This window comes from Sphingobium xanthum (genome assembly GCF_019737615.1).
Taxonomy (GTDB): domain Bacteria; phylum Pseudomonadota; class Alphaproteobacteria; order Sphingomonadales; family Sphingomonadaceae; genus Sphingobium; species Sphingobium xanthum.
This window is the reverse complement of record NZ_JAHKKS010000014.1, coordinates 1-57,671: the sequence shown is the minus strand read 5'-3', so window position 1 is coordinate 57,671 and position 57,671 is coordinate 1. Positions and strand designations below refer to the sequence as shown.

The window sequence follows — 57,671 nt, the reverse complement described above, 5'->3', positions numbered from 1 at the left end:
GATCCGCGCTAGCCCTCACGACTGCGCTTCGCCCTCACGAAATACGGGCAGGCGCAAGGCGCGGACTAAGCAGATGGACCGCCGCCAAAGCCAGGAAATAGGCGCTGGCGCAGATGGCGAAGAGCACTTCGTAGCTGCCGGTCGTATCGAGAATATAGCCGGTGAACAGCGCCATCCCCATGCCGCCGAGCGCGCCGACCGTCCCGCCGATGCCGATCACCGAGCCGACCGCGCCGCGCGGGAAGACATCCGATGGCAGCGTGTACAGATTGGCCGAGAAAGACTGGTGCGCCGCTGTGGCGAGGCCGATGACAAGCACGGCGATCCAGACATTGTCGATCGACTGGGCGAACCAGATCGGGACGACGCAGGCCGCGCTGAGCGCCATCGTGATTTTGCGCGCCGCATTGGCCGAATAGCCCGCGCGCATCATCCGCGAGGAGAGCCAGCCGCCCCCGATGCTGCCGAAATCCGAGATCAGATAGATCGCGGCGAGCGGCAGGCCGAATGTCTTGATATCGAGATTGTAGCGCTCGAACAAATAGCCCGGCAGCCAGAACAGGAAGAACCACCAGATCGGGTCGATCAGGAACTTGCCGAGCGCATAGGCCCAGGTCTCGCGAACGCCGATGAGGCGCCCCCAGCCGATCTTCTCGACGGGATCGGCCGGGTCCTGCTCGATCCAGGCCAGCTCGGCCGGAGACACGCGGGGATGCTCGCGCGGGTTGCGATAGACCGCCCACCAGACGATCAGCCACAAGATGCCGAAGATACCGGTGATGAAGAAAGCCGCGCGCCAGTCGAACCAGAGCACCAGAAGCGGGACGAGCAGAGGCGTGATGATCGCGCCCACATTGGCGCCGGCATTGAACAGGCCGATGGCGAAGGCCCGCTCGCGCTGCGGGAACCAGTCCGCCACGGCGCGGATACCCGCGGGGAAATTGCCGGACTCGCCGATGCCGAGGCCGAAACGGGCAAGCGCGAAGGAGACCACGCCGGATGCAAGGCCATGCGCCATGTGGCTGATGGTCCAGATGACGATGGCGATCGTGTAACCGAGCCGCGCGCCGATCGTATCGACGATGCGGCCGAAGCCGACATAACCGATGGCGTAGGCAAGCTGGAACCAGAAGACGATGCCGGCGAAATCGCTCTCCGACCAGCCAAACTCGGCCTCGAGCGTCGGCTTCAGCACGCCGATCATCTGCCGGTCGACATAATTGACCGCCGTGGCCGCGAACAGCAATGCCACGATCACCCAGCGATAGCGGCCGATCCGCCCGCCCTTGCCTTCCGGGGTTTTCATAGTTTCGGTCGCCATCTCATCCCTCTCCTCTGCACCCGGCGCTTACCGGTCTGCCTGTCCTGCCCCGGCCGCGACGATGCGGCATCCGGTGCGCCCGAGATCGCCGAAGATCGCGACGAGCCGTTGCCCTGGCCGCACGTCATGCACGCCGGTGATCGCCCCCGTCGAGACCCAGAAGCCCCGTGTCGCATCAATGTCGCGGGACGCCAGATTGGCGAGCAGGAAACGCACCGCGCCATAAGGCCCGTCCAGCATCGTCGCCGCAGTCGCCTCGCCCGCCAGGACACCGTCGATCTCGGTGCGGACCAGCACGCTGCGCAGATCGAGATCCCGCCAGTCGACCAGCGGCGCGCCGCAGACGAGGCCAAAATTATTGCCGAAATCGGAGACGGTCACCGCCGCGCCATCCGCATTGATGCCGGGATAAGGCGAACTCGCAATCTCGATGCCGATGCGCACCTCGTCGATCAGCGCGCGGGTCTCGTCATCGGTCACCGGCAAGGCGCCCGAGAAGCCCCGCGCGACATGCAGCAGGAATTCCGCCTCACCCGCCGCAAAGCCGCCGATAAAGACCGGCATCTCGGGCTCGTGACCGTCGCTCGCATCGACAAGGGAACCGGCAAAAATGGGGCCGGAGAGCCGGTTGCTGCCGAACCGCGCATCGTCCGGCGGATTGATGCGGCCGACTTTCCAGCCATCGATGCGACGGCCGTCGAGCAGGATCGCGCGATCCTGAATGCCGTAGGCTTGCGTGAGGTCGGCAGGCGGTGTCCCGGGATAGACGGGGAGCGCCTGCCCCGCCCGACGCGCACGGACAAAGGCTTCTGCGGCGGCGTGCGGTTCAGTCAAAGCGGTCCTCGTCCCCTGAGCGGTGTTTCGCGACTGCGTATAGGAAACCGGTGTCATAAGCAATCCGGTCTTGTGCGTCAGGTGCCCGCATCACAGCGTGACGCCGCGTTTCCAAATGGCGATAGCGCGCTGGCCATGCCGTTCGGCGGCACAGGGCTCGCCGCTCGCGACGGCCAAAATCTGCCGCAAAAACGCCGAATCCGTGACCTCCTCGCCGTCATCCAGAACCTGTGCCGCGTCGAAATCGATCCAGTGCGGCTTGGCCCTAGCCAGGCCGTGATTGGAGGATATCTTCATCGTCGGCACGGGGAAGCCGAGTGGCGTGCCACGCCCCGTCGTAAAGAGAATCAGCGTGGCGCCCGCCGCGACCAGCGCGCTCGACGAAACAGCGTCGTTGCCCGGCGCCTCCAGCAAGGCGAGGCCGCCGCAGGGCGCGGCGTCACCATAGCCGACGACCGCACAAAGCGGCGCACTTCCGGCCTTCTGCACCGCACCGAGCGATTTTTCCTCGAGCGTCGTGATGCCACCGGCCAGATTGCCCGGCGAGGGATTCTCCGAAATCGGCAAGCCCTGATCGAGATAATAGCGCTTGAACCGATTCACGAGCGCGGCCGCCTCGTCGAAGGTCCGGGCATCCTGCGCCCGTTCCAGCAAGGCCTGCTCCGCGCCGAAAATCTCTGGGATTTCCGTCAGGATCAGCGTGCCGCCGGCCGCCGCCAGATGATCGCTGAAGCGGCCGAGCAAGGGATTGGCGGTGAGTCCGCTGAACCCGTCCGACCCTCCGCATTTGAGGCCCACGCTGAGCAACCCAAACGGTAGCGGCTCGCGCTCCGCCGCAGCCGCCAGATCCACCAGCTCATCGAGAATGGCCGCCAATTCGGCCATTTCGTCGCCTGCTGCTTGCGAGGACAAGGTTCGGACCTTGGCTCGCGCGACGGACGACAGCGCATCCAGCAGATCGGCGAGTTGATTGGATTCGCAGCCCAGGCCGAGCAGGACGACGCCCGCTGCGTTCGGGTTCGCGGCCAACCCCGCCAGCAAGGCACGTGTGCCCGCAAGGTCATCGCCCAGTTGCGAACAGCCATGCGGATGCGTGAAGGCGTGGACGCCGTCGATGCGGCCGGCATGACGCTCCGATGCCGCCCGGGCAGCCTGCTCGGCCGTCAGCGAAACGCAGCCGACCGTTGGCAATATCCAGACCTCGTTGCGCGTCGCGGCGCGGCCGTCGCCACGCAAATAGCCCATCCACAGCGGCTCTTCCGCTGGCTTTTCCCGCGCATTTCCGTGCGCGACCCGCGATGCGACATAGACCTGCTCACCCGCGAGCGCCGTCGCCAGATTGTGGGTATGGACATGCGCGCCTGCCGGGATCTCCTGCGTGGCGCGACCGATCGGCAAGCCATATTTACGGACGATCTCGCCCGGCGCATGATTCTTCAGCGCGATCTTGTGTCCCTGCGGGATCGGCTCAAGCGCGACGACGCCGTCTTCCGGCGCGCCGATCCCGGCCTCGACCGGCTGCAAGGCGACCGCAACCGTGTCGGCTGCATGCACTTTCAGGAAGGATTTGAGCTCTGTCATAATACGCTTATAGTGGAAACCGGTGTCATAAAGCTAGCGTTGCGCTTACTCTACGGAACGGGCAGGAGCTTCGGGAGTGCGCGATGGCCAGATCGCGTTGCAAGGGGTTCAGGTGAACAGGAAGAAAGACAGCGCGCCGACGATCAATGACGTGGCCCGTCTCTCGGGCGTGTCGAAGAAAACCGTCAGCCGCGTCATCAACCGGTCACCGCTGCTCAACCAGGCGACCCGCGAGCGAGTCGAGGCCGTCATCGCCGATCTGGGCTATGTCCCCAATCCGCAGGCGCGCGCGCTGGCGCTCCGCCGCAATTTCCTGATCGGCCTGATCCACGACAATCCCAACGCCCAGATGGTGCTGAACTTCCAGGAAGGCGTGCTCGATGCCATCCGCGAGACCGAGTTCGCGTTGGTCGTTCGCCCGGTCGATCGCCATTCGCCGCGCCTGCTCGACGATGTGCGCAACTTCCTCGAACGGCAGCGGCTCTACGGCGTGCTGCTGCTCCCGCCGATTTCCGAGAACGACGCGCTCGCCGCGCTCTGCACAGAGCTTGGCTGCAATTATGTGCGCATGGGATCAGCGAAGCTCGACGACGACGCGCATCTGGTGGAGTCGAACGACCGGCAGGCAGTGACCCATGCGATGGCATATCTGGCGGAGTTGGGACATCGCCGCGTCGGGCTGGTGGCTGGCCCGGAGGGCTTTCGTTCGGCCCGCGAGCGCATGCTGGGCTATCATGACGGCGTCGCCCATCACGGCTTCGACACCGGCCAGGACCTGATCGCCGGGGGAAACTACACATTCGAGTCAGGCCTTGCTGCGGGCGTGCGCCTGCTCGATGCCAATCCGCGCCCCACGGCAATCTTCGCCAGCAATGACGAGATGGCGGCCGGCGTCCTCCACGCTGCACGCCAACGGGGCATCGACGTGCCGCGCGACCTCTCCATCGTCGGCTTCGACGATACGGCGATCGCTGCGCATATCTGGCCTCCGCTCACCACGGTGCGCTGGCCGATCGTGCCGATGGCCCGCGCCGCCGCCGCCAAGCTCATCGGCCCAGGCGAGGAAGCGAGCCAACCGTCGCTCTTCCTCTCAGACCTCATCCGGCGCGCGTCGTCCGTTCCGCCCTCGCGCTGATTTCCTTTCCGATCCTGCATCCGTCGAAAGTCACTTGTCCCCGCCTTTGACACCGGTTACCATTGGCGCATTCGACGATCGCTCCGGGAGAGACCAACGTGTTCGCAAAGACCTTTTACGCCACCCATCCGGACATGATGGACAGCGTCTCGAACGAGAATCTGCGCGAGCGCTATCTCGTCGGCGGCATGTTCAACGACGGCGAGGTCACGCTCAATTATTCCCACAACGAGCGCTTTGTGATCGGCGGCGCCGTGCCAAGGGGCGGCGCGCTCAAGCTGCCCGACCAGACCGTGCCCGCCAGCGCGGCCGGCCACCCTTTCCTGGAGCGGCGCGAGCTGGCGGCGGTGAACATCGGTGGTAACGGCGCTATTACCGTCGATGGGCAGCGCTTCGAGATGGGCAACAAGGAATGTCTCTACATCCCGATGGGCTCGAAGGACGTGCAGTTCGAAGGTGACGGTGCGCGCTTCTATCTCGCTTCGCTCCCCGCGCACAAAATCTGCCCGATCAAGCACATCACGCTCGCGCAGGCCAATCCGCTCGCGCGCGGCGATCTCGCCAACAGCAACCAGCGCACGATCTACCAGCTCGTCATTCCCGGCGTGTGCGAAAGCGCGCAGCTCTTGCTCGGCCTCACGGTGCTCGAGGAAGGCAGCGTTTGGAACACGATGCCGCCGCACCTCCACGACCGGCGCAGCGAAATCTATCTCTATTTCGACATGCCCGAAGCCGAGAAGGACCGCGTGTTCCACTATATGGGCGAGCCGGACTCAATGCGGCACATCGTGATCGGCAACGAGGAAGCCGTGATCAGCCCGCCCTGGTCGATCCACATGGGATCAGGCACCAAGAAATATGCGTTCATCTGGGCGATGGGTGGCGAGAATCTTGATTATACCGACATGAACGTGCTCGACATCTGCCAGCTGAAGTGAGTTCGATGAGCAGCTTCGATCTTTCCCGCCGGGTCGCGCTCGTCACCGGCGCCAATACCGGCATCGGCCAGGCGATCGCTGTCGCGCTGGCGCAGGCGGGCGCGAACGTTGCAGCGGCCGGACGCACACCGGCGGAAGAGACGCGCGCCAAGGTCGAGGCGCTCGGGCGACGCTGTGTGCTGCTCGATGCCGACCTCTCGTCCACGCAGCCGGTCGCGGGCGTTGTCGAGAAAACGGTGAGCCAGCTCGGATCGATCGACATCCTCATCAACAATGCCGGCATCATCCGCCGCGCCGATGCGGTCGATTTCACCGAGGCGGACTGGGATGCGGTGATCGACACCAATCTCAAGACGACTTTCTTCCTGTGCCAGGCGGCCGGGCGGGAGATGATTGCGCGCTATGCCGAGACGGGCCGGCGCGGCAAGATCGTCAACATCGCCTCGCTCCTGAGCTTCCAGGGCGGCATCCGCGTGCCGAGCTACACCGCCTCCAAGAGCGGCGTTGCGGGGCTTACCAAGCTGCTCGCCAATGAATGGGCGGCCAAGGGCGTCAATGTGAACGCCATCGCCCCCGGCTATATCGCGACCAACAATACGGCCGCGCTGCAGGCGGACGAGACCCGCAATCGCCAGATACTGGAGCGCATTCCGGAAGGCCGCTGGGGCGCGCCGGAGGATATTGGCGGCGCGGCCGTCTTCCTCGCCAGCCGCGCGGCGGACTATGTCCAGGGCCATGTGCTGGCGGTCGACGGAGGCTGGCTCGCCCGATGAGCAGCGCCGCGCCCGTCGTCTGCTTCGGCGAGCCGCTGCTGCGCCTTTCGCCGCCCGGCGCGCGCCTGACCGTACAGACCGACACGCTGGACCTCGCCGTCGGCGGTGCGGAGGCCAATGTCGCGGCAGCGCTGGCCTCGCTCGGCCGGCCGGTGCGGTTCGTAGGGCTGGTCCCGGACAATCCGCTCGGCCGCAAGGCACGCAGCGCGCTCGCGGCGGCCGGTGTGGACGTAAGCCATCTGCGCTCTACCCCCGGCCGCATGGGCCTCTATTTTCTGGAAGCGGGCGCGGGCGCTCGCCCCTCCTCCATCGTCTATGACCGCGCGGACAGTGCCTTTGCCAAGGCCCTCCCCGCCGATATCGACCTGCTCTCCCCGCTGGAGGGTGCCCGCGTTCTGCACATCTCGGGTATCACGCCAGCACTAGGCCCCGGCGGCTGCGCTCTTGCCTGCGCTGCCGCCGGGGCCGCCAGAGATGCAGGGGTGCCGATCTGTTTCGACGGCAACTACCGCGCGCAGCTCTGGGATAGCTGGGACAGCGATCCGCAGCGCATCCTGAGCGAGCTGGTCGCGCAGGCGACGATCTTCATCGGCAATCATCGCGACATCTCGCTGCTGCTCGGCACGCGCTTCTCCGGTGACGGGCCGGACCGGCGGCGCGAGGCGGCGGAGGCGGCCTTTGCGGCTTTCCCCAAGCTCGAGATCATCGCCTCGACCGCGCGGCACCTGGTGACCAGCGCGCATCATCGCATCTCGGCGCGTGTGGACCTGCGCGACGGCGCACATCAGACCGACGAGATCGACGTGACCGACATCGTCGACCGGATCGGCACCGGCGACGCCTTCGCGGCGGGTGTGCTCGATCGCTGGCTCGATGGCGGCGATGCCCGCGCGATGGCCGAGACGGGACTGGCACTGGCCGCCCTCAAGCACAGTATTGCGGGCGACATGTGCCTCGTCGGGCGGGCCGATCTGGACGCCTTCTCCGCCGGCGGCGGTGATGTCCGGCGGTAAGCCGGTGTCGCGCCGGGCCATGCTCGGCGGAACCGCGGCTTTGCTGGCAACACCGGCACTCAGCGCTGGCCGCGATCCCCGGGTCGGGCGCTATGTCGGGGTGCGCGACAGCGCTGTCCTCGCTTTCAAGGGCATTCGCTATGGCCGCGCGGCGCGCTTCACCCGCCCAATTGCCGAACCCTGGGCCGGACCGCCGATCCGCACCGATCGCTTCGGCCCGAACGCACCGCAACGGGGCGATGACGGCAGAGGCTCCAGCGAGGACTGCCTGTTTCTCAACGTCTGGACGCCGGAGGCCGATCCGCACGCGCGGCGCGCCGTCATGGTCTATTTCCATGGCGGCGCTTACACTTCCGGCACCTCGACCGATCCGCTGACCCACGGCGCCCATCTCGCCGCGCAAGGTGACGTGGTCGTCGTCACGGTCAATCACCGGCTGAATGCGCTCGGCTATGCATGGCTCAAGCCTTTCGGCGCGGCTTATGCGGACAGCGGCAATCTCGGTCAGCTCGATCTCATCCTGGCGCTGACATGGGTACGCGATCATATCGCGGATTTCGGCGGCGATCCGGGGCGCGTCATGGTCTTCGGCCAGTCCGGCGGCGGCGCCAAGATCGCAACCTTGATGGCGATGCCGGCGGCCAAGGGCCTGTTCCACGCCGCCGCGACGATGAGCGGACAGCAGGTCGTGGCATCCGGGCCTGCACATGCTCTTGCCCGCACACGAAGCTTCATGGCGGCGCTCAAGCTCACGGACACGGATGTCGAGACATTGCGCACACTCCCGATCGAGCGGCTGGTCGAGGGGCTCGCCGCCAAGGACCCCATCATGGGCGGCCCGGTCTATTTCGGTCCGGTGCTGGATATGACGAACCTGCCGCGCCACCCCTTCTGGCCGGACGCCGCGCCGCAATCGCTGCACATCCCGATGATCCTCGGCAATACGCGCGACGAGACGCGGGCCTTCATCAATCCGCGCGGGCCGAAGCTCGCCGGGCTCGGCTGGGACAATCTGGCGGAGCGCATCGCGCCCGAGATCAAGATCGATCTCGATCCGCACTGGGTGGTTGCGCAATATCGCGCGCGCTACCCGGACTGGACGCCCGAGCGGCTCTTCTACGCGGCGACAACCGCCGGGCGAAGCTGGCCGGGGCAAGTGATCGAGGCCGATGCCCGCGCCGCCGCGGGCGCGCAGGCGACATGGGTGTATCAGCTCGATCGTCCCTCCCCGATCGATCCCTTGCGCGGCGCGGCCCATACGGACGACCTGCCCTATGTGTTCGGCACGCTCGACGCGCCCGGCAGCTTCAGCGGCACCAATGCGGCGGCACGAGCAACGCGCGACGCGATGATGGCAGCGTTCGTTGGGCTGGCGAAGACCGGCAGGCCGGGGCTGGATCATTGGGCACGCTATGCGCTCCCAGCGCGGGCGACGTTGGTGGTCGACAACGACATCCGCATGATCGACGACCCACGCGGATGGGAGCGGGCCTTCTGGGCGACGGCGCCTTATGTGCAGCCGGGAAGTTGAATCCGGAACCCAACCGCCCGTCACCCCGGGTGACGAGGCAGCGCCCTACTTCCCCGCCTCCACCGGATAGCTGATGATCAGCGACAGCGGCGTTTTCCCCATTTGCCGGATGCCGACCACTGCCCCCCTGTAGAGATAGGCCGCCATGCCCTTGCGCAGGGCAGCGCGCTTGCCGTCCGAGACGACTTCGCCCTCACCTTCCAGCACATAATAGACCTCGTCATGCGCGATCGGATGCTCGCCGATGGCCGCGCCGACATGGAGCACGCGGCGGCGGAACTCCATCGTGCGCGGCTGCGGCACGGCATCGCTGATGCGATAGGCCGTGCTCATGCCGATCGCGCCGTGCGGCGGCGGCTCCTCGCGCTTCACATCGGTCTCGTCGATCACCGCCATGGGCGGCGCGGCGGCGAGCAGAAGCGCCGCGAAAGCGCTCACTTCGCCTTCTCGCGCATGGCCTTGTCGCGATCCGAGAGCTTCTCCTGCGGGCCGCGCTTGTCGCCGGGATAACGGCCGGAAAGCGGCGTCATCGTGCCCATATTCCAGTCCTTCTCGACGAACGGCGCGCGGGTCTCTGCAAGCTTCGGATAGCCGCCGACAGCCTTCTCATCGTCGATGATCTCGCCACGCCCTTCGGCGACGAAGAACAGCACGCGGATCTCGTCATTGCGGCGATCCCATGGCCGCGCGCCGACAGTCTGGAGCAGGCTGGTCTCCACGTCGCCCGAAGCCAGTATGTCATAGCCGGCCAGGCTGGCGAGCGGCTTGTTCGCCGGCAGCAGCCTCGCCTTGGTCACGCCATAGCGGCCGAATTGCGGCAGATTGTTGCCATGCCGGTCCACCGCGACATTGTCCCGGCCGTAATAAGCCAGATCGCCGTCGCCGCCCAGCATCAGGAAAGGCAGACCAGGATCGGTCGAGTTGCCGCCACGCATGACATTTCCGACCGCCGTGATCTCACCGGTCACATAAGGATAGCCTGCCCATTCCAGGCTCATGAGATTGTAATGCACTGCGCGGTAGCCGGGATCGTAGATCAGATTGTTGATCATCAGCGCCTGCGCGCCGCCCTTGATGAGCGGCGCGCGCTCGACATTGTGCGCCCAGACATTGCGATAGAAGACGATGCCGGTCGCATTGTCGTGAATGAGCGAACCCTTGCTGTGTTCACCCTTGGGATGGCTGGCATTGGCGAGGCCCTCCGCCGCCAGATTGTCGCGGAAGATGATGTTGTGGCTCGTATTGCGCCGCCACTCCGCCAGATCCTTCCCGTTGAAGCGCGGGCCGGAAGCGGACATGTTCTCGTCGATGCCCCAGAAGAAGCTGCAATGCTCGATGACGACATCATGCGCCGCGACCGTGGAGAGCGCATCGGCTTCCCAGCCCGAGAGATGAGGTTGGCCATCGACGCCGGTCATGACGCGGATGTGGCTCAGGATGACGTCATGCCCGCCAAGATCGATGCCGGCGCGGATGAGCGTGATGCCGGGCGACGGCGCGGTCTGGCCGGCAATGGTGAGGAACGGCTCGGTGATCTTGAGCGAACTGCGCTCCAGATCGATCACGCCGCCGACCTCGAAGACGACGATTCGCGGCCCTTTCGCCTCGATCGCGGCCTTCAGCGAACCCGGCCCGTCCTTGGCCAAGGTGGTCACGCGGATAATCCGTCCGCCCGCGCCGCCGCGTGTCGGATCCGCAGGGTGATTCGCCGCCGCAGCGGGGATCGCGATGATCGCCGCCAGCACGCAAAGCACCGCGAAAATGCGCGCCTTGAACCTATGCATATCCAATCCTTCCTTATCGTTCTTGACAGCCGGAGGAAGCCGAGGCAATTTGATGACACCGGTTACCATGCCGGTGCAAGGGACTTTTCGACAACAAGAGCGGAAAAGTTCCGGTCGGGCGTCCGGCAAATCTCGCCCCGGCGAGACTCGCCAGAGACTGATGACACCGGTATCATTGAGCCGCCAAGAGCGGCCGAGGGGAGGAGAGAGTTATGAGTCGGACACGCAACCGGCAGGCACTGATCAGACTGAGCCTCATGCTGAGCTGCGCCTTCGCGATGCCACAGATGGTGCGCGCCCAGGCCGCGGACGATCAGGCAGGCGACAATGCCCCAGCCGCAGGCGACGAACAGGAAATCATCGTCACCGGCTTCCGCCAGTCGCTCGAAGCAGCGCTCAACGTGAAGCGCGATTCCGTCGCGGCGGTCGATGCCATCGTCGCCGAGGACATTGCCAAGTTCCCCGACCAGAATCTCGCCGAATCGCTGCAGCGTATTCCCGGCATCTCGATCCAGCGCGACGCAGGCGAAGGCCGCGCCATTACCGTGCGCGGTCTCGGCGCCCAGTTCACGCGCGTTCGCGTCAACGGCATGGAGACCGTCGCCACCTCGACCGATGGCGCCTCGTCCAATCGCGACCGCGCCTTCGATTTCAACGTTTTCGCGTCCGAGCTGTTCAGCAGCCTCGTCGTGCGCAAGACGGCCGAGGCCTCGCTCGATGAGGGTTCGCTCGGTGCCGTGGTCGATCTCAACACGGGCAATCCGCTGGCCGGCAAGGCCGGGCTGCACGGGGCTTTGTCCGTCGTCGGCTCCTATAACGACTTGTCCAAGGATCTCGGGCCGCGCGTCGCCGCCTTGCTGAGCTGGCGCAATGACGCGGGCACGTTCGGCGCGTCGCTCTCGGGCGCCTATTCCAAGACGCACACGCTTGAACTGGGCAACAACACCGTTCGCTGGGTCCAGACGCCGTTCGATTCGGTGAATGGGCAGTCCTGCTTCTGGAACACCACGGGCACCGCGCCCAATCTCGTCTATACGACCACCCGCCCCAATAGCGGCGGCACCTACCGCCAGAACTTCAGCTCCGCCTGCGATCAGGCCGCTCTCGCCTTTCATCCGCGCATTCCGCGCTATGGCGAAGTCAGCCATGACCGCGAGCGCCTCGGCCTGACCGGCTCGCTGCAATTCTCGCCGACCGACGCGACCAAGATCTCGATCGACGGCCTCTATTCGAAGTTCAAGGAGGATCGCGAAGAGAAATGGGGCGAGGTGCTGCTGCGCTCGAACGAGCGGTCGGTGGACGTCGTGAATCCCGTTTATGACGCCAATCGCAACATGATCTCCGCGACCCTGAACGACGCCTATGTCCGCACCGAACATTATCTGCGGCAGTCATCGACGGAATTCTATCAGGTCGGCGGCACTTGGGATCAGGATCTCGGCGACAGCTTCCGCTTCACCCTGCTCGGCGGCTTTTCCAAGTCGGATGCGGACATTCCGGTCGAGACGACGATCGCGTTCGATGATCGCGACGCTCAGGGCTACAGCTATGACTATAGCGACATGGCGAAACCCAAGCTCACCTTCGGAACAAGCGTAACCGATCCCGCCAACTTCCAGCTCTCCGAAATCCGCGATCGCCCCTCCAACGTGACGAACCGGTTTAAGACCGTGCAGCTGCGCACGGAATGGGACGTGACCGACGGTTTCACGGTCAAGGCCGGCGCGGTGTGGCGGCGCTTCAACTTCGATTCGGAAGCCTATACGCGCGACACGGCCGTCTGCGGCAATGGCGGTCTCGATCGCGTGCTCGGCACGCTGACCTGCTCGCCCACCAGCGTCTTCGGGCCGACGGCAGTCTATGGCTTCCCGGTCACGACCGCGCTCAGCGAACTGTTCACTCTCGGCAAGGCCGGCCAGCCCTCGGGCAACACCGATCAATGGCTGGTTCCCAACTTGCCTGCCGCGACTGCATTCACCAACCTCTACAGCCGCGCGCTGGTGGCGGATTCGGGCAATATTCGCGGCGTTCAGGAATCGACCAAGGGCGGTTATCTCCAGTTCGACGCCAAGGGCGACCTGCTCGGCCTCGACTATGCGCTCAACGCCGGCATGCGTTACATGAAGACGGAACAATCCTCATACGGGCTCAATAGCGGCGTCAAGGCAACCGTGACGCGGGACTATGACGACTGGCTGCCGTCGATGAACATCGCGCTTTACCCGACGCAGAACTTCATCATCCGCGGCGCCGTTGCCGACGTGATCACCCGTCCAACCTTGGGCTCGCTGACGCCGGGCGGCTCCGCCGACGGTTTCAACTTCCGCGTAACAAGCGGCAATCCCTTCCTGAATCCCTATAAGGCAACCAACTACGACCTGTCGTTCGAATGGTATTTCGCGCCGCAAGCCGTGGCGTCGGTCGCCTTCTTCAAAAAGGATGTCCACACCTTCACGACCTCCGCCTCGGTCACTGGAGCGACCTTCACACAGACCGGCCTGCCGGCATCGGTGCTGAACCCCTCGTCGCCAGCGGCACTCAATCCGGCGCTTCAATCCCAGCCGATCTGGACGCTCTCGACAACCGTCAACGGCTCGGGCGCTACCCTCAAGGGCGTGGAGTTGGCACTGCAATTGCCGTTCAAGGTCTTCACGGACGGCTTCATCGGCAATTTCGGCATCCTGGCCAACGCCACGCTGATCGATTCCGATGCGACCTATTCGTTGCAAGGACCGGCGACGGTGCCCAGTGGCGCGCTCACCAATGGCGTCGTGGTCGTGAACACGCTCGGCAACGTCTCCAAGCAGGCGTTCAACGGCACGCTCTATTATGATGACGGCAAGTTCAGCGCACGCGCGATGCTCAGCTATCGCAGCCGTTATCACGAGGGAGCGAGCGGCACCGGCAATCTTCTGGAAGGCTATGGCGCCACGACGAACATCGATGCGTCGGTTCGCTACAAGGTGACCGAATGGCTGGAAGTGTCCGTCGAGGGCAACAACCTCACCGACACCTATCGCTACCGCTATACGGACTTCGATGCCGACCGGAACTACGAGAACAACCATTTCGGCCGGACGATCCTGTTCGGCGCACGGTTCCGGATGTGACGGTCGGCAGCAATCCGGCGGACCAGGAGGAACAGAGGCAGCAGGCCATGATGCTCGATCGACGGGCAATCCTGACCGCCGGCCTCTTCGCCGGACTTGCGGCAACGGGGGCGGCGTCGCAAACGCCGCCCCCGATTGCATCCAGGGGCCTGCCGCCCGGCCTGCCCCAGCCGAACGAGACGATCGATCTCTGGCCCGGCGGCGCGCCGGGCGCTCCGGCCAAGGCACTGGTCGAGACGGTCGACGAGCGATCGGCAGACACGTTGGTCACCGACCGGGCAGTCTGGGGCATCAGCCGCCCGCGTCTCGTCGTCTTTCGTCCAGACCGGCCCAATGGCGCCGCCGTGCTGCTGACGCCGGGCGGCGGCTATCGGTGGGTGGTCGTAGACAAGGAAGGCTATGAAATGGCGCGCTGGCTCGCGGCGCGCGGGTTCACGGCCTTCGTTCTCTTCTATCGCCTGCCCGGCGAAGGCTGGTCCTCCGGCCCCAACACACCCTTGGCCGATGCGCAGCGCGCGATGCGGCTGATCCGTCACCGCGCGCGCGACTTCGCCATCGATCCCGAGCGCGTCGCCGCCATGGGCTTCTCGGCCGGCGGCCATGTCTGCGCCGATCTGGCTACGCGCTTCGCAACCTCAGTCTATGGCTCCGTCGACGCAGCGGATCGCCTCTCTGCCCGCCCGGTCTGCGCCGCGCCCATCTATCCGGTGGTGAGCATGGACCATGCCATTGCCCATGCCGGATCGCGCGCGCTGCTGCTCGGCCCCTCGCCCACCCCCGCGCTGGAAGCCGCGCATTCGCCGGACCGCAACGTCCCCGCCGACGCGCCGCCGCATTTCCTGCTGCATGCCGAGGATGACGACGCCGTGCCGATCGAGAACAGCCTGCGTCTCCACGCCGTGCTGAAGGCCCGCCGCATCCGCGTCGAAGCACATTTCTTCGAGCATGGCGGCCACGGCTTCGGCCTGCGCAAGGCGATCGGCAAGCCGGTCGAGGCTTGGCCCGACCTGTGGCGCGCCTGGGCTCGCACGACGGACCTCGGCTGATGAACTTCGATCGTCGCGAGGCCCTGAAGGCCGGCTCACTCGGCCTGCTCTCGACCGGGCTGGGCATTGCCCCCGCAGCCGCAGCCGCAGCGTCAGCAGTCAATCCCCCTGCTCCAACCCCACGCTGGGCACGCGGCAAGGACAATCAGCGCATCGCCGATCTCGGCAATGGCAGCTTCCTCAATCCCGTCCTTTCCGGCGATCGATCGGACCCCGCCATCCTCAAGGACGGCAAGGACTATTATCTCACCTTCTCCAGCTTCGATTCCTATCCCGGCCTGCTCATCTGGCATTCGCGCGATCTGGTGAACTGGCAACCGCGCAAGCCCGCCCTGCACAGGAATATCGGCTCGGTCTGGGCTGTCAGCCTCGAGAAGCATCGCGGCCGCTACTTTCTCTATATCCCGGTCAAGGCGAGTCCGAACGAGATTTACGTGACCTGGGCCGATCATATCGACGGCCCGTGGAGCGACCCCAAGCCGCTCGGCCTGCACGACCATATCGACCCCTGCCACGCGGTCGGCGAGGATGGATCGCGCTGGCTGTTCCTCTCCGGCGGCGATCGCGTGCGCCTCAGCGACGACGGGCTGTCGCTCGCCGGCCCGGTCGAGCATGTCTATGATCCCTGGCGCTATCCGGACGAGTGGGACGTCGAGGGTTTCTCCCCCGAAGGCCCGAAGATCCATCGCCATGGCGACTGGTTCTACATGCTCACCGCCGTCGGCGGCACGGCCGGCCCGCCGACCGGTCATATGGTGATCGCGGCGCGGGCGAAGTCGATCCACGGGCCATGGGAGCATCATCCGGCCAATCCGCTGGTCCGCTCGCAAAGCGCCGCCGAAGCCTGGTGGTCGCGCGGGCACGCCTCGCTGGTCGAAGCACCGGACGGGCGCTGGTGGTCGATCTATCATGGCTATGAAGCCGGCTTCTGGACGCTTGGCCGCCAGTGCCTGCTCGATCCCATCGAGTGGACCGACGACGGCTGGTTCCGCATGACCGGCGGCGACCTCTCCCGCCCTCTCCCCAAGCCGCGCGGCGGGGAAGCCCTACCGCATGGCATGGCCCTGTCGGACGACTTCGCCGCTATCCAGCTCGGCACCAAATGGTCCTTCTTCCGCCCCGCGCCGGACGAGGCGAAGCGTGTGCGCGCCGAGGGCGGCGCCCTCCATTTCGCCAGCAAGGGCAGCGCACCCTCGAGCGGATCGCCGTTGCTGCTGATCGCCGGCGACACCAGCTACAGAATCGAATGCGACATCGAGATTCCACCGGGCGGCACCGCTGGACTAATACTATTTTATGATGATAAGCTCTATTGCGGCCTGGGCTTCGACGAGATGCGCTTTGTGACCCATCAATATGGAATCGAGCGCGCCCGTCCGGCCAATCCGCATGGCCGCCGGATGCGGATGCGGGTCACAAACCGGCGCCACATCCTCTCGTTTCACACCAGCGGCGACGGCGGAAAGAGCTGGCGCAAGTTCGACCGGGGAATGGAAGTGTCCGGCTATCATCACAATGTGCGCGGCGGCTTCCTGATGCTGCGCCCCGGCCTCTACGCCGCCGGCCCCGGCGAGGCGATCTTCCGCAATTTCACCTTCACCGCCCTCGAAGACTGAGTAACCGCTCCGTGCCCAAGCCGCTCGTCCTGCATCCCGACCGTCTCTTCCCCACTGATCCGAACGTCCGGGCTATCGCGCGCACGCTCTATGCCGAGATCGCCGATCTGCCGATCGTCAGCCCGCATGGCCACACCGACCCCTACTGGTTCGCCGGCAACGCGCCGTTCGGCAACGCGACCGAGCTGCTGCTGGTGCCGGATCATTACATCTTCCGCATGCTCTATTCGCAGGGCGTACCGATGGAAGCGCTCGGCGTCCGCAATCGCAGCGTCGATCCGCGCGCCGCCTGGCACCTGTTCGCGGAGCGCTATCATCTCTTCCGTGGCACACCCTCGCGCATGTGGCTGGACTGGGTATTCTCGGAAGCGTTCGGCATCGACGTGCTGCTGGGGGCCGACACGTCGGACCTCTATTTCGACACGATCACCGCCGCGCTGGCGACCGATGCCTTCCGGCCCCGCGCCCTGTTCGATCGCTATCGGATCGAGACGATCGCGACGACGGAAAGCCCGCTCGACACGCTCGAGCATCACCGCACGATCCGGGAAAGCGACTGGGGCGGCAATGTCATCACCGCCTACCGACCCGATCCGGTCGTCGATCCGGAGTTCGAGGGCTTCCGAGACAATCTGGCGCGCTTCTCCGAGCTGAGCGGCGAGGATTGCTTCTCCTGGAGCGGCTATCTCGCTGCCCACCGCAAGCGCCGCGCCTTCTTCGCCCAGATGGGCGCCACCTCGACCGATCATGGCCACCCGACGGCGCTGACCGCCAATCTCACGACGGCGGAAGCGGCAGACCTCTTCGCGCGCGTCAGCAAGGGGGAGGTCTCGGCCGCCGACGCCGAGCTGTTCCGCGGGCAGATGCTCACCGAAATGGCGGCGATGAGCCTCGACGACGGGCTGGTCATGCAGATTCACCCGGGTTCGTTCCGCAATCATAACGCACAGGTCTTCGCGCGCTTCGGCCGCGACAAAGGCGCCGATATCCCGACGCGCACCGACTATGTCCATGCGCTCAAGCCCTTGCTCGACCGGTTCGGCAACGAGGCCTCGCTGTCGATCATCCTCTTCACCTTGGACGAGAGCAGCTATGCGCGCGAACTGGCGCCGCTCGCTGGGCATTATCCCTGCCTCAAGCTCGGGCCGTCCTGGTGGTTCCATGACAGTCCCGAGGGGATGCGCCGCTTCCGCCGCATGACCACGGAGACGGCGGGCTTCTACAACACCGTCGGCTTCAACGACGACACGCGCGCCTTCCTCTCTATTCCGGCGCGGCACGACGTCGCCCGGCGGATCGACTGCGGTTTCCTCGCCGAGCTGGTCGCCGAGCATCGCCTGGAAGACTGGGAAGCGGCCGATCTGGCCCGCGAGCTCACTTACGGGCTGGTGAAGCAGGCCTACAGGCTGTGAGGCTGTCCCGCGCGACGCAGGACCGGCTCGCGCCCGGCGTGCAATCCTATGGCTATGACCGTGACGCGCAGGCGAGCGGCATCGTCCATATCGGCATCGGCGCGTTCCACCGCGCGCATCAGGCCTGGTACACGGACCGCGCGATGGACTCGGGCGACCGCGACTGGGCAATCACCGGCGTATCGCTGCGCTCTCCCGGCGTAGCGGCGCAGCTCAATCCGCAGGATGGACTCTATACGCTGAGCGAGCGCTCGGCAGATGGCACGCGCATCCGCCTGATCGGCGCCGTGCGCGGCGTGCTGGTCGCGAGCGAGACACCCGCCGCCGTGGTCGAGCGCATCGCCGCACCCGAGACGCGGATCGTCAGCTTCACGATCACCGAAAAGGGCTATTGCCGGGCGGCGGACGGCTCGCTGGATACCGATCTTGCCGGTGACGGCAGCGTCTATGCCTTTCTCGGCGCCGGCCTCGCCGCGCGGCGGCGCGCCGGGCTTGGCGGCCTCAGCCTCCTGAGTTGCGACAACCTCGCCGATAATGGCCGCCAGCTTGCGCGACTGATGAGCGCGTGGCTGGAGCGGCACGACCCGGACCTGCGCGGCTGGTTCGAGCATGAATGCGCCTGCCCCTCCACAATGATCGATCGGATCGTGCCTGCCACGGCACCGGCGGATCGCATTGCCGTCTCCGCCGCGATCGGCGCGACCGATGAAGGCGCGATCGTCACCGAACCGTTCAGCCAATGGGTGATCGAGGACCGCTTCGCTGGGCCACGCCCGCGCTGGGAAGGCGTCGGCGCGCAGCTCGTCCCGTCGGTCGAGGCTTATGAGACAGCCAAGCTGCGCATGCTGAACGGCGCGCATTCCGCCCTCGCCTATCTCGGGCTGCAGCAGGGTGTCGCCTATGTACATGAGGCAGTCGGCGTACCGGCGCTGCGCGACATGGCAGACCGGCTGATGCGCGACGAAGCGGCGCCGACGATCGCTCCCGCATCCGGGCAGGATCTCGATGCCTATCGCCACGATCTGCTGGCGCGATTCGGCAATCCGGCGCTCGGCCATCGGCTGGCGCAGATCGCCATGGATGGGAGCCAGAAGATCCCGCAGCGCTGGCTAGAGACGCTGGCCGCCAACCGCGCGGCCGGGCGGCGCTCCCCGGTCATCCTCGCGGCCATCGCGGCCTGGCTGCGGCATGTTCGCGGCGACAACGGCCCGGTCGACGATCCGCTCGCGGAACGCTTTGCAGAGCTTTGGGCAACGCAGGATGCCCGGGGCGTCATCCAGACGCTGTTCGGTGCGCAAGGGATGTTCGGCGCTATCTGGCAGGCCGGCGAGGGCGAGATCGCGGAACTGGTAGCATCGCTCGGCTGACGGTCAAACGTCCGCCAGCCTTCCATCGTCGTCCGACGCACCGAGATCGACGAAGCGCTTCATGAGCCAGCTGGCCGCCGGTCCAGGCGGCGCATCCGGGCGGTGGATGGCATGGAAGCGATAGAGGCCGCCCGGCGAGTCCGGCATATCGAGGCGCACCAGCGTGCCCGCGACCAGATCGACCTCGATCATCGGCAGCGGCATATTGCCCCAGCCGATCCCCTCGCGCAGCAAGGCGTGCTTGGCGCCGAGATCGGACAGGCGCCAGGTGTGCGGGCTGTTGACGGCGAAGTCGCGGCCTTCGGTCAGCGGTGAGCGATCGGTGAGGACGAGCTGGATATGCTCGCGTGCCGCGCCGGGCGCCAGTCTGGGCATGCGCGCCAGCGGGTGATCGGGCGCGGCGACCGGCACGAGCGACACCGCGCCGGCCGTGCAGCGCGTCAATCCCTCCATCACGGCGCCGACCGGCCCGGCAATTCCGAGATCGGCCCGGCCATCCAGCACGAGCGCTGCCACGGCACCCAGCCCTTCGACATGTAGGCGCAGCGACACCGTCGGGAACTGGGTACGAAAGGCGCGCAGCACGACGCCGAGCCGGTCGGCGGGCAGCATCACGTCCACGACGAGGCTCACCTCGGCCTCCAGCCCTTCCAACATGCCTTTGACCTTGGCCCGCAAGCTGTCGATGCCGACCGCGACCGTGCGCGCCTCCGCCAGCACGGCTTCGCCCGCCTGGGTCAGTTGCGGCTTCTTCGTTCCCTCGCGCTCGAACAGGGAAAGGCCGAGCTGCGTCTCCAGATTGGCGATGCCGTAGCTGATCACCGAGACGGCCCGATTGAGCTTGCGTCCTGCCGCCGCAAAGCTCCCCGTCTCGACCACCGCGAGGAAGATGCGGAGCTGATCGAAGGTCGGTGTACCGGGATTGACCATTATTCAATTTTCCTGAAAAGTTTGTCGAATTTTATCGGGCTAATCAGGAAAGACAAGCACCCCTATCTAGGCGTCACGGAAACAAACCCCCATATTCCTAAAGGAGGCACCAATGATCGAACTTCGCCCTTATGAGAGCCTTGGCGGCGAGAATCATGGCTGGCTGGATGCCAAGCACCATTTCTCCTTCGCCAATTATCACGACCCGAACCGCGTCCACTGGGGCAATCTGCGCGTCTGGAATGACGACACGATCGCACCGGGCACCGGCTTCCCGCCGCATCCGCATCGCGACATGGAGATCATCACTTATGTCCGCAGCGGCGCGATCACCCACAAGGACAGCCTCGGCAACGAAGGCCGCACCGAAGCGGGCGACGTGCAGGTCATGTCGGCGGGCACGGGCGTTCGCCACTCGGAATATAATCTGGAGGACGAGGTGACGCAGATCTTCCAGATCTGGATCATCCCGACCCGCGAGGGTGAGCAGCCGAGCTGGGGCGCCAAGCCCTTCCCGAAGGATGACCGCGCCGGACAGTTCATCGTCCTTGCCAGCGGCTACGACAATGACAACGAAGCGCTGCCGATCCGCACCAATGCCCGTGTCGTCGGTGCGACGATCAAGGCCGGCGAGACGGTCGAGTATCCGCTCGGCAAGGATCGCAAGGGCTATCTGGTGCCGGCCACCGGTGCCGTGGAAATCGACGACGTGCGGGTGAATGCCCGCGACGGCGCAGCGATCGCGGACGTCGAGACGCTGCGGGTGACCGCGCTGGAAGACAGCGAGATCGTGCTGGTCGACGCGGCCTGATCAAATCTCCCGGCCGGCGGGCTTTCTCCCACGGCCCGTCGGCAAAAAGGAAGGGGCGTCCCGGATCATCCGGAGCGCCCCTTTCGTGTGCCTGCCGTAGCGGCAGCGCCGTTCGTCGCAAACAGGGGAAAGCTTAATGACTTCTATACTTTGACTGCGTTAGGCAAGCGCCTGAACGACCGGCAAGCTCAGCGCAAAAGCGCGGTTCAGCCTGGGATAATCCTTCGAGTCGCATCGTCGTGAGAGCTATGAAACATCGCCCCACGTCCAATCGAACGCAGCCGGAAGCTGTCGAGATCGAAATGATCCGCAGCCTTTTTCTGGCGTTCATACCCTCTTCGGTCATGACTGCCGGCTTCATCGCGGCGGGGATCGCCATTTATGAGCGCACGCAGGATGCGATCCTGCTGGGCCTGCTGATCACGGGTGCCATAGCTTCCAGCGCGCGACTGGCCGTGGCCTGGAGGCTTGCCGTGAAGGCTGCGGATCCCCGGCTCAGCCTGGCCGAAGCGACGCGTCTGGAGCGGCGCTTTGCCGTGCCCTACCTGGCTTTCGCAGTCATTCTCGGTTTGTTCGGTGCGCGCGCCTTCTCGATACCGGCGCCCGATGTCCACATGCTCACCATCTGCCTGCTGGTCGGCTACTGCGCCGGCGTCGCGGTCGGCATGGGCCTGCGCCTGCGCATCGCCGTGCCCGCCATGGCCCTGGCGACCGTGCCCGCCTGTCTGGCCGCCCTGCTGACGTTCACGCCTGTCTATGTTGTGATGAGCGCACTGGTCGCGGCACTGCTGATCGGCGGCACGCACAATCTGAAGCAGCGGCACGAGCTGGCGGCCAGGACGATCGCCATGCGATTTGCTTTCGCGACGCTGGCCCGCGAGGATGCCCTGACGGCGCTTCCCAACCGCATCGCCCTGCGCGAATGGTATGAGGATCGCCTGGCCGGCGATGACGACAGCCTGATCGCCGTCCATTATATCGATCTCAATGGCTTCAAGCCTGTCAATGACAGCTATGGCCACCCGGTCGGCGACGAGCTGTTGACGGCAGTCGGCAAGCGGATCGTCAACACCATCCGCGACCGCGATATCGCCGCGCGTCTGGGCGGTGACGAATTCGTCGTCATCCAGTGCGGTTTAACGACTGGTACGCAAGCAGAGATGCTCGCGAGCCGTCTCTCGGATGCTATTTCCCGGCCGTTTCGCATCGGCGATCGGACGATCGAGATTTCCGCCGGACTGGGCTTCGTGGTCGCCCATCCGGCCGACGCGGAAGATCTGGAGCATCTTCTGAACCTTGCCGACCAGGCGCTTTACGCAAGCAAGCGCGCGGGAGAGGTGCAGCAATATAACGCCGTGGAACCGATCGAGCGGCGTTCCGCAGCCTGAAAAGCCCTCCCGCGAACGGGAGGGCTCACATGATTCACGCGACGAACTTCCCGGCGACGGCGATCTCTTCGAGCGCCTTGCGGCCACTCGGCACTTCCCGGTCGCGCAGGCCTTCCGGCAAGCCCGACGGATCGGAAATCCGGCCAATGGCGATGGCAGCCTCGACCCGAAACCGCTCCGGTACGCTCAGCACCGTTCGCGCCTTGTCGAAGTCGATTCCGGTCATGCCATGCGTGTGATAGCCGAGCTTGAGCGCCTGCAGGCCGAGCTGCGCCCATGCCGCGCCCGCATCGAAGCTGTGGCTGTGCAGGTCGCTGGCACCATCGGCGCTCACCATCTGCGTGTCCGACAGGACGAAGATCAGCGCAGAGGCGCTGCTTGCCCAGCTCTGGTTGAAGGGGATGAGGATCGAGAGAAACTCGTCCCAATGCGCGTCGCCGTTCTGTGCATAGAGGAAACGCCAGGGCTGATAGTTGAATGCCGAAGGCGCCCAGCGGGCGGCATCGAAGATCGTGCGCAGATCGGCTTCGGATATGGCGGAGCCGTCAAAGGCCCGCGGGGACCAGCGGGCGAGGAAGATCGGATCGAGGCCGGTATCGGTGGTGCGGGTGGTCATGATGTGTCTCCTTGGGAAAAGGGAATGGCGCCGATGCGGAGGGGAAGCATCGGCGCCTGGGGGAACGGAAGATCAGCGGCGCGCGTCGAGGCTGAGGCCGCCGGCGCCGAAGGCAACGATCTGCGCGAGACCGCCGGCCATGGCGATGTTCTTGAAAAAGTGGATGAACTGGTTCTGGTCGCCGAGATCGGCATGGAAGAACAGAGCCGTCGCGATCGAGAAGAGCGCGAGGCCGGCCGCGACCAGACGGGTGCGGTAGCCGAGGACCAGCAGCGCGCCGCCGACGATCTCGACGAGGATGGCACCGGCCAAAGCCAGTTGCGGGAAAGGCAGGCCGACCGACTGGATATAGGCCAGATTGCCGGCGGGATCGGCGACCTTGGATACGCCGCTCAGCACGAAGATGGCGGCAATGGCCAGACGGCCGACGAAGGGGAGGACGGCGGCAGGCGCGACGGTCGCGCCGGCGGACGAAAGCTTGACGGTGGAACTCGACATGGACGGTCTCCTCAGTGGGGCGACGCTATGGAGCGTCGTCTTGATGAGGAGGATCTAGCCTCGCACAGCTTTGCTGTTCAGTGAGATAAATTAGGCGATATATTTCCAGAAAATAGAAAAGCCGTCCCCGCCCCTATCAAGGGCGAGGACGCTCTTCTCATTCAACCAGCATCGCCTCGCCATGCCCGGCCTGGTGGTCGAACAGGGTACGGTAATGCCCGCCCTCGATCGCCAGCAACTGCTCGTGCGACCCGTTCTCGACGATACGCCCCTGCTCGAACACGAGGATCCGGTCGAGCGAACGGACGGTCGACAGCCGGTGCGCGATCACGACCGCCGTGCGCCCACCCATGAGCCGTTGGATCGCGTCCTGGATCAGCACTTCGGACTCGGAATCGAGGCTCGACGTCGCTTCGTCCAGGATCAGGATCGGCGCATCCGCGAGGAACGCCCGCGCCAGCGCCACGCGCTGCCGCTCGCCGCCCGAGAGCTTCACGCCGCGCTCGCCGACCAGGGTGCGATAACCCTTGGGCAGCCGGGCAATGAAGTCGTGCGCATTGGCCAGCGTCGCCGCCCGCTCGATCTCGGCCATGGTCGCATTGGGGCGGCCATAAGCGATGTTTTCGGCAAGCGAGCGATGGAACAGGATCGGCTCCTGCGCCACGATCGCGATGTTGCTGCGCAGGCTTGCCTGCTCGGCGAAGCGGACATCCTGCCCGTCGATCAGCACGCGGCCGTCGGTCACATCATAGAGCCGCTGGGCGAGCTTGACGAAGGTCGTCTTGCCCGAGCCCGACCGGCCGACGAGGCCGACACGCTGCCCGGCCGGAATGACCACGTCCAGATCCTCGTACAGCGGCGTCGTGTGCCCGCCATATTGGAAGCGCACATGATCGAAGCGGATCTCGCCCGCGTCCACGATGATCGGCAGGGCGCCGGCACTGTCCTCGATGCCGAGCGGCTCGTCGTGCATGCGCACCAGCTCCTCCATGTCGTTCACGGAGCGCTGGAGATGCGAGACATGCTGGCCGATGTCGCGCAGATAGCCGTGGATGACGAGATAGGTGGTGAGCACATAGACGACATCGCCCGCGCTCGCCTGCCCGTCCCACCATAGCCAGATCGCGCCGCCGGTGACGATGCCGCGCACGAACCACAGCAACGTAACCTGCACGAGATTGCCGAACGTGCCGAACACCCAGGTCCGCCGCGTGCGATTGCGCCACTTGGCGATGATGCGCCCGACACGCTCGTCCTCGCGCGTCTCGGCGCCGAAGCCCTTCACCACGCTGTTCGCGCCGATCGAGTCCGCCAGGATACCGCCCATCGCCGTGTCCCACCGGTTGGACAGCGTCGCAGCCGGCGCGACGACGCGCACCGAGATGAACACGGTCAGCGCGATATAGGCGGCCGAGCCGAGCGCCATCGCGGCGCCCAGCACGGGCCAGTGCACGGTCAGCAGGATCATCGCGCCGGAGAGAACGATGATGGCCGGGAATAGGCCCATCAGCAGCACATCGTCCAGCAGGTCCACGGCCCACATGCCGCGCGTGATCTTGCGGACGACGGAGCCCGAGAAGCTGTTCGCGTGCCAGTCGGTCGAGAAGCGCTGGACGCGATGGAACGCCTCGCGCCCGATCGTCTGCATGATGCGCAGGGTGAGTGCGATGATACCAAAGATGCCGAGCCGCATGAAGATGACCGGGCCCAAGGTCAGGGCCGTCATCACCCCGAACGCGTGAAGCGCATCGCCACGCCCGGCGACACCGCGCTGCAAGGCATCGGTCAAGCGCCCGGCGAACAGCGGTACGAACATCTCGGCCGCGGTGCTGAGCATCATCATGGCGAGGATGAAGACCACCCAGCCCTTGTGCCGGGCCCAATGGCGGAACGTGAAGGAAAGACCGAGACGAATGGCATCCGCGCGGTCACGTGCGGTTTTCTTGCTCATAGATGCATCGACACGAGAGGCGTGTCGTCCTTTGCTATTCTGGAGAGATCACGAAGGCGGCGACACAAAAAGCCTCCGGCGCCGAGGTCAGGCTTTGCGGTAAAGCCCGAAGCGGGAGCGGCGTGCGTGCGTATGCGATGCGGTCATCAAAGCCCTCCCTGTTGGCGTGATCAGACCCTCATGGTTAACGAATTAAGTATCGGCCGTCAATCGGGCTTCACAAACGCAGCATGAAGCCTCGGACCAATCTACTTTGCACGAAGCTTGAAAATTTGTTTTTCGTTGTTGTTATTTTCAGATTGGCAGATCGCCTTCCGTCTAATCATAGAATAGCGACGACACTTTGGAATTTCGGCCAACATATTCCAAGCCGATTTACGCAACTCAACGCGACGCCCTTCCGGGCAAAAAGCCTAAGCATTCTGAACCGCCCAGGGTTTGCCGGAGGCTCCAACTTCTGAGTAAGTGGAGCCGATATGAGCAGGACGAAGAACAAGTTTGCAGCTGAAGTGCGCCAGCTCCCTCGGGGGTCAACATATGACTGAAAATCCACGGCAATCCGCGATTTTCCGCCCATCCGGTCTAAGTCGGCACAAAGGTCCTCTCACGGCTCTGTCGGTAGATTTGTTGGCAGGCGCTTCCGCGCTATGAAGAAGCTGCCAACATGCTCAGCGACACGCGGCTGCGGGCGATGCACGAGGGGAAGCGCATTTCCCGCGCTCCCCCTCGGCAGGCATAGGCCGATCAAACGACCGCCGAGACCCTGCTCCCGTCTCGGGAAGACGCGCTACGATGCACGATCAGATACAATGCCGGCAAAACCAGAAGAGTCAGCAGCGTCGAAGAAATCACACCGCCGATCACGACGGTCGCCAATGGTCGTTGTACCTCGGCCCCCGCTCCGACGTTGAACGCCATGGGAACGAAGCCCAGCGAGGCCACCAGCGCCGTCATCAGCACCGGTCGAAGCCGCGTCACGGCCCCTTCGCGAATGGCTTCGGCAATGGGTCGCCCCTCGGCCGCCAGAGCCCGGATGAAGCTCAGCATGACGACGCCGTTCAGAACGGCGACGCCTGAAAGCGCGATGAAGCCGACGCCAGCAGAGATGGACAACGGGAGTCCGCGAATGAGGAGAGCCGCGACTCCTCCCGTGAGCGCCAGAGGCACGCCGGAAAATACGATCGCGGCATCGCGGGCAGACCGAAACAGCCAGAACAGGAGTCCGTAAATCAGCACCAGCGCCGCCGGCACAACCAGTTGCAATCGTTCTGCGGCCGAGATGAGCTGCTCGAACGTGCCGCCATAGTTGATCCAATATCCGGCAGGAACCTCGACCTCCGCCTCGACTTTCGTCTGGACCTCGCGAATGAACGATCCCAGATCCCGATCCCGGACATTGGCCGTGACAACGACACGCCGCTTTCCATCTTCGCGGCTGATCTGGTTCGGTCCGATGACGACTTCCACTTTCGCAACGTCGCCAAGAGGGACGGAACCGCGAGGATCGTTACCCTGTTGCCCGAGGGGGATGCGAAGTCGCCCGATTTCGTCGACGCGGGAGCGGATGTCTTCGGACAGTCTCACAATGACCGGGAAGCGTCGGTCGCCTTCGAAGACCTGACCCGCCTGGGCACCGCCGATCGAGACAGCCACAACATCCTGAAGGTCACCGATATTGAGGCCGAGGCGCGCGAGCGCGGCCCGATCAGGCGTAATTTGCAGCACCGGCAAGCCGGTGACCTGCTCGACGGCGACGTCCCGTGCCCCGTCGATCCCGGCAACGACGCTTTCGATTGCCTGCCCAATCTCGTGAAGACGGTCGAGATCGTCGCCGAAAACCTTTACCGCAACGTCGGCGCGCACACCGGACAGCAATTCGTTGAACCGCATCTGGATCGGCTGAGTGAACTCATAATTGTTGCCGGGGATCGTGGCGGCCGCCGCTCCCATTTCTTTCACGAGCTTCGCTTTGGGCTTGCGCGGATCCGGCCATTGCGACCGATCCTTCAGCATGACGAAGGTATCCGCAACCGAGGGCGGCATCGGATCGGTCGCCACTTCCGCAGTGCCGATCTTTCCGACAATGCGCTCGACTTCCGGAAAGCGTTTCAGACGCGCCTCGAGCTCGCTCTGCATTTTGATGGCCTGCGACAGGCTGGTGCCCGGGATACGCAGCGCATGCAATGCAATATCCCCTTCGTCGAGATTGGGAATGAACTCGGACCCCATCCGCGTCACGGCGAACGCAGACAGCGCAACAAGAACCGCTGCACCGACGACGACGGCGACACGCAACCGCAGTGCCGCCTCGAGCGCCGGCTCATAGGCCTTGCGGGCCCAGAGCATCAGCCGGCTCTCCTTTTCCTCGACCTTGCCGCTGACGAAGAGCGCGACTGCTGCCGGAACAAACGTAAGCGAAAGGACGAGCGCAGCGGTCAGGGCCATCACGACGGTGATAGCCATCGGATGGAACATTTTCCCTTCCACCCCGGTCAGCGCGAAAATCGGTACATAGACAAGCGCGATGATCATGACGCCGAACAGCGATGGACGGATGACTTCCGAGGTTGCCGTCGCGGCCAGTGAAAACCGTTCCTCCCGATCGAGGAGCCGCCCGAGCCGGTGCTGCGCTTCGCCGAACCGCCGCAAGCAGTTCTCGACGATGATGACAGCTCCATCGACGATCAGGCCGAAGTCCAGCGCGCCCAGGCTCATGAGGTTGCCGGACACGCCCGCCCTGAGCATCCCGGTAATCGTCATGAGCATGGTGATCGGAATGACGGCGGCGGTGATGAGCGCCGCCCGGATATTCCCGAGAAGAAGGAAAAGCACGACGATGACGAGCAGCGCGCCCTCCAGAAGGTTCTTCTCGACAGTCCAGATAGCGCGCTCGACGAGATCGGTGCGGTCGTAGATCGGTTCGGCCGTAACACCCGCCGGCAAGGCCTTGGCGGCGACCGCCAGCCGTTCAGCCGCGGCGCGCGAAACGATGCGGCTATTCTCGCCGGCCAGCATGAACACCGTTCCGAGGACAACTTCCCCACCATTTTCGGTAGCGGCGCCAGTGCGAAGTTCCTCACCCATCAGGACATCCGCTACATCCGCAACGCGGATAGGCACGTTGTTGCGGCTCGTCACGATGATCGAGCGCAAGTCGTCGATGCTTGAAGCCTGGCCCGGCACGCGCACCAGATATTGCTCTCCATATCGTTCCACATAGCCCGCGCCGACATTGGCATTGTTGCGACCCAGCGCCTGGACGACATCGTTGAGCGTCAGCCCGTAGGCGGAAAGTCGATCGGGAAGCGGCGTGACATGATATTGCCGCTCATAACCACCGATGCTGTTCACTTCGGTTACGCCCGGGGTGTTGCGAAGTTGCGGACGGATCACCCAATCCTGGAGTGTGCGAAGGTCTTCCGCCGTATAGGGCCTGCCGTCGGGCCGCTTCGTGCCCGGCGCTGCTTCGACCGTGTACATGAGAATCTCGCCAAGACCGGTCGCGATCGGTCCCATTTCCGGGGCGACGCCCTCCGGCAATTGATCCCGTGCCGTCTGGAGCCTCTCGTTGATGAGCTGGCGTGCGAAATAGATGTCGGTGCCATCGGCAAACACCGCCGTGACCTGTGACAGGCCATAGCGCGAAATGGAGCGCGTATACTGAAGCCCCGGCAACCCGGCGATCGCCGTTTCGACAGGGAAGGTGACGCGCTGCTCTGCCTCGAGCGGCGAGAAACCGGCCGCTTCGCTGTTTATCTGCACCTGCACGTTTGTGATGTCCGGCGTGGCATCGATCGGCAACCGCTGAAAGCTCAGCATGCCGATGACGCACAGCAAGACGACGAATCCTATGACCGCCCATCGATAGCGAATGGAAAGCGAGATCAGTCGTTCGAGAAGGGCCGCGCGCGCCGGAGCGATCGCATCAGTGGTCATGGCTCGCCCCCCACTTTTCGACGTCAGCACGGATCAGGAATGCGCCATCGGTCACATATTCCGTGCCCGGATCGAGCCCGCCGAGCACCTCGGTCCATTCCGGTGTCCGCCGCCCGAGTTCGAGCATGCGCACTTCGTAGGTGTTGCCCACCTTGGCATAGACCACTTCGAAGTCCCGGAAGCGCTGGATGGCTTTGGTCCGCACTGCAAGCGGCACTTGCGTTTGCGCGACCGCGAATGATCCTTCCACGCCCATGCCTGGACGGAACAGATTTGCGGCCTCCGGCGGCAGATGAACATGGGCGACCAACGTCTGGCTGATGAGATCGGCGGTCGGCAAAACCGCCTCGACAGACGCTTCCAGACGCGCTTCCCCGGACAGGCTACGCAACGCTACCCGCTGGCCGACGCGGATGCGTTCGGCATCGCGCGGATAGACGAAGAATTCGGCGTGGAGCTTCGTCGGATCGGCGATGACGAACAGCGCCCGATCTCCCGTCACGTCGCCGACATTGGCATTCTTCTCCACGATGATGCCGCTGATCGGCGCCGTCACGGAATAGGTTTGCAGCGAATGACTCGATTCCACGCGCAGCAGGGTCTGGCCCCGGCGAACCGCCTGCCCCAATTCTCCGTTCATGGACATGATCTGGCCCGGCAGGCGCGCGCGCACGTCAGCCTTTCCTTCAGGCGTGATCTCGACACGTCCCGCCATATCGATCAATTCGCTGATCGCGACAGGCCCGGCGCGTTCGGATTTGACGCCGCCGGCCTTGGCTGCTTCCGCACCGATGGTCGTGCGTCCCTCATAGGAGGCATAAGACCAGCTATGGGTCTTGCCGCTTTCGACGGCTCGGATCTGCACATCGAACGAGTGTGGCTCCTTGACCACCCCCTGCCCTCGCAGAAAGTCCTGCTGTGGCTTGAACGAAAACCTGTCGACATGTCCGCCAAGTCGCTTGAGACCGACCGTCAGCTGGACCTCGCCAGGCGCGACCGGCTGGTCGCCGCGATAGGCATAGACCCGGAACTCCGGATCGACGCCCTCCTCGAAGATGGTCATCTCGATCGCGAAGTCGCCGTCGCGCAACATCCGTCCTCGATGAGGGCCGCGTTCATATTCTTCGGCTGCGGCCTCATGCGCGTCGCCCTCGGCATGCTCTTCCTGCGTGCTGCCGCAAGCCGAGAGGAGGGACAATGCGAGCAGCGCGGTCGCGGGAATGCGAAATCTGTAAGTCATCAGCGGGTCTCCTCGCTGGCAAGAAGAGGTAGATGTCGGCCGGTCAGACGATCGAGCCGCACGCCGGCGAGATGAAACCGGCGAAGCAGATCCAAGCGACGGAAACGCGCATCGATCAGGACCTGCTGGGCCTGGTTGATTTCGAGAAACGTGAAGGCAGTGCCGCCGCGTGCGAACCCGTCACGCACGAGAACGATCGCTCGCTCGGCACTTGGCAGCACTTCCCGATCGATCCGGCCGATCTCGGTGGCCAGCAGCGACTGTTCGGCGGCAAGTCGATCGACTTCGCGGCGCCGCTCCAGCCGCAGCACGGCCACCTCCGCCTCTACCGCCGTCTGTTCCGCGCGCGCACGATCGACATTGCTCCGATTGGCAGCCCGGTTTCCGAGCGGGATCGACCCGCCAACCATGATCGCGAAATCATTGCCCTGCCCAAAGTGCCGCAAGCCGACCCGACCGGTCGGATCGCCGACATTGCCCGTTTCGGAAAGGCGAACCCGAGCCTCCGCGGATTGTCCTTCTGCCAGGAGCAGAGCAATGTCCGGCGCTTCTCCCGCATCGCTTGCAAGAGTCATGTCGGAAAGAACGCCAGCTTCCAGCTCGAAATTGGAATCACCTCCCCACCAGGCGGCCAGATTTGCGCGAGCGATTTCCGCCTGTCTGCGTGCCTGGTCCCGCGCGATCCGCGCTTCCGCGACAGCGGTCCGCGCTCGTTCGCCTGCGAAGAGAGGATCGAGGGCGCGCCCGACACGTCGATCGACTTCGCTCGCCGATCGCTGCGCGGCGGCCAGACGCTGATCCGCAATCCCGACTGCAGCTTGCGCGGCAAGAGCTTCGACCCAGGCCGATTGGACCTCGGCAAACCGGTCAAGCATTCGCAAACGGGCGCGTTGCGCCGTTACACCGGCTTCCGAGCGCGCCGCATCGACGCGCGCTTTCCGCTTTCCGGCGCGCTCCCATGTGCGCTCGTACCAGGCGGTTGTCTGGGATGTTTGAAATGGCGAATATTGGCCGGTGCCGGCAAAATCCTCGAGTTCCACTCCGACGGTGTCACGAGGTCGCACATCTCCCTGTGCAATTGTTGCTTTTGCGACGTCCATGTTCGCAGCATTCGCCGCGAGAATTGGATCACCGCTGGCGACACGGGAAAGCGCCTCACCCAGCGTCAAGGGTTGAGCAACTGCCGACTGCGCTATGAAAATGAACGGGAGCAGGCCATGGAGCGGCCTTACTCGAAAGGGGCGTGCGCCAGAACGCGCACGATCAAGGGAAAACATGACCTGATGCCTTGCATATGAGCGTGGGACACCCCGCGCTGCAGATGCGGCGCGGTGCTCAGCTGTAAGAAATCACCTGTCTCGGAGGGCGTTCGGGCCCACCCGACTTTTGTCCCACGTGCCCCGGCATCGACACCAATCGGAACAGGTCACGTGTCAGCGTCGCCTGCCCGGTATTCATCGGCGCGGTTGCGGGGAGACCAGCACCCGCGTCGCTATGATGATGATGCGTTCCTGGCAAATGGTCGGGAAGATTGTCGTCAGCCATACCGACATCGGCATGGTCAGGTTCGAGGCTCAGATCGCTCAACATCATATGTTCATGCGCGACTGCAACGCCGCCTGCATGCTGCATCTGATCGATCGCGCTCGAGAGTGAATTGGCGGCAAGCATGATGGCGAGCGCGAGGCAAAGCAGCGCGTAAAATCGACTGACCGCAAAGAGCCTCATGAATGGCATGAAGCGAGCCTATCGAGGCCGTTTGCACAACTCAAGACAGGATCGCCACGCTCGGACGGCATGATCTGCTCTAAAACCACAGGCGGACGCCCGTCACAAACCGCAGACTTTCGACCGCCTCACCATGCGCGCGGGCAAAGCGCGCGGTCGCCCCGAGCTTACGATCCCAGTTAAAGCCGACATAGGGAGCAAACTCCCGCACGACCTCATAGCGCAGCCGAAGACCGAGTTCGACGGAGGTGAACCCGGCGCCGGTTTCGAGTTCCTTGATTTCCTGCGCCGAGAAATTCATTTCCGCAGCGGGTTGGATAATCAGGCGCTGCGTTATGCGTTGATCGTAGCTGGCTTCGGCGCGCGCGGTAATCTCGCCCTTTTGGGAAAGGAAAAGCTCTCCCTCCATTTCGAACCAATAAGGCGCGAGTCCTTCAATACCGAGCACGGCGTGCGTCCGCGTCGGGCGCGGGCGAATATCCTGCCGAATGCCGGCGCGCATATTGAACCAGGGATCGAGAGCGTGGCTCCAGCCAGCCTGCAGCTCAAAACTCTCAACTGGACCTCGTATCTCGCCCTCACCCTTTGTCTTGAACGCGAACCGATCCAGATCGCCGCCGACCCAGCCTTCAACCTCCCAGGCATAGCCATCGCTGCCTTTGCCGGGCTTCCATTCCAGCCGATCCACCATGATTTTCGATGCGCCCATGCCACCGCCCTCATAGCGAAGAGCGGCACGGGCCTTCTCCATCTCTACGGTGTCATAGAATGCGTCCGCAGCATGATCGGTGGGGGCCGCAGGTGAAGTCGCCCGGGATGTGCCTTCATCGTCGGCGGACCCGGGGCTCCCATGATGTGCGTCATGGTCTTGGGCCCATCCCGCTCCCGGCATCGGAAGCGTTGAGAGTGCGAGAACGACGGCGAGTCTCATGCGGTCCCGCCCTCCTTTCGCACGGTAACGACCCGGAACATCCCGGAATGCATGTGCAACAGCATGTGACAATGGAACGCCCAATCTCCCAATGCATCCGCCGTCAGGTCGAAGCTGAGCTTGCCGCCGGGCAGCACATTCACGGTGTGCTTACGCGGTTGCTGGTCTTCCGCGCCGTTCACCAGTTCGAAGAAATGCCCATGGAGGTGGATCGGGTGCGGCATCATGGTGTCGTTGACCAGCGTGACGCGAACCCGTTCGTTGTGACGGAACGCCAGCGGCTCCGGATTTTCGCTGAGTTTCACACCATCAAACGACCACATGTAACGTTCCATGTTGGCCGTGAGATGCACTTCCAGTTCCCGCTCCGGCGAGCGACGATCGTGGCTGGGATGGAGAGCCTTGAGATCCGCATAGGTGAGAACCCGATGGTCTACCTGCTCAAGCCCGGTCGGACGATCGGCGATCCGGTCTGCTGGCGCGGCCGAGATGGTCGCGACCCCCGGTCCCATCCGCACACTCTCTGGCGCGAGCGATTTATCGCGCATTTTCATCGACCCGTGCCCACCCTTGGACGGCGCATCCGCAGGAGCGCTCAAGTCCAGCGTGCCGCTCGCCAGGTCCATGCCGGACATGTCCATGCCCATGTCCTTCATGGTGAGCAACGGACGTGCTCGCAACGGCACGAGCGGGGCCGTCATACCAAGCTGAGGCGCAAGAGTGGCGCGGCACAGTCCGGACCGGTCGATCGCTTCGGCTATGATCGCGAATGGCCGGGCTGCGCCCGGCGTGACGATGACATCGTAGGTCTCCGCGATGGCAATCTGCAATTCGTCCGTTTCGACCGGCACGACATCCTGACCGTCTGCCTGCACGACCGTCATCGCAAGCTCAGGCAAGCGCAGATTGAAGTTCGTCATGGCGGAAGCATTGATGATGCGAAGCCGGACCCGTTCGCCCGGAACGAACAGCCCCGTCCAGTTGGCATCACTGTCGTGCCCGTTGACGAGATAACTGTATGTCGAGCCGGTGACGTCGGAAATGTCCGTCGCATCCATCCGCATTCGGCCCCAGTCGATACGCTCGTCCAGCGACTGGTCCTTTCCGGCCAACAGCCCCGCAAGCGTCTGCTTCTGCATGTTGAAATATCCGCCCATCTGCTTGAGGCGGCGCAATTGCTTATGCGGATGAACGGGGCTCCAGTCGGAGAGCAGCAGAACATGCTCCCGATCATAGCCGACCGGATCCTCCCCGGCCGGGTCGATAACGAGCGGGCCGAAGAGGCCCATGGCCTCCTGCATATTGCTGTGGCTGTGGTACCAATAGGTGCCTGCCTGACGAACCGGAAATTCATAATGGAAGGTGCTGCCGGGCTTGATGCCCGGAAAGCTGATTCCCGGCACGCCATCCATCTGAAACGGGAGGATGAGGCCGTGCCAATGGATCGAGGTGTCTTCGCTCAGCTCGTTGGAGACTGACAGCCTGACATTCTGCCCTTCCTTCAATCGCACGAGCGGCGCTGGCATCGTGCCGTTCGCCAGAATGGCGTGCCCGGATCGACGCCCCACCTCGATGTGGGAACTTCTGATCCGCAGCTGGATATGATCTCCCGAGAGCTCCGAGCCAGCCTTCGTGCCGGCGGTCCCCGTCTGCGCCCATGCCGGAAAAAGGGAGTCTGCAAACGCCAGGCCGACGGTCGTGAGACCACCTCTGAGAATGGAACGTCGGTCGCTCAGACCCCAACGCATATCCGGCTCGCCTTTGCTCACATGGTCAAGGCGATCATCGCCCTTCCTGTCTCGTCATACGCAAGCAATTGCGTTTCCACTCAATCTCTGACGGAAATTTTTTGCAGCGACCTCGATCCGCCATCCATGGACAGGCAAGCCGGCAGATGGCCAATTCTCCATCCCAACCTCACTGAGTTGCCGGTGCGCAGCGCCGTCCAGCAACGTCACAGTGCCGACGTCGGCTTCGCCAACAGCTCAGTCAGTTTGAGGCGGGCACGGTAGAGCCGGGTCTCTACGGTCTTCTGGCTGACACCCAGAAACTGGGCGACAGCCGCCTGGCTCATCTCTTCGACCGTCCGCAGGAGAAGGACTTCACGAAGCTTGTCGGGCAGGCGCTGTATGGCCTCTCGCGTGCGCGCGAGCTCTTGCCGGGACGAAGCCTCGGCATCAGGCCCGGGCCTTTCATCGGCAACGTCCAGACTCCCGTCAAGCGGCTGCGCCTGCCAAAAGAAGCGGCGCACCATTTGCCGGCGACGCCAGTCGCGGCATTTGTTGAGCGCGATGCGCATGATCCATCCGCGAAAGGGACGATCGAGATCATATCGGTGCAAGTTCGTAAAAGCGGCGATGAAGCTCTCCTGCGTGAGATCCAGGGCGGCATCGGCATCGGCAGTCTGCGACCGGATCAACCGATAGACGGCGTCGCGATGACACTCGATCAAGGCTCGGCACGCATCTTCATCCCCATGCGATGCCCGCGTCGCCAGATCAGCATCCCCCGGACGCGCCGGAACAGGAGCCACCGGCACTTTCACTGCGTAGGGGCAGTCAGAGCTTCCACCATCGCTTTGTCAAAGTGTTGCGCCTGCTCCGGGGTCAACACTTCCCGCATCGCGAAGAGGTGCTGCAAAGTGCGCTTCTGGAGCATGCCCATGGCGTGATGCGATCGATCGATGGCTTCCGCGACTTTCGGACCATAGCCCCGTTCGGCTTCGATCGCGGTCGCGAGTCTTCTGTTGTCGTCAGCCATTTCGCGCTTGTAGGCCGCCTGCTCGTCCGCGAATTTCTTCTCGATAAGGTCGATGCGAGCACGCTGGCCCGCGTCGAGGTTCAAACCGCTGTGCAGCACCGCGTGAAAGCTTGTCTCGGGTGCAGACGGCTCGACGAGGACAAGACGACCGGCCAGAACACCCAGCAGCGCCGCCACGAATGCGACGACGATGGTGACGATCGAGCTGTTGCCGATCTTCATCGGGCGCCGATCAACAGCGCGGATGGGGCGTTGACCGGAGCCTGGTTGAGCACGAATGGCGGCTCCGCTCGCGCACCAACGGGCGAAAAGACGGACACGCCAAGGCCCAGGAACAAGGCCAGCGAGGCCATTGTGACGACCTGACCTCGCGCACGGCTGCGGGCACGGACAAGCGCGATACCTGACAGCACGTTGTCATCCATTGCCGACAAGCGCGGATCGACGGCCGCGTGGCGGAGATTTCCTATAAGCCTATCGAGATCGGTCATGACTACCTCCTTCCTGATGATACGCAGCCCGCGAAAAAATCACTCACCTGGTTCAGGGATAGTCCCATCGGGCGCGTATTCTCAAGAACCGGCCACGCAATGGAAGGATCAGGTCATGCAATCTCGTCGTTTGTCAATTCGTGGGTTCCTCGCCCTCCTCTCGCTCGCCGTAGCAGGCCCCGCGTTCGCGCACGCTTCTCTCGTAAAGTCGACACCGGCTGCCAAATCGACCGCCAGCAATGTCAAAACGGTGAGCCTGACCTTCTCCAGTGCCGTGACCGACAAGCTGTCCGGGGCCGAAATCGTGATGACAGGCATGCCGGGCATGGCCAATCATGCGCCCATGAAGGTGACCGGCTTCAAAACCAGTCTCGCCGGCGACGGCAAGACGCTGACACTCGCCCTGCCGCGGGCACTCCCGGTCGGCACCTACAAGCTGAGCTGGCATGCTGTGACCGGTGACGGCCACAGGATCGAAGGCAGCTACGACTTCGCCGTGAAGTAATCATCATGGATCCGCTGGCCGTAGCGTTTCGCCTCGGCAATTTTGCGACGCTGTCGCTTCTGACGGGCGTTCCGCTTTTCTTGCGGATGTCGCTGGGAGGAGCCGAGGCCAAGGCCATCCTGGAACGGTATCGGACCCTGCTCACGCTGCTCGCAGCGACTGCTCTTGCGACTTCGCTGTGCGGGATCCTCGCGACCGCGGCGAGCATGGCCGGCACCGATATCTTTCCAGTCGACTGGGAGACCGTCGAACTTGTGGTCCGATCGACCACCATAGCTCAGCTCGCGATGGTCCGAGTTGGGCTCCTTCTCCTCCTGATCGTCATCCTGTTCTGCGACGAGGAGCGGCATCCCGTCCTGCTGTTGATGCTATCCTCTGCGGCTGCCGCGACTTTGGCGTGGAGCGGCCACGCAGCGAGTGGGGAAAATCTGCTGGGATGGGTTCACCGCCTCGCCGATGTCATGCACATTCTGGCCGCCGCCTTATGGATCGGCGGAATGGCCGCGCTGATTTTGCTGCTGCCGGACCCAGACTATCGGCGGACAGCCAAAATGCTGCATGCTTTCAGCTGGATCGGCAGTGGCATCGTGAGCCTGCTCGTGATCTCAGGCCTGGTCAACTTGGCTCTGATCGTACCGATCGACCGGTTAATGGCATTGCCCGAAACACAATATGGCCGACTGCTCGCCCTCAAATTGCTGTTGTTCATGGTCATGTTGTTGCTGGCCGCAAATAACCGGTTCCGGCTTTCCCCGCGTTTTGACCGGCAGGCACCGAACACGGCGAAAGCGCTCAGGTCGGCGATCGCTATCGAGCTTCTCATCGGCTTTGCAGTGCTGACACTGGTTGCTTGGCTAGGGACGCTCGACCCCGAGCTTTGAGCCGAACTGCACCATATCCGACCTGCGCGGGCTTGAAGGCCGGCTTCGAGAACAAGCCGGCCTTTTGCGCGAACCCGGTTCATTTCATCCTGCATTGCGAGATGCCGCCAATTCTAAGATCGCCGCGCCGTACCTGCCGGCTGCTTGCGAACGGTCTTCGCTCGTTCGCACAATTTCCCTTCGATGCGAGGCCTGCGGCGCCTGCTTGCCGTGACGGCCATGTTTTCGCAATTTCATGCCTTGCGCAGGCATTGTTTTGGCAGTGCATGTTTCTGCGCGGGTCTAGCCTCTGTATATTGGAGCTGGGTTGAGAGGGCTGCGAGCATGGCAACTGAAACGATCGCTACAGCCAATTGGGCGGGGCCATCGGTGGCCAACAGGACATCGAATGTCGCGACCGCTAAAACCCGCCTGATCGCCATCGATGCCCTGCGCGGCCTCGTGATGCTGTTCATGCTTGTCGATCATGTTCGCGAGACCTGGTTTCTGCATATGCAGGTGACCGATCCTGTCGACGCGCACACCGCCGATCCCGCACTGTTCTTCACGCGGTTGATCTCGACCTTCTGCGCGCCCGTGTTCATCGCACTGACGGGTCTGTCAGCCTGGCTGTACGGGCAATCGCACAGCAAAGCGGAGGTCTCGTCCTTTCTCGTCAAGCGGGGGCTGTTCCTCATTTTCCTCGAACTGACGTTTGTAGGATTTGCATGGACCGCGAAGTTCCCGCCGACGACATTCTGGCTCCAGGTGATCTGGGCCATCGGCATCTGCATGATCGCGCTGGCAGGTCTTATCCACCTCCCCCGATGGGCGCAGGCAACCCTGGGCCTCGTGATTGTTTGCAGCCACAATCTGCTCGACTCGATCGTCCTCACGCCCGCTTCGCCCTGGTATTCCTTGTGGGCCGCGCTGCATCAGCGCGCGATCATCGAGCTGGGCGGCGGCATGATCGCAAAGACGACCTATCCCGTCCTGCCCTGGATCGGCCTGATCCTTCTGGGCTATGCGGTGGGACCATGGTTCGCAAAGCAGGCTGACCCCGCAGCGCGCATCCGGCGGCTTGTGTGGCTGGGCATAGGGCTGATCGCTGGCTTCGTGCTGCTTCGCTTTGCGAATGTCTATGGCGATAAGCCTTGGTTTTACGCGGAAACATCGCTGCGAACGGTCATGAGCTTTCTCGCGCTCACCAAATATCCGCCATCACTGCTCTTCCTGATGCCGACGATCGGTTTTGGCGCCCTCATGCTGGCTCTGTTCGAGAAGTTGCAGGAGCATCGCGCAATGCCGATGCTCGCGATGCTCGGCGGCGCGCCGATGTTCTACTACCTGCTCCACCTCTACGTCCTGAAAGCGCTCTACCTCGTCGCGCTCGGCATCTATGGGCCCAACAAGGGCACTGTCTTCGGGGTCGATAATGTTTCGACGGTCTGGCTGTGGGTCGCGATCCTGGTCGTGCCGCTCTATCTGCCGACCCGATGGTTCGCTGGCCTGAAACAGCGCCGCAAGGATATCTGGTGGCTCAAATATCTGTGAAGAGCGCCCCGAGCGGCCGATATGGTAGCTGCCCTTCTCGGCATATTACACGATAATGACAGTCCATACACAACATTACGCTGCGCGCGACGGTCTCTTCGATGCAAGATTCTTGCCGGGAGGCATAGGGTCGAAGCTGCAGACAAGGCGCATAGAACCGCGCTGACAACAGATAATTCGCAGGACATTGATGCAGGGACGCCGTCTTCTGCCAGCGAGATGGTGCGCCCCATTCACGAGGAACGAACGACAACAACTAAATCTCAAGGGGTAAGTCATGCGCAATCTAACCAGACTGAAACTGTGTCTCTTCACTGGCGCATCCTTGGCCGCCGCCACGATGAGCTCCCCCGCCTTCGCGCAGGATGCCGAAGATACGCCCGCTGAAGGCGCAATCGTCGTCACAGGGCAACGCCAGGCATATTTCGGCGATCTTCCCGTGCGCGACATGCCGCAGAACGTGCAGTCGCTCTCGGAAGAGAGTCTGAAGGTTGCGGGCCTGACCCGTCTCGAGACCGCACTGGACCTGGTCAGCGGCGTGTCGCACCTCAACAATTTCGGTGGACTGTGGGAAAGCTACGCCATTCGAGGCTTCGCGGGCGATTCCAACAACGTGCCCACGGGTTTCCTCGTCAACGGCTTCAATGGCGGCCGCGGCTTCGCAGGGCCGCGGGACACATCCAGCGTCGAGCGCATCGACGTCCTCAAGGGGCCAACGTCAGCGCTATTCGGGCGCGGCGAGCCGGGCGGTACCGTCAACATCGTCACCAAGAAGCCCGAGTTCAATGAAGAGGGCTATATCCAGTTGCAGGGTGGTAGCTGGAACGCTTTCCGCGTGGAGGCCGACTACACGGCGCCCATGTCCGACAATTTCGCGGTCCGCCTGAACGGCGCATATGACAATGCACAGAGCTACCGCGACACGGTCCACACGAAGAAGATCTTCCTCACGCCGTCGCTGCTGTGGAAGCTCGGGGCTAACACCAGCATCTCCTACGAAATGGAGTTTTCGTCGCAGAAGATTCCGTTCGACCGCGGCATCTCGATCTTTCAGAACAATTTCGACCGGCTGCCTCCATCCCGCTATCTCGGCGAACCGGGCGATGGCCCGATCAAGCTCGACGTGTTTGGTCACCAGCTGCAGTTGCAGCATGACCTGAACGAGAATTGGAGTCTGCTGGTCGGCGCTGCCTTCCGCACAACGTCGCTGGAAGGCATCGGCGAGTATATGGAGCTGGCGGCAGCGAGGCAGCCCTTCCTCACCAACGGCACGATCGTGTCGCGCCAGCGTCGCTTTGCGCGCTCGACGTCCGAAAACATCGTCGGCCGCGCCGAAATTACGGGTCATTTCGATATTGCCGGTCTTTCGAACACGCTGGTCGTCGGTTCGGACTATGAGTTCTTCGAGCTCGACCAGTTCCAGAGCCGCTTCCGGCCGCCGGCTTACAATAGCTCGCTCACGCTGGCCCAGATCAATGGCCTGGATGTGTTCAACCCGGTTTATGGAGCCTATGCCGCGCCAAACGCCCAGGCGTCGCTCGTCTATAACCGACTGGAACGCGATCATAGCTGGGGCGCATATTTCTACGATCAGATCGATCTGACGGAGTGGCTCAAGGTTCGCGTCGGCGGCCGCTATGACGAATTCCGTCAGCGGCTTCTGAATCGCGCGGCAGCTATGTCGGCGACCAATCCGGCAAGGCAGACGGTTACGGCATTCAGCCCGCAGGGCGGCATTGTCGTCCAGCCGACCCAGACGCTTTCCATCTACGGCAGCTATGGCCAGGGCTTCCGCCCCAATTCGGGTCAGGACTTTTTCGGCAGCACTTTTTCGCCGGAAGAATCCGAATCTTACGAAATCGGTATCAAGTACACATCGCCGGACAGCCGCGTGAACGCTTCGGTCGCGGTCTTCACGATGGAGAAGACCAACATCCTCACCGCGGATCCGAACCCCAACCATTCCGGCTTCGTGATCGCGGTCGGTTCGGCACGCAGCAAGGGCCTCGAATTCGACCTCAGCGCCAAGCTTCCCTATGATTTCAATATCATCGCCAACTATGCCTATATCGACGCCTACTGGACGTCCGCCGTGCGCGATCCGGACTTTGCCCTGCAGATCCTGCCAGGCGATCCGCTCATCAACATTCCCAAGCACAGCGCCAACATATTCGTCACCAAGGAATTCTCGATCGGCGAGAAATCCGCTCTTCTCGGTGCCGGCGTCCAGTATATCGACAAGCGGCTCGGCGAAACGGCGACGACCTACACCCTGCCCTCGGTCACGCTCGTGAAGATCGTTGGCTCCGTGGATATCACGGAGAAGCTGACGATCAGCGGCAATGTCGATAATCTGTTCAACGAGCGCTGGTTCTCTAACTCCTATTCGGCACTATGGACTTTCCCTGGTGCCCCCAGGAGTTTCTCGGTGCGAGCGAGATATCGCTTCTAGGCGCTTGTCGAACAGAGCATTTTCCGGTGCGCGGGGGTCTTCGGCCTCCGCGCATCCTGTTTGGAGGCAGACGCATGAGCTTTTTGTTTCTGGGAAGTCCGGATCGTGCGGCGATCATGCGCGCCGTGTTCGAGAGTGAAGCTCCCGACATCGCCTTCTACGATCAGGACAGCGCTCCCTCCCCGGAACAGGTCCGCTATCTGGCGACATGGATGCCGCCGGACGACGTTGCGCAGCGCTACACCGGACTGGAGCTTCTTTTTTCGACAGGTGCCGGCGTCGATCAGTTCGACATGAGCCAGCTGCCCGCCCATGTCGGACTTGTTCGGCTGATCGAAAGGGCTCTCGTCGCCGGTATGGTGGAATATGTCTGCGGCGCGGTTCTCGCGCTCCATCGGGATCTGTTCGACTATGCCGACGGGCAGCGTGCCGGGAGATGGCAGGAACTGCCTGTCATATCCGCAAGAGAGCGCCGCATCGGCATTCTTGGCGCGGGTGAACTCGGCAGCGCCGTTCTCACCGCGCTGTCGCCTTTCGGCTTTCCACTGGCGGCCTGGAGCCGGACGCCGCGCGACCTGGCATGGGCCGAGCATCATTCCGGCCCCGATGGGTTGGATGCCATGCTCGCGCGCACGGACATCCTCATCTGCCTGCTGCCGCTGACCGCCGCGACCGTCGGCATATTGTGCCGGGATCTCTTCGAAAAACTGCCGCGGGGGGCTTCCCTGATCAACGTCGGCCGCGGCAGGCATCTTGTGCAGCAGGATTTGCTGCAAGCGCTCCACGCGGGTCAAATTTCCCGCGCTGTCCTTGACGTTACCGATCCCGAGCCACTCCCATCCGGCCATCCGTTCTGGGATCATTCGCGAATTCACCTGACGCCGCACATCGCCAGCGTTACCGACCCTCGCGGCGCTGCGCGCGCCATGATCGCCAACATCCGCCGGCATCGCGAAGCGCGTCCGATAGAGGGACTTGTCGCTCGCGATCTCGGCTATTGAGACGGCGGCACGACATGCTGGGCAACACGTCCAGAAGACCCTGCTTCAGTCATCTGAGCGCGAATTCCGCCAGCCCGGACTCGCTGCAGCAAACTATGCCGAAACTTGAGACAAATGGCATGATATGCGCCGCAGCAGGCCTGCACATCAGGCAAAACTTTCGGCTGGCCCGTGCGGTAATTGACCGGTGAAGCCCGGCCAACGGGCGACAACTTGAACAAGGGAAAGCCAGGATGACCTTCCGACCGAAATATATCAGCTTCGACTGCTACGGCACGCTGACCCGCTTTCACATGTCGGACATGGCCCGCGCCTATTTCAAGGACAAGGTGTCCGCCGAGAAGATGGACGATTTCCTGACGGACTGGGCACGCTATCGCCTGGACGAAGTGCTGGGCGAATGGAAGCCCTACAAGGACGTCATCTGTAATTCGGTCGCGCGCACTTGCGCGAAATGGGGCATTCCTGGCGACGATAGCTTCGGGACGTCGGTCTATGAGGCTGTCCCGACCTGGGGGCCACATGCGGACGTGCCGGGCGGCCTCTCGCAGATCGCCGACAAGATCCCGCTCGTGATCCTTTCCAATGCGAGCAACAGCCAGATCCAGTCCAACGTCGACAAGCTCGGCGCGCCGTTCCACCGTGTCTATACGGCAGAGTCCGCGCAGGCCTACAAGCCGCGCATGCAGGCATTCGAATATATGTTCGACCAGCTCGGCTGCGGCCCGGAGGAGATGATGCACGTGTCCTCCAGCTTCCGTTACGATCACAACACGGCAAGCGATCTCCGTTACGGCTGCCGCGTCTTCATCAACCGAGGCCATGAGCCGTCGAACCCCTTCTATCGGGATATCGAAATCCCCCATATCGGCTGCCTGCCTGCCGTCGTCGGGCTCTGAGGCGCGGCGCTGGAACGACGATGGACTGCCCCAGCCTCGACTCCTACTGGCTCGCATCCGCGCCCCGCTTCACGGCGGGCGCGGATGGGGAGCCGGGCGGCGAGTTCGATGTCGCAATCATCGGGGGCGGTTTCACTGGCCTGTCGGCGGCACTGGCTCTGCGCGAGCAGGGGGCGAGCGTGGTCGTTCTGGAAGCTGGCCGGGTAATTGGCGAGGCTTCCGGTCGCAACGGCGGGCAATGTAACAACGGCACGCACCAGGACTATGGCGCGCTTGTCGCGGCGCTCGGTCGTGAGCGGGCCCAGGCCTACTACCGCGCGCATGTCGATGCGGTCGACAGTGTCGAGGAAGTGGTTCGGGCGCACGCCATCGATTGCGACTTTCAGCGCCGCGGCAGGCTGAAACTCGCAGCGAAGCCGCAGCATTTCGAGAAGATCGAAAAGGCTTATGTGCTGCTGCGCGCCGAGGTCGATTCCGAGGTCGAACTGATTGCGCCCGAGCGAATTCAGGAGGAGATCGGGTCCTCCGGCTTTCATGGGGGTCTGCTCCAGCGCACCAGCGCTCAGCTTCATGTCGGCAGGTTCGGCATTGGGCTCGCACATGTTGCGGCAGCGGCCGGCGCCGCAATCTTCGAGCAGGCTCCGGTGACTGACCTTATCGCACGCCCGACGGGTGGTTGGACCGTCGTGACGGGCCGGGGTTCGCTCGCTGCAAGGCAGGTTCTGGTCGCGACCGGCGGCGCGCCGACGCAAAGGCCCTTCGCATGGTTCCGCCGCCGCCTGGTGGCGATCGGCAGCTTCATCATTGCAACCGAACCTTTGCCTGCCGGCCTCGTGGAGCGTCTGTTTCCGCAGCGCCGCAACTATGTGACGAGCAGGATCATCGGAAACTTCTTCCGTCTCTCCCCTGACGATCGTCTGATCTTCGGCGGCCGCGCACGCTTCGCCATCTCCAATGCGAAATCGGACGTGAAGAGCGGTGTCATTCTCAGCCGCGCAATGCGGGACATGTTTCCCGAACTGGCCGAGACGCGCATCGATCATGTCTGGGGCGGCATGGTGGACATGACGGCGGACCGCTTGCCGCGCGCCGGCGAGCATGACGGCCTTTTCTACGCCATGGGCTATAGCGGCCATGGCGTGCAGATGTCCGTTCACATGGGCAAACAGATGGCGAAATATATGGGCGGCGATCTGAGCGCCAATCCCTGGGCCAGTCTGGATTGGCCCGCCATTCCGGGTCATCTCGGCAAGCCCTGGTTCCTGCCCGCTGTCGGTGCCTGGTACAAACTCCAGGATGCGTTGCACTGATGGCGGACGGCTCGATCTTTTCGCGGCGCGAGATGCTGGGCGGCGGGCTTGCCCTCACAGCGGGCGGCCTTCTCGTGCCCGAGGGCGCCATCGCCGCCACCCAGAGCCTGCCGCGCCGGGGTGGGCGCATTCGGGCAGCCTGCATGTCTCTCTCGACCGCCGACACGCTCGACCCTGCAAAGGGTGCCCTGTCCAGCGACTATGTGCGGCACTTCATGCTCTACAATTGCCTGACGGAGCTGGACCGCCGCCTGCGCCCCATTCCATCCCTGGCTGAAAGCATCGTCAGCAAGGATCAACGTCTCTGGTACATCCGCCTGCGCAAAGGCATCACCTTTCATAACGGCAAGGCGCTGACATCTGCCGACGTTGTCTACTCGTTGCTCCGTCACAAGGACCCCGCCACCGCATCCAAGCTCGCGGCAATCGCCGAGCAATTCGTCGCGATCAGGGCGAACGGTCCGCTCGAACTCACCCTTCAACTGGAGGGGCCGAACGCCGACTTGCCGACGATGCTCGCGCAATCGCATTTCGCCATCGTGCCTGCGGGAGAAAAGGCGTTCACGAGCGGCAACGGCACCGGCCCATATCGCCTGGCGGTGTTCAGTCGCGGCGTGCGCACCGTCGGGCGCCGCAACGAAAACTACTGGAAGCCCGGCAAGCCCTATCTCGACGAAATCGAACTGATCGGCATTCCCGATGAGGTCAGCCGGGTCAACGCCCTGCTTTCCGGCGACATCCATATGGCCCTTGCTGTCAATCCCCGCTCCACGCGCCGGGTCAGCGCCTCGCCGGGCCATGTCGTGCGGGAGACACCTTCTGCTCTCTACACAAACCTCATCATGCGGCAGGACCAGCTCCCGACGTCCAATCCGCACTTCGCCGCCGGCATGAAATATCTGATGGACCGGCCGCTGATCAAACGCGCGCTTTTCCGCAACTACGCGACGATTGCGAACGATCATCCGATACCGCCGTTCCATCCCTATTTTCGCAGCGATCTTCCGCAGACGGCGCTCGATCTGGACAAGGCCCGCTGGCATCTCCAGCGCGCAGGGATCGGGCGGACGCGCGTGCCGGTCTATGCCTCCCCCGCAGCGGAAGGCTCGGTCGACATGGCCTCGATCGTTCAGGAATATGGCGCCAAGGTCGGGCTCAACGTGGCGGTCAATCGCGTCCCGGCAGACGGCTACTGGTCGACGCACTGGATGAAGCATCCGCTTGGCTTCGGAAACACCAACCCGCGCCCCACCGCCGATCTCGTCTTCAGCCTGTTCTACAAGTCGGATGCGGCATGGAACGAATCCGGCTGGAAAAATCCGCGGTTCGACCGCCTGTTGCTGGAAGCGCGAGCGGAAGGCGACCATGCACGTCGCAAGCAGCTCTACGGCGAGATGCAGGGGCTCGTGCGAGCGAATTGCGGCGTATCCATTCCCGTGTTCATCAGTCTTATCGACGCCTATGATCGTCGGCTCAAAGGCTGGTATCCCGTGCAGCTTGGCGGCTTCATGGGCTATACCTTCGCCGAGCATCTCTGGTGGGAAGGCTGACCCCGATGGCCTCACCAATTTCTGCCGGCAGCTCCGGCACGCGCAAGATCGCGATCATGATTGCAGGCCGCATCGGCCTTGCCTTCGTGACTCTCTTTCTCGTCTCGCTGATCGTGTTTGCGATCAGCGACCTCTTGCCCGGTGACGCCGCGCAGGAAGCCCTGGGCCAGAGCGCGACCCCCGCACAGGTTGCCGCGCTTCGCCATGAAATGGGCCTCGACCGGCCCGCCCATGTGCGTTTCGGAGGCTGGATCACAGGTCTCGCGGGGGGCGATGCCGGCACGTCGCTCGTCGCGAACATGCCGGTCGGCGAGATCATCAGCCAGCGACTGCCCAATTCCCTTCTGCTCGCCGCGTTCACCGCTCTGGTGTCCGTGCCGCTCGCCCTGTCCATCGGCATTGCAAGCGCGATGAACCGTGGCGGACGGCTCGACCGGGCCCTCAACATCGCGACGCTGTCGATGGTCGCCTTGCCCGAATTTCTGGTCGCCACGCTCGCCGTGCTCATCTTCTCGGTGCATCTGCGCTGGTTGCCATCCATCTCGATGGTGCCGGAGGACGCCGGGTGGGGCGAGATGTTCCAGAGCTTCGCCATGCCGGTCGGCGCTCTGACCGTCGTCGTCGTCGCGCAAATGGCCCGGATGACGCGCGCGGCCGTCGTCGATCAGCTCGACCGGCCCTATGTGGAGATGGCGTTGCTCAAGGGGCTCTCGCGGCGCGCGATCATCGTATCGCACGTCCTTCCCAACGCGGTGGGTCCGATCGTCAACGCGATGGCGCTCAGCATGTCCTATCTCCTGGGCGGCGCGATCATCGTCGAGACCATTTTCAACTATCCGGGGCTCGCCAGCCTCATGGTCAATGCCGTCACCAGCCGCGACATGCCGCTGTTGCAGGCATGCGCCATGATCTTCTGCAGCGTGTATCTTCTTTTGATGCTGATCGCCGATGTCGTCGCGATCCTCGCCAATCCGCGACTGCGCACCGCATGACTCCTGTATCCGCCCTTCGCTGGACGCGCCGCCTGCCCCTTTCCGGCCGCGTCGGTCTGTTCTTCGTGTTGTTCTGGGCTCTGGCCGCCCTCGTCGGGCCGCTGCTGGCACCTTATCCGATCGGCGCCTTCGTCGATCAAAATGTCTTCAGCGGCGCGTCCGGCCAGTTCCTCCTCGGCACCGACTATCTCGGCCGCGACGTGCTGAGCCGGGTGCTGCTGGCAGCGCGCTACACGATCGGGCTCGGGACAGGAGCGGCGCTGCTGGCCTGCCTCTGCGGAACCGGCCTTGCGCTGACGGCGGTGGTCAGCCCCGCCTGGCTCGACGAGTTGCTCTCGCGTTTCATGGACACGCTGATCTCGATCCCGTCCAAGATACTCGCGCTGGTCATGGTGGCCGCCTTCGGCTCGTCCTTGTGGCTCCTCCTGCTGATCGCCGGCATAACCTATATCCCGGGCAATTATCGCATCGCCCGCGCGCTTGCGGTGAACCTCAACCAGCTGGACTTCGTTGCTGTCGCCCGCGCGCGGGGCGAGGGACGCTTCTACATCGCCGTGCGCGAGATCCTGCCCAACATGATCCACCCGCTGCTGACCGATCTCGGCCTGCGGTTCGTCTTCATCGTCTTGCTGCTCTCCGCGCTGAGCTTTCTCGGCCTGGGTGTCCAGCCGCCCGCAGCCGACCTGGGATCGCTCGTACGCGAGAATATCTCCGGCATCGCCGAAGGCGCGCCGGCGCTGATCGTTCCTGCCCTGGCGATCGCCACCTTGACCGTTGGCGTCAATCTGCTGATCGACGCCCTCCCCCGCGGCGGGAGGCGCGGATGACGCCGGCGCATGTCACCGTTGCCGGCCTGACGATCGAGGCGCAGACTGATGACGGCTCGACGCTCGTCATCGTCGATGACGTCAGTTTCTCGATCGAGAAGGGCCAGGTGCTGGCCCTGATCGGCGAATCCGGGTCGGGCAAGACGACGATCGCCTTGTCCCTGCTCGGCCATGTCCGGCCCGGCGCCCGGATTGTCGGCGGATCCGTGCGCCTCGGCGATCAGGAAATCACTGCGCTCGACATGGCGCAGTTGCGATCTTTGCGCGGCAATCGCATCGCCTACGTGGCGCAAAGTGCGGCAGCGGCTTTCAATCCGTCGCGCACGGTCATGGATCAGGTGATCGAGCCGGCCCTCGCGCATCGCATCATGCAACGCCCGGCGGCGCAAGCCAAGGCCGTCGCACTGTTCGGAGCGCTCGGATTGCCGAACCCGGGCAAGATTGGCGAGCGCTATCCGCATCAATTGTCGGGCGGCCAGCTGCAGCGGCTGATGGCGGCGATGGCACTCATCACCGGGCCCGAGCTGATAATCTTCGATGAGCCCACCACCGCGCTGGACGTCACGACCCAGATCGGCGTGCTTCAGGCGTTTCGCTCAGCCGTGCGGGATCTCGGCACGACAGCGGTCTATGTGAGCCATGATCTGGCGGTCGTCGCGCAGATGGCCGACCACATCGTGGTTCTCAACAAGGGCCGCATAAGGGAAGCGGGCACGACGGATCAGATCCTCCACGCGCCACGAGATGACTATACGCGCACCCTGATGGCAGCCGCCCGTCCCGTGCCGACAACCGGGCCGGCGGAGTCCGACACGGCGCGGCCACTGCTTCAGGTCGATGGTCTGACGGCCGGATACGGCAAGGTCGATGCTCGCGGCGTGCCCGCAATCCCCGTGCTTCACGATCTTTCGTTCAGCTTGCAGCGCGGCGAGATCCTCGGCGTCATCGGCGAGTCCGGCTCCGGTAAATCCACACTTGCGCGCGCGATTGCCGGGCTGCTTCCCCCCGCCCGAGGTGCCGTCAGGCTAGACGGCCGCACTCTTCCGCCGGGCCTTGCGGGGCGCTGTCGCGATCAGTTCCGTCAGATTCAGATCGTGTTTCAGAACGCAGATGTGGCGCTCAATCCGGCCCACAGCGTCGGCGAAATCCTGCGCCGCCCGCTCGCTTTCTATCATGGTCTTCGCGGCACCGCTGCGGACGCGCGCGTCGCGGAACTGCTCGACCGAACCCGGCTTCCGGGCACGCTCGCGGATCGGCGCTGCACGGACCTGTCCGGCGGCCAGAAGCAGCGCGTCAATCTTGCTCGTGCCCTCGCAGCTGGGCCGGATCTCATCCTGTGCGACGAGGTGACCTCAGCGCTGGACACCGTCGTCGGCGCCGCCATCCTCGATTTGCTTGCGGAACTGCGCCAGGAACTCGGCATCGCGATGATGTTCATCAGTCACGACATTTCGACCGTGCGCGCGATCTGCGACGACGTCATGGTGCTCTATGCCGGTCACGCCGTCGATCAGGGGCCGCGCTCGGCCTATGCGGCGCCGCCCTCGCACCCCTATACCGATATGCTGATCGCGTCCGTGCCGGAAATGCGGACGGACTGGCTGCCCGACGGAGCGGGTGCTCTGGCTCTGCCGCCGATCGGCGGCATCGACGATAGCGCTGCGCTATGCAGTTTCCTGCCGCGCTGCCCGTCGCGGATTACCGGTCGATGCGACCGCGCTTTCCCGCCGCATCGGCAACTGCTGTCAGGCAATGCGATCCTTTGCCATCTCGAGGAACACGAGTTGCGTGGGTCGCGCCAGCATGCGGAGGCCCGGTGATGAGTGGTCGCTTCGTGCGCCTGGCAGAAATGGACCGGAAGCCGTTGACTTTTCTGGTCGATGGCGCACCGGTCGACGCGCTGGAGGGCGATACGCTGATGGTGGCGATCCTGACGAGCAGCCGCCGATTGCGCGACTCCGAGTTCGGCGACGGCGCCAGATCAGGCTTCTGCCTGATGGCGGCATGCCAGGACTGCTGGGTGTGGACCAGCGACGGCGACAAGCTGCGCGCCTGCTCGACCTTCGCGCGCGCCGGCCTTGAGATCAGCAGGCGCGCACCGGAGGCGACGTGGCCGAACCTTCCATAATCGTGGTCGGCGCCGGTCCTGCGGGCTTCCGCGCGGCGCAGACGCTGGCCGATGCCGGCCTGCGCCCGATCGTCATGGACGAAGCGCGGCGTGCGGGCGGACAGATTTACCGACGACAGCCGGAAGGTTTCACGCGCAGCCACCAGGATCTCTACGGCACCGAAGCCAACCGCGCCCGCTCCGTCCATGACGGTTTCGATGCCCTCCTTCCACATATCGATTATCGATCCGACACGTTGGTCTGGCATCTTTCGGACGGTCAGGCATGGACCCTCGGGCCGGACGGTCACCGCAGCACGCCTTATGATGCGCTGCTGCTCTGCACCGGCGCGACAGATCGTGTCATGCCGGTCAAGGGGTGGCATCATGCCGGCACCTACAGCCTCGGCGCCGCCCAAATTGCGCTGAAGGCGCAGGCGTGCGCCATAGGAAGCAGAGTTGTTTTTCTGGGATCGGGACCGCTGCTTTATCTCGTCGCGGCACAATATGCGAAAGCGGGCGCAAATGTCGCCGCAGTGCTCGACACTTCCCCATTCAGCGCGCGCATAGCCGCGCTGCCCAACCTGCTTTGCCAACCGGCTGTTCTCTGGAACGGCATAGCGCTGACGCGCGACATCAAGAAGGCTGGCATCCCCGTGCTCTATGGCGTTACGCCCGTCGAGGTCGTCGGAAACCCGGAGACCGGTGTCGGGAGCCTTCGGTTTCGGGCGAGCGACGGAACGGAACAAGACATTGATTGCGATGCGATCGGCATGGGTCATCATTTGCGGCCCGAGGCACAACTGGCCGATCTCGCCCGCTGCGACTTCGCGTTTGAAGCGCTGACCCGTCAATGGCTTCCGGTTCAGGATTCCGATGGGCGCTCATCCGTCGACGGTGTGTATCTCGCCGGCGACGGGGCGCGCATTTCAGGGGCGCGTTCGGCCGAGGTGAGCGGGCGTCTGGCGGCGCTCGCTGTCCTGAAAGATCTCGGTTTCCCCGTGGACAGCGCGGATCTGACGCATCTTCGCAGTGCCAAGGCACGATATGGCCGCTTCGCGCGTGGTCTGGCTCAGGCCTTTCCCTGGCCCTCCGAGCAGGCGAAGGCATTACCCGACGAGACGATCGTGTGTCGCTGCGAAGCCGTGACAGCGGGAACGCTGCGCGAAACGGTAAGGGAAGCCGGCGCACGGGAAGCCAATCGGGCAAAGGCACTCAGCCGCGTCGGCATGGGCCGCTGTCAGGGACGCTATTGCGGACTTGCCGCAGCTGAGATCATTGCCGCGGAAGCCGGCGTGCCGCTCGAAAGCGTCGGCCGCCTCCGCAACGCTGCTCCCGTCAAGCCGATCGCGATCGGCACGGCCAGGACATCAGGAGAATGACGAGCCCCATCCGATCGGACATTTTGATCATTGGCGGTGGCATCATGGGGTGCGCTTCAGCCTTCTTCCTGCGCCGGCGCGGCATCTCGGTGAATCTGCTTGAAACGGATCTGGTCGGCCGGCAGGCCAGCGGCACCAATTTCGGCAACGTCCGGCGTCAGGGCCGCCCGCTCTATCAACTTCCACTGGCGAACCGCTCGATCGCCATATGGCGCCAGGCGCAGGCGCTGCTGGGCACCGACATCGAGTATCTGCAACGCGGCCACATGCGGGTATCCTATCGAAACCGGCCCGAAATTGCCGGGGATATGGAGCGCTATGCCGCCGAGGCAGCGCAGTTCGATCTCGACCTGGAAATGATTTCCGGTAACGCCCTGCGGGCTCGCTTTCCATTTCTCGGGCCGGAGGTTCTTGCCGCTTCGCTTTCGCCGGATTGCGGCCATGCCAACCCACGGCTCACCGGACCGGCCTTTGCCCGCGCCGCGGAGCGCGCCGGTGCGGGTGTCCATGAAATGTGCAAGGCGGTCAGCGCCGCCAAAGTCGGCGACGATTTCCTGGTGACAACACAGGACGGGCGCGAATTCAGGGCGCCCATCCTTCTCATTACAGCGGGCGCCTGGGCGAAGCGCTTCGTCGAGGCATTTGGCGAGACGGCGCCGCTGACCTCGCGCGGGCCCAATATGTGCGTCACCGAACCCCTGCCCTACGCCATCGGGCCGTCCATCGGAGTCGCCACACCCGAGACCATGGAATCCGTCTATTTCCGGCAGGTCGAGCGCGGCAATCTCGTCATCGGCGGGAGCATACAGAACCCCACCTTCCCGGACGAGTATCGGGTCTATGTAAAGCCCGAGAACAGCATCGGCCAATGGCAGCAGATGCAGAGGCTGATCCCGGCCATCGGCAAGCTTAACATTTTGCGGACATGGAGCGGGATCGAGAGCTATCTCCCGGACCACCAGCCCGTCCTGGGTCCCAGCGCGGCCGTTAGCGGGCTATATTACGCATTCGGTTTTTCCGGAGCAGGGTTTCAACTCGGACCGGGCGTGGGCGAGACGATGGCCGAACTCATCGGCACAGGCGCGACCGACATCGATCTCACGGCCTATCGCATCGATCGCTTCTCTTCGGAGTAACCGCGACCCGTCAAAGCTGGATCAGCGCGGTCTTGGACTTGAGATTGGCGACATAGGCCTCCCGGCCAAGATCCTTGCCGATGCCCGACTGTTTGAACCCGCCGGTCGGCAGCATGAAATCGTTGCTCCGGCCATAGCGGTTCACCCAGACCGTGCCGGCCTCTAGCGCCCGCGTCGCGCGCAAGGCACGATTGAGATCCCCGGTATGCACGCCCGCGGCCAGACCGTACCGGCTGTCATTCGCCAGCGCATAGGCCTCTTCCTCGTCCGAGAAGCTCTGCACCGTGAGGACGGGACCGAAAATCTCGTCCTGAACAGCTTCGCTGTCCTGAGCGAGGCCCGTGAGCACGGTGGGGAGATAGTAGCTCCCCTCCTGCGGCGCTGGCGCGCGACGGCCGCCAGTCAGGACGGTCGCGCCGCCCGAAATGGCACGACCGACAATCCCGTCGATTTGCGCGAGTTGCTTCTCGGAAATGATAGGTCCCATCGTGGTGTCGTCTGCCCAGGTCGGGCCGATGCGATGCGCCTCGAACGATTTCGTGATCCTCTCGATCACCTCGTCCATCACGCGATCCTGCACCAGCAGGCGCGATCCTGCGACGCAAACCTGCCCTGCATTGAGCGCGATCGCGCGTGCAACGATCGACGCCGATTGCGCGATATCCTTGGCATCGGCGAAGATGATCTGTGGGCTCTTGCCGCCAAGCTCCAGGGTAACCGGTTTTGGGCCGGTCTGGGCGCAGGCCGTCATGATCGCAATACCGGTGCGGGTCGATCCCGTGAAACTCACTTTCGAAATTGCCGGGTGGCGGCAGAGCGGATCGCCGACCGTCGCGCCGTCGCCCTGAACGATGTTGAAGACTCCCTTCGGCAGTCCAGCCTCGATCGCCAGCTCCGCCAGCCGCACCACGCTGAACGGCGTCATCTCCGATGGCTTGAGTACGACCGAATTGCCCGCAGCAATCGCGGGCGCGATCTTCCAGGCTGCCATGACGAGCGGGAGGTTCCACGGCGCAATCGCGGCGACGACGCCATAGGGTTCGCTGATCGTCATGCCGATCTTGTCGGGTGTGGTCGGCAGCACCGCACCGCCTTCCTTGTCGGCAAACTCGGCGAAGAAGCGCAGGCACTCGGCCGTATAGGAGAGATCCCAGGCCAGGATTTCTCCGATCGTGCGCGTGCTGCCGACAGCTTCGAGCGGCGCCAGCAGCGGTGCGTCGGCCTCGATCAAATCAGCCCAGCGTCGCATCACTTTCATGCGCGCACGCGGATCCGCTTGCGCCCATCCGCTGCGCCTGAACGCGCTCCTTGCATTGCCGACGATGGCGTCAACCTGGTCGGCACTGGCGCAGTCCAGTTCGCCATGGATCCTGCCGTCCGAGGGCCGAAGAACCGGCATGCCTGGACCAGACCCGGCGACACGCACCCCGTCGGAAAAATTATTGGCCAGATTGAGGGCGATGCGATCGGGGTCAAAGGCGCTCATGCTGCGTTCCTCGGCGATTCCAGTCATCGGGATAGCCAGGCCCGACCGACATTTGCCGTTTCAACGCCTGCCCCTTCGCGATTTTCTTCCGAATCCAAAGAGAAGGCAGCACCTAATGCCAATGGCGCCTGCTAGTCTCTTCAATGTCCCTCCACGCACGTGGCGAACCGAGATGGAGAAGCATTCATGGCAATCGAGCTGAAGCGGATTGTGCAGCTGCGACCAATGGCGCCTGCCGATCTGCCTGCAGCCCATGCACTCTCGCGCGCGCAACAATGGCCGCATCGGGCCGAAGAATGGTCGGCATTTCTTGATCTGGGCGAAGGCCTGGTGGCCGAGCGCGACGGCGTGATCGTCGGCACGACAATGTGGTGGTGCTATGGGGAGGACTATGCCTCGCTCGGCATGGTGATCGTCGCCAGGGAGGCGCAGGGCCTCGGCATCGGCCGCCAGCTGATGGAGGCGGCGATCGAGCGCCTGTCGGGCCGCACGATCCTGCTCAACGCAACGGATGAAGGCCTGCGGCTGTACAAGGCCCTCGGTTTTGAGCCGTTCGGAACGATCCTGCAGCACCAAGGCGCTCCGTTCGACATTCCCGTCGCGGAGCTTATCCCCAACGAGCGTGTGGCCCCGATGAAAGCGGGCGAGCTTGCCGACATTGTGCGCATCGACGGCGAGGCGACCGGTCTCCAGCGCGGCAGGATCATCGACCATCTGTTCGACCAGGCTCAAGGCGTCGTGTTGAACCGCGAGGGTGACCAGGCGGGCTATGCCCTCTTCCGCCGCTTTGGCCGAGGCTATGCCATAGGCCCCACAATCGCGCCGGACATCGGCGGCGCAAAGGCCCTGATCAGCCATTGGCTCGGGTCGAACACCGGCATGTTCTGTCGGCTGGATGTGCCCGAGGACAGCGGCCTCTCGGCCTGGCTCGATGAAATGGGGCTGCCCTGTGTCGGCCGCGTCACGCGCATGCATCGCGGCGAGCTCCCGGCCCATGGCAAGGCCCTGCGCGCTTATTCCCTCGTCAATCAGGCTCTCGGGTAACTGTCTCATGATCGCTTTAAAGTTGTCCGACCCGGATATGTTCCGGGAGACCTCCTTCATCGCCGGTGAGTGGGTGTCCGCCGACAGCGGCGCCGCTCTGGACGTCGATGACCCCGCTTCCCAGGCCGTGATCGGCACCGTGCCCGACTGCGGCGTCGTTGAAACCGAACGTGCGGTCGCCGCGGCGCAAACGGCCTTCGGCCCATGGCGCGCGCTGCCCGCCGCCGACCGCTCGGCGGTCCTCGAGCGCTGGCACACCCTCGTTCTCGACAATATCGCCGACCTGGCCCTGATCATGACGGCGGAGCAGGGCAAACCTCTCGCGGAAGCCGAAGGCGAAATCCGCTACGCCGCAACTTTCATCAAATGGTTCGCCGAAGAAGGGCGACGCGCGAGCGGCTACGACGTGACCCCGCCCGAACCAAATCGTCGGGTTCTGGTGATGAAGGAACCGGTCGGCGTCGCGGCGGCGATCACGCCCTGGAACTTCCCGGCCGCGATGATCACGCGCAAATGCGCGCCGGCCCTCGCTGCTGGCTGCCCGGTGATCGTCAAGCCGTCCGAACTCACGCCGTACACCGCTCTCGCGCTGGCCCGCCTCGCCGAGCGCGCCGGCTTGCCAAGGGGCGTCATGAATGTCGTCACCGGCCGGCCGACCGACATCGGCTCCGTGCTGACCGGCAGTCCGATCGTCCGCAAGCTCTCGTTCACCGGTTCGACCCGGATCGGCCGCCTGCTGATGCAGCAATGCGCCGACACTGTGAAGCGCACGAGCATGGAGCTTGGCGGCAATGCACCGCTCATCGTGTTCGACGATGCCGATGTCGATCTTGCCGTCGCCAGCACCATGGCCAGCAAGTTCCGCAATTCTGGTCAGGCTTGTGTTTGCGCCAACCGGATTCTTGTTCAGGACGGTATCTACGATCTGTTTGCGGAAAAGCTGGCCAGGGCCGTCTCGGGCCTCCGTGTCGGGCCCGGCGATCGGGACGGGACGACGGTCGGGCCACTCATCAATGTCGCGGCGGCAGACAAGGTGAACGCGCATATCGACGATGCCCTGAGCAAGGGCGCGAGACTATACGCCAGCGGCGACAATCCGATGAACGGCGCGCGGTTCGTCACACCGGTCATTCTCGCGGGTGCCAATCCCGACATGCGGGTGGCGAGCGAGGAAACCTTCGGTCCGGTCGCGCCGCTGTTCCGGTTCGGTTCGGAGGACGAGGCCATCGAACTGGCCAATGCCACCGAATATGGACTGGCGAGCTATTTCTACACCGAGAACCTGCACCGGGCTTTCCGGGTCGCGGAGCGCCTGGAAGCGGGCATGATCGCGCTCAACACCGGATCGCTTGCCATGGAAATGGCGCCGTTCGGAGGCGTCAAATTGTCCGGCGTAGGCCGTGAGGGAGGCCGGGCAGGCATTGAGGAATATCTCGAAACCAAGGCATTCCACATCGGTGGCCTGAAGCTCTAATCGGGAAGCAAAACGCATGGCTGAGACAAGCAGATCGAGGCGCACTTACGAAATCGCCGCTATTCCGGGCGACGGCATCGGCAAGGAAGTGCTGCCCGAAGGCATCCGCGTGCTGGAGCGCGCCGCGCAGCTCTATGGCTTCACGCTGGAGCAGACATGGCACGATTTCGCGAGCTGCGACTATTATCTCAGGCACGGAGTCATGATGCCGGAGGACTGGAAGACGCGGATCGGATCGCCCGACGCCATCTTCTTCGGCGCGGTCGGCTGGCCGGACACGGTGCCGGACCATATCTCGCTCTGGGGCTCGCTCATCCAGTGGCGCCGCGAATATGACCAGTACATCAATCT

The 57,671-nt window shown here is 63.9% G+C and carries 48 protein-coding genes; 30 read left to right on the top strand and 18 right to left on the bottom strand.

Going from position 1 to position 57,671, the window contains the following annotated elements; translation table 11 throughout:
* Positions 1–34: 34 nt before the first annotated feature.
* The 3 genes from KM135_RS18155 to KM135_RS18145 form a co-directional block, all read right to left on the bottom strand.
* Complete coding sequence (locus KM135_RS18155) at positions 35–1,321, bottom strand: MFS transporter (RefSeq protein ID WP_246606323.1); 1,287 nt, start codon at positions 1,319–1,321, stop codon at positions 35–37.
* A gap of 27 nt (positions 1,322–1,348) precedes the next feature.
* Positions 1,349–2,155, bottom strand: coding sequence for a 2-keto-4-pentenoate hydratase (locus KM135_RS18150; protein WP_221715487.1), 807 nt, complete (start codon positions 2,153–2,155; stop codon positions 1,349–1,351).
* 90 nt (positions 2,156–2,245) lie between these two features.
* Complete coding sequence (locus KM135_RS18145; RefSeq protein ID WP_221715486.1) at positions 2,246–3,736, bottom strand: UxaA family hydrolase; 1,491 nt, start codon at positions 3,734–3,736, stop codon at positions 2,246–2,248.
* A 112-nt stretch (positions 3,737–3,848) separates the two neighbouring features.
* On the opposite strand from KM135_RS18145, the gene KM135_RS18140 reads away from it, so the two are divergent.
* The 5 genes from KM135_RS18140 (at position 3,849) to KM135_RS18120 (ending at position 9,126) form a co-directional block, all read left to right on the top strand.
* Entirely contained in the window at positions 3,849–4,871 is a 1,023-nt protein-coding gene (locus tag KM135_RS18140; RefSeq protein WP_221715485.1) for a LacI family DNA-binding transcriptional regulator, read from the top strand.
* A 98-nt stretch (positions 4,872–4,969) separates the two neighbouring features.
* Positions 4,970–5,809: a 5-dehydro-4-deoxy-D-glucuronate isomerase gene (gene kduI / locus KM135_RS18135; protein ID WP_221715484.1), complete on the top strand. Its 840-nt coding sequence runs from the start codon at positions 4,970–4,972 to the stop codon at positions 5,807–5,809.
* Positions 5,810–5,814: 5 nt separating this feature from the next.
* Positions 5,815–6,582: a 2-dehydro-3-deoxy-D-gluconate 5-dehydrogenase KduD gene (kduD, locus tag KM135_RS18130; protein ID WP_221715483.1), complete on the top strand. Its 768-nt coding sequence runs from the start codon at positions 5,815–5,817 to the stop codon at positions 6,580–6,582.
* The gene (locus tag KM135_RS18125) at positions 6,579–7,595 is read left to right on the top strand and encodes a sugar kinase (RefSeq protein ID WP_221715482.1); all 1,017 of its coding nucleotides are present in this window, start codon (positions 6,579–6,581) and stop codon (positions 7,593–7,595) included. Before kduD ends, KM135_RS18125 begins: the two co-directional genes overlap by 4 nt.
* The gene (locus KM135_RS18120) at positions 7,582–9,126 is read left to right on the top strand and encodes a carboxylesterase/lipase family protein (protein ID WP_221715481.1); all 1,545 of its coding nucleotides are present in this window, start codon (positions 7,582–7,584) and stop codon (positions 9,124–9,126) included. The genes KM135_RS18125 and KM135_RS18120 overlap by 14 nt, the downstream gene beginning before the upstream one ends.
* Before the next feature lie 45 nt (positions 9,127–9,171).
* Here the strand turns inward: KM135_RS18120 and KM135_RS18115 are convergent, their stop codons facing one another.
* Positions 9,172–9,522 (bottom strand): cupin domain-containing protein, encoded by a 351-nt coding sequence (locus KM135_RS18115; RefSeq protein WP_221715517.1) that lies wholly within the window; start codon positions 9,520–9,522, stop codon positions 9,172–9,174.
* A 38-nt stretch (positions 9,523–9,560) separates the two neighbouring features.
* Positions 9,561–10,910: a pectate lyase family protein gene (locus KM135_RS18110; RefSeq protein WP_221715480.1), complete on the bottom strand. Its 1,350-nt coding sequence runs from the start codon at positions 10,908–10,910 to the stop codon at positions 9,561–9,563.
* A gap of 212 nt (positions 10,911–11,122) precedes the next feature.
* Here KM135_RS18110 and KM135_RS18105 point away from each other — a divergent pair, with 212 nt between their 5' ends.
* From KM135_RS18105 to KM135_RS18085, 5 genes are read left to right on the top strand one after another with little or no spacing between them, the layout of a single operon-like run.
* A complete protein-coding gene (locus KM135_RS18105) occupies positions 11,123–14,020 on the top strand; it encodes a TonB-dependent receptor (RefSeq protein ID WP_221715479.1) in 2,898 nt (965 codons plus the stop codon).
* A 47-nt stretch (positions 14,021–14,067) separates the two neighbouring features.
* Positions 14,068–15,066: an alpha/beta hydrolase gene (locus KM135_RS18100; protein ID WP_221715478.1), complete on the top strand. Its 999-nt coding sequence runs from the start codon at positions 14,068–14,070 to the stop codon at positions 15,064–15,066.
* A complete protein-coding gene (locus KM135_RS18095; RefSeq protein WP_221715477.1) occupies positions 15,066–16,682 on the top strand; it encodes a family 43 glycosylhydrolase in 1,617 nt (538 codons plus the stop codon). Before KM135_RS18100 ends, KM135_RS18095 begins: the two co-directional genes overlap by 1 nt.
* Positions 16,683–16,693: 11 nt before the next feature.
* A complete protein-coding gene (gene uxaC / locus KM135_RS18090) occupies positions 16,694–18,094 on the top strand; it encodes a glucuronate isomerase (RefSeq protein ID WP_221715476.1) in 1,401 nt (466 codons plus the stop codon).
* A complete protein-coding gene (locus KM135_RS18085; protein ID WP_221715475.1) occupies positions 18,091–19,461 on the top strand; it encodes a mannitol dehydrogenase family protein in 1,371 nt (456 codons plus the stop codon). The genes uxaC and KM135_RS18085 overlap by 4 nt, the downstream gene beginning before the upstream one ends.
* A 3-nt stretch (positions 19,462–19,464) precedes the next feature.
* On the opposite strand, the gene KM135_RS18080 is transcribed toward KM135_RS18085, so the two are convergent.
* Positions 19,465–20,391: a LysR family transcriptional regulator gene (locus KM135_RS18080; protein ID WP_221715474.1), complete on the bottom strand. Its 927-nt coding sequence runs from the start codon at positions 20,389–20,391 to the stop codon at positions 19,465–19,467.
* Between the two features lie 112 nt (positions 20,392–20,503).
* On the opposite strand from KM135_RS18080, the gene KM135_RS18075 reads away from it, so the two are divergent.
* Both KM135_RS18075 and KM135_RS18070 read left to right on the top strand, forming a co-directional pair.
* Positions 20,504–21,202 (top strand): pirin family protein, encoded by a 699-nt coding sequence (locus KM135_RS18075; RefSeq protein ID WP_221715473.1) that lies wholly within the window; start codon positions 20,504–20,506, stop codon positions 21,200–21,202.
* A 248-nt stretch (positions 21,203–21,450) separates the two neighbouring features.
* On the top strand, positions 21,451–22,590 hold the full coding sequence (locus KM135_RS18070) for a GGDEF domain-containing protein (RefSeq protein ID WP_221715472.1): 1,140 nt from the start codon (positions 21,451–21,453) through the stop codon (positions 22,588–22,590).
* 34 nt (positions 22,591–22,624) lie between these two features.
* On the opposite strand, the gene KM135_RS18065 is transcribed toward KM135_RS18070, so the two are convergent.
* The 5 genes from KM135_RS18065 to KM135_RS18045 all read right to left on the bottom strand — a co-directional run bounded on the left by KM135_RS18065 (position 22,625) and on the right by KM135_RS18045 (position 30,831).
* Complete coding sequence (locus tag KM135_RS18065) at positions 22,625–23,206, bottom strand: nitroreductase family protein (protein WP_221715471.1); 582 nt, start codon at positions 23,204–23,206, stop codon at positions 22,625–22,627.
* 72 nt (positions 23,207–23,278) lie between these two features.
* Positions 23,279–23,704, bottom strand: coding sequence for a DoxX family protein (locus KM135_RS18060; protein WP_221715470.1), 426 nt, complete (start codon positions 23,702–23,704; stop codon positions 23,279–23,281).
* Between the two features lie 157 nt (positions 23,705–23,861).
* Positions 23,862–25,655 carry an ABC transporter ATP-binding protein gene (locus KM135_RS18055; RefSeq protein ID WP_221715469.1) on the bottom strand — a complete coding sequence of 598 codons (1,794 nt, stop codon included), beginning with the start codon at positions 25,653–25,655 and terminating at the stop codon, positions 23,862–23,864.
* A 744-nt stretch (positions 25,656–26,399) separates the two neighbouring features.
* Positions 26,400–29,591 carry an efflux RND transporter permease subunit gene (locus KM135_RS18050; RefSeq protein ID WP_221715468.1) on the bottom strand — a complete coding sequence of 1,064 codons (3,192 nt, stop codon included), beginning with the start codon at positions 29,589–29,591 and terminating at the stop codon, positions 26,400–26,402.
* Entirely contained in the window at positions 29,581–30,831 is a 1,251-nt protein-coding gene (locus KM135_RS18045) for an efflux RND transporter periplasmic adaptor subunit (protein WP_221715467.1), read from the bottom strand. Before KM135_RS18045 ends, KM135_RS18050 begins: the two co-directional genes overlap by 11 nt.
* A gap of 32 nt (positions 30,832–30,863) precedes the next feature.
* Here KM135_RS18045 and KM135_RS20245 point away from each other — a divergent pair, with 32 nt between their 5' ends.
* Positions 30,864–32,129, top strand: a complete 1,266-nt coding sequence (locus KM135_RS20245; RefSeq protein ID WP_485116777.1) for a hypothetical protein — start codon at positions 30,864–30,866, stop codon at positions 32,127–32,129.
* Between the two features lie 37 nt (positions 32,130–32,166).
* Here the strand turns inward: KM135_RS20245 and KM135_RS18035 are convergent, their stop codons facing one another.
* From KM135_RS18035 to KM135_RS18010, 6 genes are all read right to left on the bottom strand, one after another.
* Positions 32,167–32,568, bottom strand: a complete 402-nt coding sequence (locus KM135_RS18035) for an ABC transporter substrate-binding protein (protein ID WP_221715465.1) — start codon at positions 32,566–32,568, stop codon at positions 32,167–32,169.
* Between the two features lie 70 nt (positions 32,569–32,638).
* Positions 32,639–33,490 (bottom strand): copper resistance protein B, encoded by an 852-nt coding sequence (locus tag KM135_RS18030; RefSeq protein WP_221715464.1) that lies wholly within the window; start codon positions 33,488–33,490, stop codon positions 32,639–32,641.
* A complete protein-coding gene (locus KM135_RS18025; RefSeq protein ID WP_221715516.1) occupies positions 33,487–35,238 on the bottom strand; it encodes a copper resistance system multicopper oxidase in 1,752 nt (583 codons plus the stop codon). Before KM135_RS18025 ends, KM135_RS18030 begins: the two co-directional genes overlap by 4 nt.
* 206 nt (positions 35,239–35,444) lie before the next feature.
* Positions 35,445–36,023: an RNA polymerase sigma factor gene (locus KM135_RS18020; RefSeq protein ID WP_221715515.1), complete on the bottom strand. Its 579-nt coding sequence runs from the start codon at positions 36,021–36,023 to the stop codon at positions 35,445–35,447.
* Between the two features lie 8 nt (positions 36,024–36,031).
* Complete coding sequence (locus KM135_RS18015; protein WP_221715463.1) at positions 36,032–36,472, bottom strand: periplasmic heavy metal sensor; 441 nt, start codon at positions 36,470–36,472, stop codon at positions 36,032–36,034.
* A complete protein-coding gene (locus tag KM135_RS18010; RefSeq protein ID WP_221715462.1) occupies positions 36,469–36,741 on the bottom strand; it encodes a hypothetical protein in 273 nt (90 codons plus the stop codon). The genes KM135_RS18015 and KM135_RS18010 overlap by 4 nt, the downstream gene beginning before the upstream one ends.
* Positions 36,742–36,856: 115 nt before the next feature.
* Here KM135_RS18010 and copC point away from each other — a divergent pair, with 115 nt between their 5' ends.
* The 14 genes from copC (at position 36,857) to KM135_RS17940 (ending at position 53,316) form a co-directional block, all read left to right on the top strand.
* Positions 36,857–37,246, top strand: a complete 390-nt coding sequence (gene copC / locus KM135_RS18005; protein WP_221715461.1) for a copper homeostasis periplasmic binding protein CopC — start codon at positions 36,857–36,859, stop codon at positions 37,244–37,246.
* Between the two features lie 5 nt (positions 37,247–37,251).
* Complete coding sequence (copD, locus tag KM135_RS18000; RefSeq protein WP_221715460.1) at positions 37,252–38,127, top strand: copper homeostasis membrane protein CopD; 876 nt, start codon at positions 37,252–37,254, stop codon at positions 38,125–38,127.
* A 324-nt stretch (positions 38,128–38,451) separates the two neighbouring features.
* Complete coding sequence (locus KM135_RS17995; RefSeq protein WP_221715514.1) at positions 38,452–39,660, top strand: acetyltransferase domain-containing protein; 1,209 nt, start codon at positions 38,452–38,454, stop codon at positions 39,658–39,660.
* A 340-nt stretch (positions 39,661–40,000) separates the two neighbouring features.
* Positions 40,001–42,112: a TonB-dependent siderophore receptor gene (locus tag KM135_RS17990; RefSeq protein WP_246606320.1), complete on the top strand. Its 2,112-nt coding sequence runs from the start codon at positions 40,001–40,003 to the stop codon at positions 42,110–42,112.
* Between the two features lie 74 nt (positions 42,113–42,186).
* A complete protein-coding gene (locus KM135_RS17985; RefSeq protein ID WP_221715458.1) occupies positions 42,187–43,113 on the top strand; it encodes a 2-hydroxyacid dehydrogenase in 927 nt (308 codons plus the stop codon).
* A gap of 233 nt (positions 43,114–43,346) precedes the next feature.
* Entirely contained in the window at positions 43,347–44,012 is a 666-nt protein-coding gene (locus KM135_RS17980) for a haloacid dehalogenase type II (RefSeq protein ID WP_221715457.1), read from the top strand.
* A 20-nt stretch (positions 44,013–44,032) separates the two neighbouring features.
* Entirely contained in the window at positions 44,033–45,322 is a 1,290-nt protein-coding gene (locus KM135_RS17975; RefSeq protein ID WP_221715456.1) for an NAD(P)/FAD-dependent oxidoreductase, read from the top strand.
* Positions 45,322–46,872 carry an ABC transporter substrate-binding protein gene (locus tag KM135_RS17970; RefSeq protein WP_221715455.1) on the top strand — a complete coding sequence of 517 codons (1,551 nt, stop codon included), beginning with the start codon at positions 45,322–45,324 and terminating at the stop codon, positions 46,870–46,872. The genes KM135_RS17975 and KM135_RS17970 overlap by 1 nt, the downstream gene beginning before the upstream one ends.
* A 5-nt stretch (positions 46,873–46,877) precedes the next feature.
* Positions 46,878–47,864 (top strand): ABC transporter permease, encoded by a 987-nt coding sequence (locus KM135_RS17965; RefSeq protein ID WP_221715454.1) that lies wholly within the window; start codon positions 46,878–46,880, stop codon positions 47,862–47,864.
* On the top strand, positions 47,861–48,691 hold the full coding sequence (locus KM135_RS17960; protein ID WP_221715453.1) for an ABC transporter permease: 831 nt from the start codon (positions 47,861–47,863) through the stop codon (positions 48,689–48,691). The genes KM135_RS17965 and KM135_RS17960 overlap by 4 nt, the downstream gene beginning before the upstream one ends.
* Entirely contained in the window at positions 48,688–50,511 is a 1,824-nt protein-coding gene (locus KM135_RS17955; protein WP_221715452.1) for an ABC transporter ATP-binding protein, read from the top strand. Before KM135_RS17960 ends, KM135_RS17955 begins: the two co-directional genes overlap by 4 nt.
* Positions 50,511–50,819 carry a (2Fe-2S)-binding protein gene (locus KM135_RS17950; RefSeq protein ID WP_221715451.1) on the top strand — a complete coding sequence of 103 codons (309 nt, stop codon included), beginning with the start codon at positions 50,511–50,513 and terminating at the stop codon, positions 50,817–50,819. Before KM135_RS17955 ends, KM135_RS17950 begins: the two co-directional genes overlap by 1 nt.
* Positions 50,801–52,180, top strand: a complete 1,380-nt coding sequence (locus KM135_RS20180; protein WP_343228227.1) for an FAD/NAD(P)-dependent oxidoreductase — start codon at positions 50,801–50,803, stop codon at positions 52,178–52,180. Before KM135_RS17950 ends, KM135_RS20180 begins: the two co-directional genes overlap by 19 nt.
* Positions 52,177–53,316, top strand: coding sequence for an NAD(P)/FAD-dependent oxidoreductase (locus KM135_RS17940; protein WP_221715450.1), 1,140 nt, complete (start codon positions 52,177–52,179; stop codon positions 53,314–53,316). Before KM135_RS20180 ends, KM135_RS17940 begins: the two co-directional genes overlap by 4 nt.
* 10 nt (positions 53,317–53,326) lie before the next feature.
* On the opposite strand, the gene KM135_RS17935 is transcribed toward KM135_RS17940, so the two are convergent.
* Positions 53,327–54,802: an aldehyde dehydrogenase family protein gene (locus tag KM135_RS17935; RefSeq protein WP_246606319.1), complete on the bottom strand. Its 1,476-nt coding sequence runs from the start codon at positions 54,800–54,802 to the stop codon at positions 53,327–53,329.
* A gap of 186 nt (positions 54,803–54,988) precedes the next feature.
* Between KM135_RS17935 and KM135_RS17930 the strand changes: the two genes are divergently transcribed.
* The 3 genes from KM135_RS17930 to KM135_RS17920 form a co-directional block, all read left to right on the top strand.
* Positions 54,989–55,846 (top strand): GNAT family N-acetyltransferase, encoded by an 858-nt coding sequence (locus tag KM135_RS17930; protein ID WP_221715449.1) that lies wholly within the window; start codon positions 54,989–54,991, stop codon positions 55,844–55,846.
* A gap of 7 nt (positions 55,847–55,853) precedes the next feature.
* Positions 55,854–57,320 (top strand): NAD-dependent succinate-semialdehyde dehydrogenase, encoded by a 1,467-nt coding sequence (locus KM135_RS17925; RefSeq protein WP_221715448.1) that lies wholly within the window; start codon positions 55,854–55,856, stop codon positions 57,318–57,320.
* A 16-nt stretch (positions 57,321–57,336) separates the two neighbouring features.
* A partial coding sequence (locus KM135_RS17920; protein ID WP_246606318.1) for an isocitrate/isopropylmalate family dehydrogenase occupies positions 57,337–57,671 on the top strand: 335 nt, incomplete at its 3' end.

Coding starts and splice junctions, on each gene's coding strand:
- KM135_RS17965 (WP_221715454.1), top strand. CDS start 46,878: ATGGCCTCACCAATTTCTGCCGGCAGCTCCGGCACGCGCAAGATCGCG.
- KM135_RS18120 (WP_221715481.1), top strand. CDS start 7,582: ATGTCCGGCGGTAAGCCGGTGTCGCGCCGGGCCATGCTCGGCGGAACC.
- KM135_RS17925 (WP_221715448.1), top strand. CDS start 55,854: ATGATCGCTTTAAAGTTGTCCGACCCGGATATGTTCCGGGAGACCTCC.
- KM135_RS17975 (WP_221715456.1), top strand. CDS start 44,033: ATGGACTGCCCCAGCCTCGACTCCTACTGGCTCGCATCCGCGCCCCGC.
- KM135_RS18095 (WP_221715477.1), top strand. CDS start 15,066: ATGAACTTCGATCGTCGCGAGGCCCTGAAGGCCGGCTCACTCGGCCTG.
- KM135_RS17960 (WP_221715453.1), top strand. CDS start 47,861: ATGACTCCTGTATCCGCCCTTCGCTGGACGCGCCGCCTGCCCCTTTCC.
- KM135_RS18010 (WP_221715462.1), bottom strand. CDS start 36,741: ATGACCGATCTCGATAGGCTTATAGGAAATCTCCGCCACGCGGCCGTC.
- KM135_RS17985 (WP_221715458.1), top strand. CDS start 42,187: ATGAGCTTTTTGTTTCTGGGAAGTCCGGATCGTGCGGCGATCATGCGC.
- KM135_RS18035 (WP_221715465.1), bottom strand. CDS start 32,568: ATGCCATTCATGAGGCTCTTTGCGGTCAGTCGATTTTACGCGCTGCTT.
- KM135_RS18155 (WP_246606323.1), bottom strand. CDS start 1,321: ATGGCGACCGAAACTATGAAAACCCCGGAAGGCAAGGGCGGGCGGATC.
- KM135_RS17980 (WP_221715457.1), top strand. CDS start 43,347: ATGACCTTCCGACCGAAATATATCAGCTTCGACTGCTACGGCACGCTG.
- KM135_RS18075 (WP_221715473.1), top strand. CDS start 20,504: ATGATCGAACTTCGCCCTTATGAGAGCCTTGGCGGCGAGAATCATGGC.
- KM135_RS18070 (WP_221715472.1), top strand. CDS start 21,451: ATGAAACATCGCCCCACGTCCAATCGAACGCAGCCGGAAGCTGTCGAG.
- KM135_RS17955 (WP_221715452.1), top strand. CDS start 48,688: ATGACGCCGGCGCATGTCACCGTTGCCGGCCTGACGATCGAGGCGCAG.
- KM135_RS18060 (WP_221715470.1), bottom strand. CDS start 23,704: ATGTCGAGTTCCACCGTCAAGCTTTCGTCCGCCGGCGCGACCGTCGCG.
- KM135_RS18145 (WP_221715486.1), bottom strand. CDS start 3,736: ATGACAGAGCTCAAATCCTTCCTGAAAGTGCATGCAGCCGACACGGTT.
- KM135_RS17930 (WP_221715449.1), top strand. CDS start 54,989: ATGGCAATCGAGCTGAAGCGGATTGTGCAGCTGCGACCAATGGCGCCT.
- KM135_RS17990 (WP_246606320.1), top strand. CDS start 40,001: ATGAGCTCCCCCGCCTTCGCGCAGGATGCCGAAGATACGCCCGCTGAA.
- KM135_RS17935 (WP_246606319.1), bottom strand. CDS start 54,802: ATGAGCGCCTTTGACCCCGATCGCATCGCCCTCAATCTGGCCAATAAT.
- KM135_RS18100 (WP_221715478.1), top strand. CDS start 14,068: ATGATGCTCGATCGACGGGCAATCCTGACCGCCGGCCTCTTCGCCGGA.
- copC (WP_221715461.1), top strand. CDS start 36,857: ATGCAATCTCGTCGTTTGTCAATTCGTGGGTTCCTCGCCCTCCTCTCG.
- KM135_RS18125 (WP_221715482.1), top strand. CDS start 6,579: ATGAGCAGCGCCGCGCCCGTCGTCTGCTTCGGCGAGCCGCTGCTGCGC.
- KM135_RS17995 (WP_221715514.1), top strand. CDS start 38,452: ATGGCAACTGAAACGATCGCTACAGCCAATTGGGCGGGGCCATCGGTG.
- KM135_RS18110 (WP_221715480.1), bottom strand. CDS start 10,910: ATGCATAGGTTCAAGGCGCGCATTTTCGCGGTGCTTTGCGTGCTGGCG.
- KM135_RS17950 (WP_221715451.1), top strand. CDS start 50,511: ATGAGTGGTCGCTTCGTGCGCCTGGCAGAAATGGACCGGAAGCCGTTG.
- KM135_RS18030 (WP_221715464.1), bottom strand. CDS start 33,490: ATGAGACTCGCCGTCGTTCTCGCACTCTCAACGCTTCCGATGCCGGGA.
- KM135_RS20245 (WP_485116777.1), top strand. CDS start 30,864: ATGTCGGCCGGTCAGACGATCGAGCCGCACGCCGGCGAGATGAAACCG.
- KM135_RS18050 (WP_221715468.1), bottom strand. CDS start 29,591: ATGACCACTGATGCGATCGCTCCGGCGCGCGCGGCCCTTCTCGAACGA.
- KM135_RS18055 (WP_221715469.1), bottom strand. CDS start 25,655: ATGAGCAAGAAAACCGCACGTGACCGCGCGGATGCCATTCGTCTCGGT.
- KM135_RS18115 (WP_221715517.1), bottom strand. CDS start 9,522: ATGGCGGTGATCGACGAGACCGATGTGAAGCGCGAGGAGCCGCCGCCG.
- KM135_RS18105 (WP_221715479.1), top strand. CDS start 11,123: ATGAGTCGGACACGCAACCGGCAGGCACTGATCAGACTGAGCCTCATG.
- copD (WP_221715460.1), top strand. CDS start 37,252: ATGGATCCGCTGGCCGTAGCGTTTCGCCTCGGCAATTTTGCGACGCTG.
- KM135_RS18015 (WP_221715463.1), bottom strand. CDS start 36,472: ATGAAGATCGGCAACAGCTCGATCGTCACCATCGTCGTCGCATTCGTG.
- KM135_RS18025 (WP_221715516.1), bottom strand. CDS start 35,238: ATGCGTTGGGGTCTGAGCGACCGACGTTCCATTCTCAGAGGTGGTCTC.
- KM135_RS17940 (WP_221715450.1), top strand. CDS start 52,177: ATGACGAGCCCCATCCGATCGGACATTTTGATCATTGGCGGTGGCATC.
- kduD (WP_221715483.1), top strand. CDS start 5,815: ATGAGCAGCTTCGATCTTTCCCGCCGGGTCGCGCTCGTCACCGGCGCC.
- KM135_RS17970 (WP_221715455.1), top strand. CDS start 45,322: ATGGCGGACGGCTCGATCTTTTCGCGGCGCGAGATGCTGGGCGGCGGG.
- KM135_RS18080 (WP_221715474.1), bottom strand. CDS start 20,391: ATGGTCAATCCCGGTACACCGACCTTCGATCAGCTCCGCATCTTCCTC.
- KM135_RS18065 (WP_221715471.1), bottom strand. CDS start 23,206: ATGACCACCCGCACCACCGATACCGGCCTCGATCCGATCTTCCTCGCC.
- KM135_RS18045 (WP_221715467.1), bottom strand. CDS start 30,831: ATGACTTACAGATTTCGCATTCCCGCGACCGCGCTGCTCGCATTGTCC.